This is a genomic window from Armatimonadota bacterium (assembly GCA_028871815.1).
In the GTDB taxonomy this organism is placed as follows: domain Bacteria; phylum Armatimonadota; class Chthonomonadetes; order Chthonomonadales; family Chthonomonadaceae; genus REEB205.
Genome location: JAGWMJ010000013.1, coordinates 1 through 57,671 on the forward strand (window position 1 = coordinate 1; position 57,671 = coordinate 57,671).

At 61.8% G+C, this 57,671-nt stretch carries 45 protein-coding genes, 2 tRNA genes, 2 rRNA genes and 1 other annotated feature (1 of these 50 running past the window's edge); of the genes, 27 read left to right on the top strand and 22 right to left on the bottom strand.

Annotated features, from left to right (window positions below):
- From KGJ62_13815 to KGJ62_13855, 9 genes are all read left to right on the top strand, one after another.
- Positions 1–414 (top strand): RHS repeat-associated core domain-containing protein (locus KGJ62_13815; protein ID MDE2127659.1); only part of this gene is annotated, 414 nt, incomplete at its 5' end.
- Positions 415–801: a hypothetical protein gene (locus KGJ62_13820; GenBank protein ID MDE2127660.1), complete on the top strand. Its 387-nt coding sequence runs from the start codon at positions 415–417 to the stop codon at positions 799–801.
- 28 nt (positions 802–829) lie between these two features.
- Entirely contained in the window at positions 830–1,630 is an 801-nt protein-coding gene (locus KGJ62_13825; GenBank protein ID MDE2127661.1) for a HEAT repeat domain-containing protein, read from the top strand.
- A 512-nt stretch (positions 1,631–2,142) separates the two neighbouring features.
- Positions 2,143–2,389, top strand: a binding site (T-box leader).
- Positions 2,390–2,440: 51 nt separating this feature from the next.
- On the top strand, positions 2,441–4,246 hold the full coding sequence (gene ilvB, locus KGJ62_13830) for a biosynthetic-type acetolactate synthase large subunit (GenBank protein ID MDE2127662.1): 1,806 nt from the start codon (positions 2,441–2,443) through the stop codon (positions 4,244–4,246).
- A gap of 58 nt (positions 4,247–4,304) precedes the next feature.
- Positions 4,305–4,784 (top strand): hypothetical protein, encoded by a 480-nt coding sequence (locus tag KGJ62_13835; GenBank protein ID MDE2127663.1) that lies wholly within the window; start codon positions 4,305–4,307, stop codon positions 4,782–4,784.
- 102 nt (positions 4,785–4,886) lie between these two features.
- Positions 4,887–5,411: an acetolactate synthase small subunit gene (ilvN, locus tag KGJ62_13840; protein MDE2127664.1), complete on the top strand. Its 525-nt coding sequence runs from the start codon at positions 4,887–4,889 to the stop codon at positions 5,409–5,411.
- Positions 5,412–5,416: 5 nt separating this feature from the next.
- The gene (locus KGJ62_13845; protein MDE2127665.1) at positions 5,417–5,737 is read left to right on the top strand and encodes a hypothetical protein; all 321 of its coding nucleotides are present in this window, start codon (positions 5,417–5,419) and stop codon (positions 5,735–5,737) included.
- Between the two features lie 19 nt (positions 5,738–5,756).
- Positions 5,757–6,824, top strand: coding sequence for a ketol-acid reductoisomerase (gene ilvC, locus KGJ62_13850; GenBank protein MDE2127666.1), 1,068 nt, complete (start codon positions 5,757–5,759; stop codon positions 6,822–6,824).
- Between the two features lie 27 nt (positions 6,825–6,851).
- Positions 6,852–8,396 (top strand): 2-isopropylmalate synthase, encoded by a 1,545-nt coding sequence (locus tag KGJ62_13855; GenBank protein MDE2127667.1) that lies wholly within the window; start codon positions 6,852–6,854, stop codon positions 8,394–8,396.
- A gap of 37 nt (positions 8,397–8,433) precedes the next feature.
- Here the strand turns inward: KGJ62_13855 and KGJ62_13860 are convergent, their stop codons facing one another.
- The 17 genes from KGJ62_13860 to KGJ62_13940 all read right to left on the bottom strand — a co-directional run bounded on the left by KGJ62_13860 (position 8,434) and on the right by KGJ62_13940 (position 25,245).
- Positions 8,434–9,870, bottom strand: coding sequence for a hypothetical protein (locus KGJ62_13860; GenBank protein ID MDE2127668.1), 1,437 nt, complete (start codon positions 9,868–9,870; stop codon positions 8,434–8,436).
- Between the two features lie 29 nt (positions 9,871–9,899).
- Positions 9,900–10,904 carry a hypothetical protein gene (locus KGJ62_13865; GenBank protein MDE2127669.1) on the bottom strand — a complete coding sequence of 335 codons (1,005 nt, stop codon included), beginning with the start codon at positions 10,902–10,904 and terminating at the stop codon, positions 9,900–9,902.
- A 351-nt stretch (positions 10,905–11,255) separates the two neighbouring features.
- Positions 11,256–11,930, bottom strand: a complete 675-nt coding sequence (locus KGJ62_13870) for a hypothetical protein (protein MDE2127670.1) — start codon at positions 11,928–11,930, stop codon at positions 11,256–11,258.
- Between the two features lie 198 nt (positions 11,931–12,128).
- Positions 12,129–12,743, bottom strand: a complete 615-nt coding sequence (locus KGJ62_13875; protein MDE2127671.1) for a hypothetical protein — start codon at positions 12,741–12,743, stop codon at positions 12,129–12,131.
- Positions 12,744–12,988: 245 nt separating this feature from the next.
- A complete protein-coding gene (locus KGJ62_13880) occupies positions 12,989–13,546 on the bottom strand; it encodes a DUF488 domain-containing protein (protein ID MDE2127672.1) in 558 nt (185 codons plus the stop codon).
- Between the two features lie 91 nt (positions 13,547–13,637).
- The gene (gene pgi, locus KGJ62_13885; GenBank protein ID MDE2127673.1) at positions 13,638–15,284 is read right to left on the bottom strand and encodes a glucose-6-phosphate isomerase; all 1,647 of its coding nucleotides are present in this window, start codon (positions 15,282–15,284) and stop codon (positions 13,638–13,640) included.
- A gap of 75 nt (positions 15,285–15,359) precedes the next feature.
- The gene (gene gnd, locus KGJ62_13890) at positions 15,360–16,391 is read right to left on the bottom strand and encodes a decarboxylating 6-phosphogluconate dehydrogenase (GenBank protein MDE2127674.1); all 1,032 of its coding nucleotides are present in this window, start codon (positions 16,389–16,391) and stop codon (positions 15,360–15,362) included.
- A gap of 321 nt (positions 16,392–16,712) precedes the next feature.
- Positions 16,713–17,411 (bottom strand): HAD family hydrolase, encoded by a 699-nt coding sequence (locus KGJ62_13895; protein MDE2127675.1) that lies wholly within the window; start codon positions 17,409–17,411, stop codon positions 16,713–16,715.
- A complete protein-coding gene (locus KGJ62_13900; protein ID MDE2127676.1) occupies positions 17,404–18,450 on the bottom strand; it encodes a phosphoribosylformylglycinamidine cyclo-ligase in 1,047 nt (348 codons plus the stop codon). Before KGJ62_13900 ends, KGJ62_13895 begins: the two co-directional genes overlap by 8 nt.
- 13 nt (positions 18,451–18,463) lie before the next feature.
- Positions 18,464–19,951 (bottom strand): amidophosphoribosyltransferase, encoded by a 1,488-nt coding sequence (gene purF, locus KGJ62_13905; protein MDE2127677.1) that lies wholly within the window; start codon positions 19,949–19,951, stop codon positions 18,464–18,466.
- Positions 19,933–22,203 carry a phosphoribosylformylglycinamidine synthase subunit PurL gene (purL, locus tag KGJ62_13910; GenBank protein MDE2127678.1) on the bottom strand — a complete coding sequence of 757 codons (2,271 nt, stop codon included), beginning with the start codon at positions 22,201–22,203 and terminating at the stop codon, positions 19,933–19,935. The genes purF and purL overlap by 19 nt, the downstream gene beginning before the upstream one ends.
- Positions 22,204–22,229: 26 nt before the next feature.
- Positions 22,230–22,988, bottom strand: coding sequence for a phosphoribosylformylglycinamidine synthase subunit PurQ (gene purQ, locus KGJ62_13915; protein ID MDE2127679.1), 759 nt, complete (start codon positions 22,986–22,988; stop codon positions 22,230–22,232).
- A complete protein-coding gene (gene purS / locus KGJ62_13920; GenBank protein ID MDE2127680.1) occupies positions 22,985–23,224 on the bottom strand; it encodes a phosphoribosylformylglycinamidine synthase subunit PurS in 240 nt (79 codons plus the stop codon). The genes purQ and purS overlap by 4 nt, the downstream gene beginning before the upstream one ends.
- Positions 23,225–23,233: 9 nt before the next feature.
- Positions 23,234–23,572 carry a DUF167 domain-containing protein gene (locus KGJ62_13925; protein MDE2127681.1) on the bottom strand — a complete coding sequence of 113 codons (339 nt, stop codon included), beginning with the start codon at positions 23,570–23,572 and terminating at the stop codon, positions 23,234–23,236.
- A gap of 5 nt (positions 23,573–23,577) precedes the next feature.
- Positions 23,578–24,276, bottom strand: a complete 699-nt coding sequence (locus tag KGJ62_13930; protein MDE2127682.1) for a CPBP family intramembrane metalloprotease — start codon at positions 24,274–24,276, stop codon at positions 23,578–23,580.
- A gap of 11 nt (positions 24,277–24,287) precedes the next feature.
- On the bottom strand, positions 24,288–24,548 hold the full coding sequence (locus KGJ62_13935) for a YggT family protein (GenBank protein ID MDE2127683.1): 261 nt from the start codon (positions 24,546–24,548) through the stop codon (positions 24,288–24,290).
- Positions 24,549–24,552: 4 nt separating this feature from the next.
- Positions 24,553–25,245 carry a tetratricopeptide repeat protein gene (locus KGJ62_13940; GenBank protein MDE2127684.1) on the bottom strand — a complete coding sequence of 231 codons (693 nt, stop codon included), beginning with the start codon at positions 25,243–25,245 and terminating at the stop codon, positions 24,553–24,555.
- A gap of 1,121 nt (positions 25,246–26,366) precedes the next feature.
- Here KGJ62_13940 and KGJ62_13945 point away from each other — a divergent pair.
- The 7 genes from KGJ62_13945 (at position 26,367) to KGJ62_13975 (ending at position 34,778) form a co-directional block, all read left to right on the top strand.
- Positions 26,367–26,720 carry a WD40 repeat domain-containing protein gene (locus tag KGJ62_13945; protein ID MDE2127685.1) on the top strand — a complete coding sequence of 118 codons (354 nt, stop codon included), beginning with the start codon at positions 26,367–26,369 and terminating at the stop codon, positions 26,718–26,720.
- A 1,038-nt stretch (positions 26,721–27,758) separates the two neighbouring features.
- A complete protein-coding gene (locus tag KGJ62_13950) occupies positions 27,759–28,640 on the top strand; it encodes a hypothetical protein (protein ID MDE2127686.1) in 882 nt (293 codons plus the stop codon).
- A 144-nt stretch (positions 28,641–28,784) separates the two neighbouring features.
- Positions 28,785–30,269 (top strand): hypothetical protein, encoded by a 1,485-nt coding sequence (locus KGJ62_13955; GenBank protein ID MDE2127687.1) that lies wholly within the window; start codon positions 28,785–28,787, stop codon positions 30,267–30,269.
- Positions 30,270–30,415: 146 nt separating this feature from the next.
- Positions 30,416–31,384, top strand: coding sequence for a hypothetical protein (locus KGJ62_13960; protein MDE2127688.1), 969 nt, complete (start codon positions 30,416–30,418; stop codon positions 31,382–31,384).
- 961 nt (positions 31,385–32,345) lie between these two features.
- Positions 32,346–33,245, top strand: coding sequence for a PQQ-binding-like beta-propeller repeat protein (locus KGJ62_13965; protein MDE2127689.1), 900 nt, complete (start codon positions 32,346–32,348; stop codon positions 33,243–33,245).
- Positions 33,233–33,502: a hypothetical protein gene (locus KGJ62_13970; protein ID MDE2127690.1), complete on the top strand. Its 270-nt coding sequence runs from the start codon at positions 33,233–33,235 to the stop codon at positions 33,500–33,502. Before KGJ62_13965 ends, KGJ62_13970 begins: the two co-directional genes overlap by 13 nt.
- Positions 33,503–34,139: 637 nt before the next feature.
- Positions 34,140–34,778 (top strand): hypothetical protein, encoded by a 639-nt coding sequence (locus KGJ62_13975; GenBank protein MDE2127691.1) that lies wholly within the window; start codon positions 34,140–34,142, stop codon positions 34,776–34,778.
- Positions 34,779–34,982: 204 nt separating this feature from the next.
- Here KGJ62_13975 and KGJ62_13980 read toward each other — a convergent pair whose 3' ends face one another.
- From KGJ62_13980 to gatC, 4 genes are all read right to left on the bottom strand, one after another.
- Positions 34,983–36,581, bottom strand: coding sequence for a hypothetical protein (locus tag KGJ62_13980; GenBank protein MDE2127692.1), 1,599 nt, complete (start codon positions 36,579–36,581; stop codon positions 34,983–34,985).
- 211 nt (positions 36,582–36,792) lie between these two features.
- A complete protein-coding gene (gatB, locus tag KGJ62_13985) occupies positions 36,793–38,280 on the bottom strand; it encodes an Asp-tRNA(Asn)/Glu-tRNA(Gln) amidotransferase subunit GatB (protein ID MDE2127693.1) in 1,488 nt (495 codons plus the stop codon).
- Positions 38,277–39,770 (bottom strand): Asp-tRNA(Asn)/Glu-tRNA(Gln) amidotransferase subunit GatA, encoded by a 1,494-nt coding sequence (gene gatA / locus KGJ62_13990; GenBank protein MDE2127694.1) that lies wholly within the window; start codon positions 39,768–39,770, stop codon positions 38,277–38,279. The genes gatB and gatA overlap by 4 nt, the downstream gene beginning before the upstream one ends.
- Positions 39,770–40,069: an Asp-tRNA(Asn)/Glu-tRNA(Gln) amidotransferase subunit GatC gene (gene gatC, locus KGJ62_13995; GenBank protein MDE2127695.1), complete on the bottom strand. Its 300-nt coding sequence runs from the start codon at positions 40,067–40,069 to the stop codon at positions 39,770–39,772. Before gatC ends, gatA begins: the two co-directional genes overlap by 1 nt.
- A 164-nt stretch (positions 40,070–40,233) precedes the next feature.
- Here gatC and KGJ62_14000 point away from each other — a divergent pair, with 164 nt between their 5' ends.
- Entirely contained in the window at positions 40,234–40,719 is a 486-nt protein-coding gene (locus tag KGJ62_14000) for a DinB family protein (protein ID MDE2127696.1), read from the top strand.
- 219 nt (positions 40,720–40,938) lie between these two features.
- Here the strand turns inward: KGJ62_14000 and KGJ62_14005 are convergent, their stop codons facing one another.
- Entirely contained in the window at positions 40,939–41,124 is a 186-nt protein-coding gene (locus KGJ62_14005) for a hypothetical protein (protein MDE2127697.1), read from the bottom strand.
- Positions 41,125–41,399: 275 nt separating this feature from the next.
- On the opposite strand from KGJ62_14005, the gene KGJ62_14010 reads away from it, so the two are divergent.
- The 10 genes from KGJ62_14010 to KGJ62_14055 form a co-directional block, all read left to right on the top strand.
- Positions 41,400–42,617, top strand: a complete 1,218-nt coding sequence (locus tag KGJ62_14010) for a beta-lactamase family protein (protein ID MDE2127698.1) — start codon at positions 41,400–41,402, stop codon at positions 42,615–42,617.
- 460 nt (positions 42,618–43,077) lie between these two features.
- A tRNA-Ile gene (locus KGJ62_14015) sits at positions 43,078–43,151 on the top strand.
- A gap of 26 nt (positions 43,152–43,177) precedes the next feature.
- Positions 43,178–43,250, top strand: a tRNA-Ala gene (locus tag KGJ62_14020).
- 376 nt (positions 43,251–43,626) lie between these two features.
- Positions 43,627–46,467, top strand: a 23S ribosomal RNA gene (locus tag KGJ62_14025).
- 141 nt (positions 46,468–46,608) lie between these two features.
- Positions 46,609–46,725, top strand: a 5S ribosomal RNA gene (gene rrf, locus KGJ62_14030).
- A 525-nt stretch (positions 46,726–47,250) separates the two neighbouring features.
- Entirely contained in the window at positions 47,251–48,873 is a 1,623-nt protein-coding gene (locus KGJ62_14035; protein MDE2127699.1) for a succinylglutamate desuccinylase/aspartoacylase family protein, read from the top strand.
- A gap of 28 nt (positions 48,874–48,901) precedes the next feature.
- Complete coding sequence (locus KGJ62_14040; GenBank protein MDE2127700.1) at positions 48,902–51,007, top strand: DPP IV N-terminal domain-containing protein; 2,106 nt, start codon at positions 48,902–48,904, stop codon at positions 51,005–51,007.
- A 128-nt stretch (positions 51,008–51,135) separates the two neighbouring features.
- Entirely contained in the window at positions 51,136–51,900 is a 765-nt protein-coding gene (locus KGJ62_14045; protein MDE2127701.1) for a polyprenol monophosphomannose synthase, read from the top strand.
- A gap of 17 nt (positions 51,901–51,917) precedes the next feature.
- Positions 51,918–53,003: a 3-phosphoserine/phosphohydroxythreonine transaminase gene (serC, locus tag KGJ62_14050; protein ID MDE2127702.1), complete on the top strand. Its 1,086-nt coding sequence runs from the start codon at positions 51,918–51,920 to the stop codon at positions 53,001–53,003.
- A 179-nt stretch (positions 53,004–53,182) separates the two neighbouring features.
- Positions 53,183–57,671: the 5' portion of a M28 family peptidase gene (locus KGJ62_14055; GenBank protein ID MDE2127703.1), read on the top strand. Its footprint extends 353 nt past the window's final position; 4,489 of the gene's 4,842 nt are visible here — the first part of the coding sequence; the start codon lies at positions 53,183–53,185; the stop codon falls past the right edge of the window.

Sequence of the window (57,671 nt, forward strand, 5' to 3'; positions counted from 1 at the left end):
CGCCGTGCGGGCACTTCAAGTATCTTCTACGCCTTCGATCCGCAGGGCAACCCGGCCGAAGAGGTCAACTCCAGCGATTCCGTTCTCGCCTCGTTCGACTTCGACGCCTTCGGCAGCCGCTCCATCTCCGGTACGGCAACCGATCCGTACTCCGGCCTCGGTTCGCAATATGGGTACTATAGCGACACAGAAACCGGCCTGCAACTGCTCGGCGACCGGTACTACGATCCGGCAGAGGCCCGGTTTGTAAACCGTGACCCCATCGGCATGGCAGGCGGGGTGAATGTGTATGGGTACGTGGGGAATGATGCGGGGAATGCCTTCGACGGCACCGGCCTCCAGAGTAAGGACAGCCGTGGGAAGGGTAGCGGGCGTAAGGAGGGCAGGCAACCCGGAAGGGGCAACGACCCGTAGATGAAACCGAACCCCGATTGCGCAGCATTGAAGGCGTTTATAGAGACATTGCCAGAGGGACGGCGTAAAGAGGCGCTCAAGGCCTTCTACAAGGTCAAGTGCCAGATCCCGGGCGGCCAGGGCCCGGGGAAACGTGCGCGTGTCCGCGTACCGGAGCCGGTGAAGCATCCGCCCATGGACAAGGCCCCGTATGACCCGCCGCTGGTTGACGAGACGCCCGAGGTCATCGGCGGCCCTATATTCATCATAGGGCTTCCCGATCTTTGGCCTGCAGTTTGCGCCGCAATCGGTAAGCTCATCGGACGCGGAGGTTCGCCGGACGTGCCGCCCATACGATGGACACTACCGGCCGGCGAGTCTCCGTGCGTGCCGGCGCCGGTGCCGTGACCGGGTAGCGGGGTCCGAGGTAGTCTCCATGGCTAAACCCAGTAGGTACTCGATCTGGCCGCGAGAGGTATGGAAGGCCGCGACCCAGGCAGAACGCGTGGCGATGGTGGACGAGTATGCCCTCGGATCGCTGGATGATCCGGAACGGTTCCTGGTGCTCCTGGAGCATCCACATGACTTTGTCCGGGCTCGGTCGGTGTGCGCGCTGGCACGGCAAGACACGCCCGCGATCCGCGCGTTTATGCGCGCAGCCATGACGGACTCGGTCGACTCTGTCAGAGAGGCCGCCGCAGACGCAATCGGATTATATCGCGACCGTCGCGATATAATCCGATTAACCATCGCACTCGCCGGCGACCCGTCATGGTTCGTGCGGTCGTCGGCCGCGGACGCGTTGGGCACTATCGGGCACAGGTCCGCGTCGGCGGCCTTGAAGGCAGCGCTGCGGTACGACAGCGCGCCGATCGTCCGCCGCAACGCTGCCGCGGCGCTGGTCGCCGTACGCGCGAAGCACACGCACCGCGCGCTGGTGGAGGCACTCGCTCGCGAACGCAACGCGTTTTCCCGGATCGGCATCAGTATTGGGCTCTACACGTTCGGTGACCGCGCAGCGCGACGCCGGCTGCATCACGCTATGCGCAGCGGTAACATGTTGATACTGTCAAACATCTTCAACGTTGACCTTGCGGACTACGTCCGCCAGGAGGATTACGACGGATTTCGCCGGCGTGCGTCGCGCATTATGGAAACGCACGACCTGGAGGTTGTTCGGGAGGAGGCGGCTGCCTTCATCGCGCGGCTCGACGCCCGCCTGGGCCCAGCTGCCTGACGCGGCGCCCGCTCCATCTCGGGCACAGCAACCGATCCTTACTCCGGCTTCGGCTCGCAAAATGGGACCTATAGCGAAAGCGAAACCGGCCTGCAGCTGCTCGGCTACCGGTACTACGATCCGGCAGAGTGAAGGTTTGTAAGCCGGGACCCCATCGGCATGGCCGGGTTTATGCTTATGTGGGCAATGACGCGGGGAATGGGGCCGACTCTTAACGGCTCGTTGCCGCTGTCGAGCACGGGCCACCTATGCCCCGCGTCGGCGTTATGAGGGTCCGCGTAGGTGTAAAGCGGCACTGCCTGCTGCTGACCCGTGCGCTCAACATTCCGCGACGCATCTGTCGGTAGCGCACGGCCGTCGTTTGCTGCGCGGAACCGCCCAGTCCTGTCCTGGGCCCTTGGTCAGGTTGTTCCATCCGGCAGCGATTCTACTCCGGTCAGGTTTTAGGTGGGAAAGGCGAGCCCTTGACATAACCCCGAACCTCGATGCATAATCGTTCCAGCAAACCTTATACTACTGCGTAGACGAGGCTAGTAACCGCAAACGCTCTTCCAGAGAGCCGCCGGGTGGTGCGAGGCGGCAGGCGGATGCGGTGAAGCTCACCTCCGAGCAGAGTGCTGAACGGCGTGGCTTGCGTCCTCAGGCACTCCGGGTGCGCCCGATATCGCGCGCTCAAGTGGCCGGCAAATGGTTCCCAGGTGAACCGGTGACGGCTACAAGGGTGGTACCACGTGCGGCTCGAAGCCTCTCGTCCCTTGGGGATGGAGAGGCTTTTTGATTCCGTACTCGGAAAGGCTGGTAGCTCCGCGAATGTTGATGTCTGGTGCGCAGATACTGCTGGCATGCCTCAAGCGCGAAGGCGTCACGCATGTGTTTGGCTACCCGGGGGGCGCAGTGCTCCCGATTTATGACGCGATTTTTGATTGCGAAGAGATCGCCCACATTCTCGTGCGCCACGAACAGGGCGCAGCGCACATGGCCGATGGCTTCGCCCGCGCTTCCGGTAAGGTTGGCGTCTGCCTGGCAACCAGCGGACCTGGCGCCACCAATCTGGTAACCGGCATCGCCAATGCCTATATGGATTCTATACCGATTGTGGCGATTACCGGCCAGGTGCGCACGACGGCGATCGGGAAGGACGCGTTTCAGGAAGCCGATATCACCGGCATCACCATGCCCATCACCAAACATAACCAGCTGGTGAAGGAGGTGCAACATCTGCCTGTCGCCATGGCGCTGGCCTTTCATATTGCGCGCACCGGGCGACCGGGACCAACTCTGGTCGATATTCCGATGGACGTCAGCAAGGCCACGATGGAGTTCGATCCCGAAACGGAGTACCCTGGCGATCTGGATATACCGTCGTACCGGCCAAGTGGACCGGCTGCGCGCGTTCCCGAATTACAGATCCGCAAAGCCGCGCAGCTCATCGCCAATGCCAGGCGCCCGGTTCTTTACGTGGGGGGCGGCGCAATTATGTCGGGCGCGCATGAAGAAGTGACCGCTCTCGCAGAGCGGACCAACATGCTGACCACCACGACCTTGATGGGGAAGGGCGCGATCGACGAAAGTCATCCGCTTTCCATCGGCATGCTGGGCATGCATGGAACCGCCTACGCCAACCACGCCGTCAACGGCTCCGACCTTCTGATTGCCGTGGGGGCGCGGTTTGATGATCGAGTAACGGGCAATGTGCAGAAGTTCGCGACCGGTGCGGCGATCATCCATATCGACATCGATCCGGCCGAGATTGGCAAGGTTGTGCGGCCGGATGTGCCGATTGTGGGAGATGTGAAGGCCGTGCTGAAGGAGCTGCTTCGCGTTGTGGCGCCGCGCCCTGCCGACGAGTGGAACGACCAGATCATGGCATGGAAGCGAGCGTTTCCTCTGTCCGTTCCTCGAGACGGAAAGCTCTATCCGGAAACGATTATTGAGCAGATTAACAGCTCCTTCCCGGACGGATGCATCATGTCGACCGACGTTGGGCAGCACCAGATGTGGGCGGCGCAGTACTTCAAGTGCGCCAGGCCACGCAGGTGGATCACGTCCGGGGGTCTCGGCACCATGGGCTACGGGCTGCCGGCCGCAATTGGCGCGCGATTCGCCAGGCCGGATTGGCCCGTAGTCTGTATCTCGGGTGACGGCTCTTTTCAAATGTGCACGCAGGAACTGATGACCGCTGCCGTATATGGGCTTCCGATCATCGTATTCATCATTAACAATCGGTCCCTCGGCATGGTCCGCCAGTGGCAGGAGATGTTCTACCAGGAGCGCTACAGTGCCGTGGACTTGCAAGCATCGCCGGATTTTGTTACACTGACAGAGGCGTATGGCGGCGTGGGTATCCGCGTGGCAACGCCGGAGGATCTGCCGGCGGCAATTGCACAGGCGATGGCCGTAACCGACCGTCCCGTGGTGATCGATTGCGCCGTGCCGACGGAAGAGAATGTCTACCCGATGATTCCTTCCGGCACCAGCGTCGACGAGATGCTGGTCCGCCAGGATCTGGAACAGGTAAAGGCTTCCGTGGATGCAGACAGTGAAACCTGGTCATTCAGTGATCAGGAGCGTCTGCTTGCGCGCATTGCCGATGCGGCACAGGCGCCACCGGAATGAATGCCCGTCGAAGACAACGCGAGCAGCCCGCGGAAGCCGGGCCGCCGGTTAAGGAGATATGGCAAACCAGCAGACCGACTTGCACGCGCTTTGGCAATACTACCAGCGCGGATATCGAACCTTGGTGCGCAACGGCATTTACTTCCGTAAACTCGTTCGCCCTGCGCTCTCGCATGTCTATTTCCAGCGCGCCGTGCCTGTGCTGGCCGATTACGCTCGCGCCAAGGATGGGCAGGAGTCGCTCCCGCCGGAGTTTGGAGACCGGATGCAGGAGTGCAGCCTTACCGCGCGCGATTTGCTGCACCTGGACTACGCCATTTGCCTTGGCTACGCCGAGTCTCAGGGCCAGGATCCGAGCGTGCTTGCTGCCCTACCGGTTCTGGAGTGGCCGGGCCCTCCCGGCAGCGGGCTCTTCACCATCGGCAGTGACGTTGCCTCCGACATTTCCGAAGCCGAGTACCTGGACGAGTACGACTCGGATGATGACAGCGACGATTCCGAGGACCCGCACGAGCCGACGCCACCCTACGACTCGTAGCAACCGCCTGGCGACCCGCACTGTAGCCTACATTTCCACGGGCGAAGGTCGGGAACCACATTGGCTTATTACATCATGCCGTCTTCCATCAGTAACGCAATAATGGCGCAGCTTGAGCAACATACCATTACGGTACTCGTGGAGAACCATCCGGGTGTGCTGGCGCGCGTCGCCGGCCTCTTCGCGCGGCGTGGTTACAACATCGAGTCGCTCTCCGTGAGTGTTACCGACCGGGCCGAGATTTCGCGCATGACGCTGCTGGTGGGCGGGGATCTCGGTGTGTTGGAGCAGATTACCAAGCAGCTGAACAAGCTGGTGGAAGTAATCAAGGTTGTGGATTACACCGAGACGAAGGCGATCAGTCGGGAGCTGGGCCTGATCAAAGTAAATGCCGAGCCGATGTCGCGGGCTGAAATCCTTCAGGTGGTCGATATCTTTCGCGCGCGGGTTATCGATATGAGCGAACGGACCTTCATTGTGGAGGTTACCGGCAGCAGCGACAAGCTGGACAAGATGGTAGACATGTTGGCGCCTTACGGGATCCGTGAGCTCGTTCGAACCGGCATTATCGCAATGGCGCGCGGACCACGCACAGCCGCGCGTGCTGCCCGTGACGCGAGCGAGTAGGCGCCGTGCATGAAATCGTTCGAACCGCCACGGTTCAACACACGTTCGTTATTCTGGCCATAGTCGGCCCCATTGCAGGCGTCTGCTTTGGCGCCGCGGCCGGAATCCGCGCCCGACGTGTACGCCGCACTGCACTGACCGGCCTTGCTATCGGCTGCCTGGGCACGGCGAACTACCTTCTCTGGATTCTCTACAACGGCGTCGTGAACCATTTCGGGCTCGATACGGTGGCGGCCGCCGCCGTGAGCCTGGCAATGTTTGCGTTGGTGGGAGGCGTCGCCGGAGCGGTGGCCGGCAAGCGCCTGCGCTCAAAAGCGCCGCACTGAAGGAGCAATGGAGATCGATATGCCCGCTAAAGTCTATTATGAGGCAGATGCCGACCCGAACGTGCTGCGCAATTGCACCGTGGCTGTACTTGGGTATGGCAGCCAGGGGCATGCGCATGCCCTCAACCTGAGAGATTCCGGCGTCGATGTGGTGGTAGGCGCACGCAGGGGAAAGTCGTGGGATGCGGCTGAGAGTGACGGATTGGCGGTTGCCTCGGTGGCCGAAGCTGTCCAACGTGCCGCAGTCACGATGGTTCTGGTCAACGACGAGCTTCAAGCCGCACTGTATCGTGACGAGATAGCGCCAAATCTGAAGACCGGCTCGGCTCTGGCCTTTGGACATGGATTCAACATCCACTTTGGCCAGATCGTCCCGCCGGATGACATCGACGTGTTTATGGTTGCGCCGAAGGGACCGGGCCACCTGGTCCGTCGGGTATTTGTCGATGGCAAGGGCGTTCCGTGCCTCATCGCCGTTCATCACAATCACACGGGAAACGCCCGTAACCTGGCTCTTGCCTGGGCGCGCGGCATTGGTGGCACCCGCGCAGGCGTCATCGAAACCACCTTCCAGGAGGAGACGGAAACCGACCTGTTCGGCGAACAGACGGTGCTCTGCGGCGGCGCCACATCGCTGGTGAAGGCCGCCTTCGAAACGCTGGTTGAAGCCGGATACCAGCCGGAGATCGCCTACTTCGAGTGCCTGCACGAACTGAAGCTCATCGTAGACCTGATGTACGAATCGGGCATATCCGGCATGCGGCGCTCCATTTCGGATACAGCGCAGTTTGGCGACATGACGCGCGGTCCCCGCATCATTGATGCTCATGTGCGCGAAACGATGAAGGAAGCGCTGCGCCAGATCCAGTCCGGAGAGTTTGCGCGAGAATGGATCCTTGAGAATCGTGCGGGCCGTCCGGTCTTCCGCGCGCTCGATCAACGCGATCGGAACTCACAAATCGAACAGGTGGGAAAGGAGCTGCGCGCCATGATGAGCTGGGTGCAGCCGACGGCGGTGCAGCCCGTGGAAGCAGCGGCTGAGTCGTCCCTCAATGAGCGTGCTGCTCACGTGGAATGGAAGAGTTAAGTTCGGCCTGGCGAGAGGTTGCAGCCCATGGATCGGGTCTATGTTTTTGATACCACGCTGAGAGACGGCGAGCAGTCGCCGGGCGCCTCGCTGAACGGCGAGCAGAAACTGGAGATCGCACGGCAGCTGGAAGCGCTGGGTGTTGATGTTATCGAGGCCGGCTTTCCCGTATCCTCGCCGGGCGACTTCGCCGCCGTGAAAAGCATATCTGCGGCCATCAAGTCGTGCACCATCTGCGGTCTGACCCGGGCCGTGGAGAAAGACATCGAAGTGGCAGCCGATGCGCTGAAGGGCGCAAAGCGAGCGAGGATCCACACGGGCCTCGGCGTTTCAGACAATCACCTGCAGCATAAGCTGCGGCTCTCCCGCGAGCAGGCGATGGAGCGCGGCGTGGCAGCCGTTCGCCAGGCGCGGACCCATGTCGAGGACGTGGAGTACTTCTTGGAGGATGCCGGCCGCGCCGATGCCGACTACCTCTGCCGGGTTGTGGAAGCCGTCATCGCCGCCGGCGCTACGGTGGTCAACATACCGGATACTACCGGATACACGACGCCGGATGAGTACGGCGCGCTGATTGCCGGCGTGATGAATCGGGTGCCGAATATCGGATCTGCCGTCGTAAGCGTGCACTGCCACAACGACCTGGGCCTGGCCGTAGCCAACTCGCTGGCGGGTATCCGCGCCGGTGCGAGACAGGTGGAGTGCACAATCAACGGCATCGGTGAGCGCGCGGGTAACACGGCGCTCGAAGAAGTGGTTATGGCACTCAAGGTTCGCGCCGATGCATTACCCGGAGCGACCGAAATCAAGACCCGCGAGCTGTACAAAACCTCCCGGTTGGTGAGCGCGGCTACCGGCATTCTGGTTCAGCCCAACAAGGCCATCGTGGGCGCCAATGCGTTCGCGCACTCCAGCGGCATCCATCAGGATGGCGTACTCAAGAACCGCTCAACCTACGAAATCATCGACCCTCAGGATGTTGGAATACCGGCCAACCATATCGTCCTGTCGGCACGCTCAGGGCGCCATGCGCTCAGCCATCGGTTGGAGCAGCTCGGCTACAACATCACCGACGTACCGCTGACCAAGGTGTACCATCGCTTCCTGGAAGTGGCCGATCGGAAGAAAGAGGTCCACGACGAGGACCTTGAAGCGATTGTCGCTGACGTGACGAGTTCGGTGCGCCAAACCTGGAAGCTGGTGAGCATCCAGGTTACGGCGGGCGACACCGCAATACCCACGGCAACTGTCGCCCTTGCGCACTCATCGGGCCGGCACGTGGTGGAGAGCTGCCATGGCGCCGGCGCAGTCGACAGCATCTATCGCGCCATCAACCGGATTGTGGACGCCGATAACGAGCTTATCGAGTTCAGTATCCAGGCGATTACCGGCGGCACCGATGCGCTCGCGGATGTTACGATCCGTGTACGTCGGGCCGATCGCATCTTCACAGGGCGGGCATCCCATAACGACACGCTTGTAGCCACTGCCAGGGCCTATGTGAACGCCCTTAACAGGATGCTGGATCCCTCCGCGGCCGGAGCGCAGCCGAAATCGGTCCATGCGGTCTGATCCTGCGGTTGCGAGATGAGAGTGATGCGCGGCTCGGCTATACGGGCGCCGGCAGCGCGACCATGCCGCTTACCCCAAGCTGGCTGAACCGGCAGCCAAACCGGCGGTCGGCGAGCAGGGGAATGTCCGCGGCAGCCAGTTCACCGTCGATGAAGACGTCGAAGCTCATCGACCGGAAATCGCACTCACATCGAAAGTGTGTCCAGCGCAGAAGTTGACACGCGCCCAGATCATGGTGGTTCGCGACCACGCGGCCGCGGCACAAACCAACAGCGACCAGACTCGTCTGCATGTCGAAGCCGCTTTCGACCCATGGATGCCCAAGGTGCAGTATAGCGCCATAGGTGGCGCTGGTAACCATCAACGATGCCTCAAACGTAAGGTTTCGATCGTGCGGTACGTCTTCGCTGGAGATGGCAAATGAGTCTCCACGAGAGCTGTCGGCATAGCCCAACATCGCCCACGAACCTGGCGGCGAGCCTGGAGCATGCGCCGCGTGAGTGATGTATGCGCTGGCTCCGGGGAAGTAAGGGCGCAGCTGGCGGAGCTCGGACGTGCCTTCCGAGTAGGCGTCGAACGGCTCGTCCAACAGCACCGTGTCGCCAACTGTCAGCCGCAGGTCGTCAACGAAATCGAGCGATCCGCCCTTCTGCAAACACAACTGCAGAATGTGGTTATCACAGGCATTGGCAGCGTTCAACTTGAGCCACTCGAACGGTGCACGCGCGATGGATGACGCGTACTGTGCATCAATGAACGGGCTGAGCCTATCGTAGGCGCGCCACGTCTGGAGCGATGCGAGGCTGCAAGCCTCATTGGCCGAGGGCCGAGAGGCAATGTTTGCCACCGACTTACCCGGCTGCAGCCATGCAAGCCCGCCACACGAGACATGGCCGCTGTCCTGCAGCGAGACGGCAGCCGTGCCCGTTTCAGATGCTGGGATTTCGGCCCACGCCAAACCACCATGGCGCATGACGCGAAGGCGCCGATGGTAGTGCCGGTCAGTTCCGGCCACGACACCCGCCAGGTCCACTGCGTTAGCAGCCAGCACGCGTTTCGCATCCTCGTGGTCGAAGGCGAGCTCGAGTTTGGTGAAGGCCGGCTCCGTGACCGCGATGTGAACCTCCGGTTCAGCAACCTGCTGGTGCGGTTCACTCTCTATCGCCGCGAGCCGCCGCTGGCAGGCTGCGCATACCGTAACATGCTCCTGGAGGATTGCGGTAGCGAGGTCGTCGGGTGATTTGCCGATGGCAAACTGGCTGATCTCGGCATCGGTAAGACACGCATCCGGCACCGCGACAAAGAGATTGCGGAGCACCTCCTGAACATGGACGGGTGCGCGAGCGCTCTCGCGCACCTTCCCGAGGCAGTCCGCGCACTCCTCCAGATGTGCGGCATAAGCGTGCAAATTGGCGACGGAGCCCTGGCGCGTCAACCAGAGTTCCAATTCGTGATCGGTTAAGTGGTCGCTCATCTAGTTTATAAGACTGCTGCCAGCCAAAGTTATCGCTCCCATCCGCGGAGTATCAGCCCATTTCGAATTGCCTGGAGCGCTCTTGCCCGCGCAACAACCAGCTGCTTCTCTGATACGTTGAAGTACTCGGCAAGTTCGTCATCAACGGCCCTGGATCGCGAAATCGTCTTAACACGCGATTCCGGCATGCGGCACAACTCTGAGAGCTCGCGCCATTCCATCACGCCCGTTTCCACCACAAGCAGCCAGCACAGTGGGCTGTGTCCGCCGAGTGCGGCCGCGGCCGCTAGCACCGGTGGCAGGTGGCGGAGTTCCATCGCAGTGGCATCTGCCAGTACCGTGCCAAGCGTTGCGGACGGCGGATCCGGCCCAGGCCATGGCACGGCATCGAGCTGGTCGGTCTGGATGCCGTCCGGGCGCCGCGCATTTGTGTAGAGCCTGACAAGGTCGTTGACAAGTACCGGGCCGACGGCAGTCACAAGCCACGGCACAGAAGCGTTCAAGTCGGTAATGCCGTAATCGTGTCGTGCGAAATACGCTACGGGGTCGCGGAGCGCATCGGACAGGCTGGCTGAGATCGGCGGCTGACAGGCTGCATCACCCGGTGGCGGCGCCAGGCCCGCAGCGCCACATACCCCGTGGCCGGCGACGTCCAGCCAGGTGGCAAGGCACGGGTTGCTGCGGATTGCGTCCAGAATCTGGGCTTTGCACGCTGTCCAACGCGGGTCGGCAAATGTGAGACCATCAATCGCAGCATTGACCCCGCATCTGCGCGCAAACTGTACAATCGATGCGATGCGCCGCGCGGGCGCGTGGTGGTTGAGTGCCAGCAGGCACCGGCAAATGCGGAGGCGCGCATGCGACGTTGCATCGTCCAGTAACCGACTGCTGGTTCCAAGCATCGAGACAGCGCCGGCTTGGACCGCGGCGTCGATGTGTGTGGCGAAGAGGCGCTCTACGGCTCGCTGCCTGCACGCGAAGTCGCTCGCGCTAAGAAGCTGGGCAAGTAAAGGGTCCCACTCGCGATGTGGCATGGATATTGCAGCGATGCCTCCGCGCCCAACGGCAGCACGCACGCGGTGGCGGCTCTTTGCAATTCTAGCACATTAGTTCGGTTGATGGCTTAAGTGGCGTGCCCTTCCGTTGAGATGCGAGGCATGAGTGCGGAGATCGTAGAGGTGCTAGCGACACAACAGGCGGCACCGCGCACCGCGCGGGGCGGCCGGAACGCATCGGCGCATTCGCTTCACTTCGGATTGCATTGGCCTGCTGATGCCGCTCTTGAGCCTCCTTACGTTCGAAAAACCACCCGAACTCACCGACGGCTCCAGAGGGTCAAAAATGGCCCGTTTGCCGGTGGGCGGACCGAAGCCTTACCGAGCTCGCTACGGGTGCCCGGGAACCGAGATAAACAGCCGGGGCGGAGAGATCGTCTTGAGGCCCTCCTGGCTCAGCATACTAACCTCCATCAGCGGAGCGCCGACCACTCGCAAACCGTCGTACGAGAACGGTATCCCACTGCCGCCAGTGAAGTGGTACGGTGCACTTTGCAAGCCGGTCAGCTCGAGCGCCTGCTGCAGCGTAAGCTGCCGGCGGAATATCACCGCCATATCCCACATAGGGTAACCTCGCCGGACCTTCGGCTCGTAGAAGCTCGCGATCACTTCAACCACGGCGTTGTGGCCCTTGAACACATAGTATTGTTGCGGCAGCGTCTTTATCGGCTTGCCAAGGTACCGCTCGACCGTGCTCCGGTTCTGGCCAACAACGCGCAGCAGCGAAAACGGTTTGTCGGCAGGCTTATGGCCGACAACACGCACCCGCGAAAACGGCTTGTGGGCAGGCTCATGGCCGGCTGGGCCGGGCCGTGGGACTGCCCCGAGGCTAGCGTTGTTGCAGCCGATCGACAAGACGGCGGAAGCGCATGCCAGCGCCATCGTGAACTGACGTAGAGGCGCGCGTGACCCGGCGACTAGCTTCCGATCGACGGCGGTCGCGGCGATCCGAACCGGTGCGTCTCTTCGAGATAATCTGTTCGGGCCGTTTGTGTAGGATCTCATCGTTCTGGCCTTTCCGTGCTTGAGCCCACCGAAAGACGATCGTCGTCTCCTAATCCTAACGCTGGACCCCGGCTGCAGATCACAACATTTTCGACTTTACCGCCGCAGACAAGCCCGTCGGTCAGCCGCTAGCCGCCTCTCAAGGATGAGCGGACAGACCGGTCCGAAGCGACATGGGCGTCGTCCTTACCGAGCTCGCTACGGGTGCCCGGGAACCGAGATAAACAGCCGGGGCGGAGAGATCGTCTTGAGGCCCTCTTGGCTCAGCATACTAACCTGCATCAGCGGAGCGCCGACCACTCGCAAACCGTCGTACGAGTACGATATCCCATTGCCGCCACTGAAGTGGCACCGTGCACTTCGCAAGCCGGTCAACTTGAGCGCCTGTTGCAGCGTAAGCTGGCGGCGGAATACCACGGCCATATCCCACATACGGTAGCCTGGCCGGACCTTCGGATCGTCGAAGCTCGCGATCACTTCAACCACGGCGCCGCGGCCCTTGAACACATAGTATTGTTGCGGCAGCGTCTTAATCGGCTTGCCAAGGTACCGCTCGACTGTGCTCAGGTTCTGGCCGACAACGCGCTGCAGCGAAAACGGTCTGTTGGCAGGCTTATGGCGGGCTGCGTGCGACTTAACGTGCCGGACCTGCCCGTGCGCGTGGCGCGCCCGGTGGTGCTGCTGCGAGGTCGGCTGTGCGGCGATTGCGGCGGCAAAGAGCAGGAGCATCGCGAGCACGAGTGCGAGTGCGCCGAGAACCCGGGGCAGTGATGCCGGGTCCGTGCTGAACGCCACCCTCCGATTGAATTTCATTTCGGGTACCTCGTTGAACTGTCGGACAGTGTATTAACGCTGGACCCCGGCCGCGGATCACAACATTTTCGACTTTATCGCACCATACAAGGCCATGAGTCGGCCGCGAGCCGGCGCCAACGCGAAGAATGCGATTTACAAATCGATTTGCTGTGGCGGACCACTATCCCGTATCCCGGCTGTTCGCCATATTCACCGGTCGCTCGTGCCGGTGTATCGCATTGCGACGATCGACCGGCCGATTTTCAACCGGGATGGCTCTCGGTAGCGTCGGACCCATCGCACGGATACGTGATAGTCGTGCCGTCTACGTGCGCAAACGAACGCAGCACGTGAAGTTGCGGTTTCAATGGACCGATAATGTGCTCCACGGTGATGCCTCGCACTGTCAGAGCATCGGCGATCAGCGATCTGTGGCAGCGCCAGGGCACCGCTTCGGAGCACACGAGCGCGGAGCGCCGGCTTCCCACCTGCTCAAGCATCGCCCGCAGGCTAGCGTCAAATCCGGGAGTCATCATGGCGTCCGCGTATCCACGAAACGACACGTTTCGCCAGCCCATGTTCGGTGAATCAGGCGCCGGACGGCGCCACCCACCGAGGTCCGGTGCTGCCAGGTAGCCAATAGCCGCGGCCCGGAGCGACTCGGAAAGTGCGTCGGCGTTGAACTGTGGGTTGTGCCGCGACCGCGGTACGGTGCGTACATCCACCAACAACTCTACGGCGTGATCCTGCAGCAGTGACAGAAACGCTTCGATTGTCCGGTCTGAGTGACCAATCGTAAAGACGTGTGTTGGCGTCGGCACGCCTACCGCCCTTTCTGGCAAGCTGCTGCGCAGAGCAGTTTGGCGAATGGTTGAGCAACGGTGACGTTCACTTCCGTTCCCACCGCGCCGGTCACCCCTCTCGCGCGTGCCGTTGCTTGCGGTATCGCCGGATCAGCGCGTTGGTTGAACTGTCGTGCACCGGCTCCGGCTCTCCCGCTCCCTCAAGCTCTGGAATGATCCGCTGCGCCAGTACCTTTCCAAGCTCCACTCCCCATTGGTCAAACGAGTCGATGCCCCAGATTGCGCCCTGAGTGAAAACACTATGCTCGTAGAGCGCCACCAGCTTGCCCAGCGCCTCCGGCGTAAGCCGATCGAGAAGCAGAGTGTTCGTCGGTCGGTTGCCCTCACAGGTTCGATGCGGCGCCAGCCAGGCGGGCGTGCCCTCGCCTTCCACCTGCTCAGTCGTCTTGCCGAAAGCAAGCGCCTCGGCTTGAGCGAACACGTTCGCCACAAGTATGTCGTGGTGCCGACCGAGCTGGATGAGCGGCTGGCTGAATGCGATGAAATCGCACGGTATCAGCCGCGTTCCCTGGTGGATCAGTTGGTAGAACGAGTGCTGGCCGTTGGTGCCCGGTTCGCCCCAGTAGATCGGCGATGTATTGGTCGTAACGGCCGAACCGTTCATCGTCACGTGCTTGCCGTTGCTCTCCATGGTGAGCTGCTGGAGGTAGGCGGGAAATCGCTTCAGATACTGCTCATACGGCAAAACGGCTGCGGTCTCGGCGCCAAAGAAGTCGTTGTACCAAATCGCCAGCAGTCCCATCAGCACCGGCAGATTTCGCTCGAACGGCGCCGTGCGGAAATGCTCATCCATCAGGTGAAAGCCGTGCAGCATGGCACGGAAATGCACGTCACCCACGGCGATCATGGTGGAGAGACCAATTGCCGAGTCCATGGAGTATCTGCCGCCAACCCAATCCCAGAAACCAAACATATTGGCGGTGTCGATGCCGAACTTCGCCACCTCATCCGCGTTGGTCGATACGGCGACAAAATGGCGCGCAACAGCCGCATCCTGCTTGAGAGAGGCCAGGCACCAGTCGCGCGCGGTGTGCGCGTTCGTCATCGTCTCCAGCGTTGTGAATGTCTTGGATGAAATGATGAAGAGTGTCTCCTCGGCGTCGAGATCGTGCGTGGCTTCGGCGAAATCCGTGCCGTCAACATTGGAGACAAAGCGGAAGGTCAATTCCCGCTGGCTGTAATGCCTCAGCGCCTCGTAAGCCATTACAGGACCAAGATCCGAGCCGCCGATCCCAACATTCACGACATTCCGGACTGGCCGTCCTGTATGGCCCTTCCACTGACCGGAACGGATGCGGTCCGCGAAGTTCGCCATCTTTTCCAGCACGGCATGAACCTGCGGCACAACATCCACGCCATCCAGGTGAATCTGCTCGCCGGCCGGCGCGCGCAGCGCCACATGCAGCACCGCTCGGCCCTCCGTAACGTTGATCTTGTCGCCGCGAAACATCGCCTCGATGTGAGAACGCAGACCGCGCTCGCCGGCGAGCTGAAGCAGCAGTCTGATCGTGTTATCGGTGACGCGATTCTTGGAATAGTCGAGGTAGATGCCCAGGTCGTTGAGCATCATGCGCTCACCGCGAGTCAGGTCGTCAGCGAAGAGGTCGCGCAGGTGCACGTTCTGCAGCCTGGCAAATTCGCCTTCCAGCGCGCGCCACGCCGCGCAGTCTGTGAGCGTCGTATCTCCGGTGGTCACGTCGATTCCTCCTGCTCTCGCAATCCAAAATGACTCGTCGAGGCAGTGCGCGACGTAGCAGGCTTGCGAGAAGTCCTACGAGTGCGCCTTCGGATCGGCCGGCTTCTCTTCGTGCCCGCCAAACTCGAATCGCAGTGCGGAGAGCACTTTGTCGCCGAAGTCGGCCTCTCCGCGCGAACTGAATCGCTCAAACAGGGCGGTGGTGAGTACCGGCGCCGGAACCGATTCGTCGATCGCTGCCAGGATCGTCCAGCGCCCCTCACCAGAGTCCGAGACGCGTCCGGCGAAACCCGACAAATCGTGGCTCTTCTGCAGGGTGATGGCCGTGAGGTCCAACAGCCAGGATCCAATGACACTGCCGCGGCGCCATACCTCTGTGATATCCGGCAAGTTCAGGTCATACGCGTACAACTCGGGGTTGCGCAGCGGCGTGGTTTCGGCATCGGCGGTCTGTTGATTCTTGCCGACGTTGGCGTGGCGAAGGATGTTGAGCCCTTCCGCATAAGCCGCCATGATGCCGTATTCGATGCCGTTGTGAACCATTTTGACGAAGTGGCCGGCTCCAGTCGGACCGCAGTGAAGATAACCGCGGTCTGCTGTTCCGTCGTTACTCGTCCGCCCCGGCGTTGGTGGGGCTGAGTCGATGCCAGGCGCCAGGCTGGCGAAGATCGGGTCAAGTGCCTTCACGGTGGCGGCATCTCCACCAATCATAAGGCAATACCCGCGCTCGGCTCCCCAAATGCCCCCGCTGGTGCCCACATCCACATAGTGGATGCCGCTCTTCGCCAGCGCCTCAGCCCGCCGGATGTCGTCGTGGTAGTACGAGTTGCCTCCGTCGATCACGATATCACCGACCTCAAGCAGGGGAGTCAGCGCCTGGAGGGTCTCATCTACCACAGCGGCCGGCACCATCATCCAGATCGCCCGCGGCTTGCTCAGCTTTTGAATGAAATCTGGAAGTGAGGAACTGCCGACTGCCTTCTTCTCCACCAGCGCCTGCACCGCGGCCGGCTGCATGTCGTAAACCACGCATCGATGCCCGGCTGCTATCAGTCGCTCCACCATAAAGGAGCCCATCCTGCCGAGCCCAATCATACCAAGTTCCATAGTTAGTTCTCGCTATCACAACCGATGTGCCCGCCGGTTCCTCCGCCAGGCCGTCGGGCCACCGCCGGCCCTCGAGCATCAGACGGCAATCGACGGGTAATAGTATAATCCCTCATCCGCTCCCACTGCCGCCCCACGGCCGGATGCATCTGCCTGACGCGGCGTGCGGTTAAGGTACTTTGCCTTACTCTTATGCCCGCGGCGCAGTACCAAAACCCCAGATCGGACGATTTGGTCCTGCCCAACAATACCCGCGGGCAGCCGAGCGCAAACGACTAACGCCGGGCGCCGTACGAGCGCTACCCAGACTAACCGCGCGGGTTATCGTGCCGGGTCAACCGTAAGCAGCAGCGTCTGAAGTTCCGCTGGCGTCGTGCATATCGATGTTGCGCCGGCAGCTTTGAGTTCCGGCGCGCGTCCGGCGCCCCATGTTACGCCGATGGCATGGACGCCGGCCGCGTGTGCCGCCTGCATGTCGTACACGGTGTCTCCGACGTACGCTGTGCCCGTGGCCGAGCAACTCAGCCGCGACATCGCCAGAAGGATTCCATCGGGCGCCGGCTTCGGATGCTGGATGTCGTCGGCGGTTATCGTAACGTCCACGGCGTCGCCAAGTTTGAGGCACGGCAGGGTCATCGCCGCCTCCACATGGTTCTTCGAAGTCACCAGGCCGAGATTCGCGCCGGCGCTGCGGGTCTCACGCAGTATGGCGATTACCGAAACAATGGGGCGCTCGCGCTGGCGGCCCGCGGTGTAGTATCGCAGAAACTCCGCCTCCACCTCCGCTGCTGTCGTACCGAACGCTTCCGGATCGCCGTATTCGCCGACTTGCCGGCGCAGTGGCAGGCCGATCAACGCTTTAAGCTCCTCATCCGACGGGTGTCGGTTGAAAAACCTGGCGTACATGTGCCGCAGCGAATCGACCAGCAGCGCCGTGGTATCGAGCAGCGTTCCATCTACATCCCAGAGAACTGTTTCAAATGAGCAGCGGATTTCGTGGGGTCGCGCAGGTTTATACAATGTCGACTTCGTGCACGCCACGATGAACAGCGCCGATGATGTAGGCCGACTCACCCACGCTGTTGAGGCGATGTGCGAGTGCGGGCGCCTGGTCGGCAGGCAATACGAGAGCAAACCCTATACCCATGTTGAACGTTCGAAACATCTCGGCGTCGGGTACATTGCCTCGCTGCTGGATGAGCCCGAAAATCGGTGGTATCGGCCAGCTCCGCCGTTCCACCGTCACGCTGCAGTCAATTGGCAAAACGCGCGGAATGTTCTCGTAAAAGCCGCCACCGGTGATATGCGCCATGGCCTTGATATCAAACTCCGCCAGCAGGGGCAGTACGGCGCCGGCATAACATCGGTGCGGCATCAACAGCTCGTCCGCAAGCGTCTGGCCCAAAGCGGCCACATGATCATTTGGCGCCATCGGATCCGTATCGCACTCCAGTAGCACGCGACGCGCTAGCGAAAAGCCGTTGGTGTGCAGTCCGCTGCTGGCAATGCCAACCACCGTGTCTCCAGGTTCAACGCGGCGTCCATCCACGATCCGGCTCCGCTCGACAATGCCTACGATACAGCCGGCCACGTCGTACTCGGCCTCCGTGTACATTCCCGGCATCTCGGCAGTTTCGCCACCCAACAGCGCGCAGCCGGCTTCCCGGCACGCGGCGCTGAGGCCCGTCACTACGTCGATAACGATGGCCGGGCTGAGGTGCGAGGTGGCAAAGTAGTCCAGAAAGAACAGCGGGCGCGCGCCCTGCACCAGAACGTCGTTCACGCAATGATTCACCAGGTCTCGCCCGATGACTTCGTTCCGGTTAAGCGCCGCCGCAATCTTTACCTTGGTACCCACACCGTCAATGCTGGAGACCAGTACGGGCTCCTGCATCCCCATGAGTCCGGCCATGGAGTACATGCCGCCGAAACTGCCCACATCGGTAAGCACCTGCGGCGTATAGGTGCTGCGGACGGAGTCGCGCATGCGCAAAACGGCCTGATTGGCCGCATCGATGTTTACGCCGGAGTCCTGATAGGTTGTGTAACTGTCTGGCATGGGAGCTTGCTGGTCAGACCGCGGCATGAGCCGGGGTTTCCGCATCCTCGTCCACGTCCTCGTCCGAAGCAGGCGGCGGAGTCAACATCATTTTCGACAGCTTGATGTCCTGGGGAATGGCCAGTGGGTACTTGCCATCGAAGCAGGCTCGGCAAAACTTATCCCGGTTCAAGCCCACGGCGTCCACAGCGCCTTGTAGTGAGAGGTAGCCCAGGCTTGTGGCACCTATGGCTTGCCGGATCTCTTCCACGGTGTTGCGCGCTGCGATCAACTCATCCTGGTTCGCCATGTCGATGCCGTAGTAGCAGGGAAACCGTACGGGTGGGGCCGTAATGCGAACGTGAACTTCCTTGGCGCCGGTCTCAAATAGCAGTTTTACCAATTTTCCGGTCGTGGTACCACGCACAATCGAGTCGTCCACCATCACGATCGATTTGCCTTCGATCACCTCGGGTATGGGCGTGTACTTCATCATCGCGCCCTGGTCGCGCATATAGGGGCTGGGCTGGATGAAAGTGCGCTGGATGTACCGGTTCTTGATAATGCCTTCGCTGTAGGGTATTCCGCTGCTCTCGGCATAGCCCAGCGCAGCCGGTATGCTGGTATCCGGCACCGGAATCACGATGGCGTTCTCGCGAGGCGCCGGATGCTGCTGTGCCAGGGCGCTCCCCATCCGTTTGCGCACGAGCTGGAGCCGCTTGTCGTAGATTTTGGAGTCGGGACGCGCAAAGTAGATGAACTCAAAGAGGCAGGTTGCGTGGTGCGCCGGGTCGGGCGGCAGGGTATTTGAAGCCTCGCCTGGACCGATGACGTAGATCTCACCGGGCTGTACCTCGCGCATGTATGTGGCGCCGGTGGGCTTTAGCGCGCACGTCTCGGATGCGATAACGCAGGGAACGCCGCTGATCTGCCCCAGGCACAGAGGTCGCACACCGTACGGGTCCCGTACGCCGACCAGAGTGTCGCCGGCAAGTACGGTGAGCGAGTATGCGCCCTGCAGCCTGGGCATGGCCTCTCGAACGGTCTCGGCGATGTCGCCCTTGTGAAGACATGCCAGCAACTGGGCAATCACCTCGCTGTCGTTCGTGCTGGTGAATTGGACGCCGGCAGTTGTCAACTGCGATTTGAGTTCGGCCGAATTGATCAGGTTGCCATTGTGCGCCAGCGCGATATCGCCGTAATCGGTGTGGCACACCACGGGCTGTGCGTTGCACAGATCGCTGGAGCCTGTGGTGGAGTAACGCGTATGCCCAATAGCGGCATCACCCTTGAGGCTTCCAATCGTTCGTTCATCGAAGACCTGCGTGACGAGGCCCATCGCTTTGTGTACAGCAATGGTGCGGCCGGCGGACACGGCGATACCGGCGCTTTCCTGGCCGCGATGCTGAAGCGCGAAGATACCGAAAAAGGCGATTCGTGCGACGTCTTCGCCGGGCGCCCGGATCCCAAAGACGCCGCATTCCTCATGTGGCCTGTCAGACACTAGCGTGCCCCCACACATTCCGACGCCGACGTCGGCGCCTGCGCACGTATCATCATCGCCGGAATCGCCCGGCGCCATACTGCCTGCATCTGCGATACGGCGCAATCGAAAGCCGTCTGTGCTCCGATTGCTACCCGCAGGACTTCACCGCCAACCGTACCGATCCACTCTACGACTATGCTGTGCGCTTCGCCAAGTTGCTGCAATCGCGCAAGTCCTGCTTCGTTCTTCAAGCTTACGATGACCCGGCCGGAATTCTCGCCGAACAGCCGTGCGGCTACCGAAGTCTGAGCCGGCTCCGGCCTCAGCACAACCGCTGCTCCAACCCTGCCCAGCATGCAGCACTCTGCCAGGGCAACTGCCAGACCCCCACTGGAGCAGTCGTGGCACGAGGCGAACAGGGCCTCGGCGTGCCCCGCCACCAACAGTTCGAATAGCCGGCGTTCCGCCTCCAGATCGATCAAAGGGAGCGGACCGCCCTCGTCGCCGCAGATCACGCTGCGATACTCGCCGCACGACACCGGGCCGGCGCCGGCTGGGAAAGCGCTCACCAGCGCCAGCTGGCCACCATTGTCACCGCGCTGGAATGCCGCGCCGACCGCTCGGTCCGGGTTCGCCAGGATTCCCACCATGCCGATCACCGGCGTCGGCCAGATAGGCTCACCGGCGGTCTCGTTGTAGAAAGATACGTTGCCCGACACTACAGGTATGCCAAATGCCTCGGCAGCTGTGGCGATTCCATCCACGGCGCTGCGAAATTCCCAGAATCGGGCCGGTTCCTCAGGGCTAGCGAAGTTGAGGCAGTTGGTAAGGCCAGCGGGCCGGGCGCCGGCACAGGCCACGTTCCGGGCCGCCTCGGCTACCACCAGTTGCGCGCCGATGAACGGATCGGTGCGACACCAGCGCGAGTTACCGTCGATGCTCAGCGCAATCCCTTTTTCGGACCCGCGAAGCGCCAGCACCGCGGCATCGCTGCCCGGAAGCTCAACCGTTTGCGTTTGAACCGACCGATCGTACTGGGTATGTACCCACTCCTTGGAGGCTCCATTTGCCGATCCGAGGAGCTGCAGCAGGGCCGATCCGCAGGTGAGCGCACCGGAAGCGTCATTCTCTCCAGCCGCGCAGAGTGGCTCCGGGACTGGTCGCGGCGCCGACTCGATCGGTGGGCGCTCACGCACCTCCAGGTGGTACACCGGGCAGTTGTCGGTGAGGGCTTTGGCCGGAACCTCGGCAGCGATCGCCCCGGCGTCGAGGATGCGCACAACTCCATCAGTCGTGACGTGGCCGATCACCGCCGCGTGCAGGCCCCATCGCTCGAACACGCTGAGCACTTCGCGCTCTCGCCCGCGCTGCGCTACGCAAAGCATGCGCTCCTGCGATTCCGACAGCATGATTTCGTAGGTCGACATCGATGGGTCCCGTAACGGAACCAGCCGCACGTCGATCTCTATTCCAACATCGGCCCTGGCAGCCATTTCGCTGGTGGAGCAGGTGAGTCCGGCAGCGCCCATATCCTGGATTCCGGTAATGGCTCCTGTTGCCAGGGCTTCGAGCGTCGCCTCGATCAGCAACTTCTCAAGAAACGGGTCGCCCATCTGCACATTCGGCCGTCGCGACTCGCTGCCCTCATTCAGCTCGGTGCTGGCAAACGTAGCCCCGTGGATACCGTCACGGCCCGTGGCGCTGCCCACGTAGATCACGGGGTTGCCGGTGCCGGTAGCGGCAGCTTTCGCCAGGTTCCGCAGCGGCACGACGCCAACCGCCATAGCGTTTACCAACGGATTGCTGCGGTAACACGGGTGAAAGTGCGTCTCACCGGCCACGGTCGGTACACCAACACAGTTGCCGTAGTGACCAATGCCTGCTACCACGTTCTCGAACAGATAACGGCTTCGTGCGTCGTCCAGATCACCGAACCACAGCGAGTTGAGGATCGCTACCGGCCGAGCGCCCATCGTGAAGATGTCTCGCAAGATGCCACCGACGCCGGTTGCCGCGCCCTGGAACGGCTCGACCGCGGAGGGGTGGTTGTGCGACTCCACCTTGAAAACGATCCCCAGATCCTTATCCAGTGCGATGTGCCCGGCGTTTTCCAGCGCGCCGGCCGCCTGTGCCTCGCGGTACTGGCGGAAGCGTGAAAGAATCGGCCGCGAATACTTGTATCCGCAGTGCTCCGACCACATCACGGCAAACATACCGAGTTCCGTTTGGGTAGGCTCGCGGCCAAGCGTTTGCAGAATTGACGCGTACTCGCCGTCGTTCAGGCCCATTTCGCGCCAAACCGTGTCGGCGGTGATCAATGGCCCGGTTCCGTTGGCGCTCCGCAGAACGCCGAGGCAAGCGCCTGAAAGATCAGCCTGCCATCAGCGGAGCCGAGAAAGATGTCGGTGGCGCGCTCGGGATGAGGCATCATGCCGAGTACATTGCCGCCCTCATTCACGATCCCTGCGATGCAGTCCAACGAGCCGTTAGGATTTGCAGGAGCGTATTCGTCGGTCTCCGCCGCGTAACGGAAGATAATCTGATGGTGGCGCTGCAGCCGCTCCAGCGTGGCCGCGTCGCAATAGTAACGGCCCTCGCCGTGGGCAATCGGTATGCTGAGCGTCTGCCCTTCGCGATAAGTGTGGGTAAACGGCGTGTTCGCGTTCTCCACGCGGAGCGTTACCGGGCGGCAGAGAAACTTGCAGCCGATATTCGCCACCAGCGCGCCAGGCAGGAGGCCGGCTTCGCACAGCACCTGAAAACCGTTGCAGATGCCCAGTACATACCGCCCGCGCTCCGCGTGCTGCCGCACCGCATCCATAACGTTCGCAAATCGCGCAATCGATCCAGGGCGCAGGTAGTCGCCATACGAGAAGCCGCCCGGCAAGATCACCACGTCAAATCCGTCCAGATCGGCAGTGGCGTGCCACACGTAGGTCGCTTCGCACTGCGTGGTCCGTTTGACGGCGTAGACGGCGTCCTGGTCGCAGTTAGAGCCCGGAAACCGTATCACGGCGAAGCGCGGGCGCCTGCCAACGCCAACGTGAACGTCCCTGGTGGCGGCCAGGGTCATCGCACTACCTCGATCGAGTACTCCTCAGTCACCGGGTTCGCAAGCAGCTTGCCGCACATCTCCGCGACCACCGGTTCAATCGCGCCATCTTCCTCCAGGTGCAGCACAATGACTTTGCCGATGCGAGCCTCCTGAACACCTAAAAAGCCCAGTGCCTGCAGCGCGTCGCGCGTTGCGCGGCCCTGGGCGTCCAGTAGGGCGGGCTTTAGAGTGACAGTGATGCGGACCTCAATCATAGGGCAGCTTCAGTCCTTCGCCTTGTCACACCGTCTGGTGGCGCTGCCTGGCCGCGTCGCCACCATTTCGAGTCGATCGATAACCGCCTGGGCGGGGGCGCCCGTTATCTGCACCAGTTTGCGGCGTGAAGTCCGGCCGCTGACTATGCGTGCCGCGGAGGCCGCCACGCCTGCCGCCTTTGCCAGGACCCGAATGAGAGCTTCATTGGCGGCGCCGTCGGATGGGGCGGCGCGCACGCGGACCTGTACTTCGCCGTCGATAATGCCGCTTACCGCGTCCCGGTCCGCTTTCGGAGTCAATCGTACCCGTATCACAGCCGTTTCGTCTATCGGGCCGCGACCCTCCACGGGCCTCAAATCCGTGCGACCATCAGCGCCAGAGCCATCGCGTTGTACAAACCGTGCGTACACATGCTCGCCCACGTGCTGCCCGTTCTCTCGCGGCACCAGCAGAACATCGCGCCAATCGCCGCCATGGGCAGCAGGCTGTATGGAATGTTGGGGTGAACCAGGGCGAACGCCAGCGACGTGATCACGGTGGACCACCCGGCAGATGCGCGGCGGCGTAAGTGACCGTAGATGAGTCCGCGAAAAAAAAGCTCTTCAATCACCGGCGCAGCTACGCAGATCACCAGCACCGCAAGCGCCAGCGATGCCCCATGCGATGCGCGCACCATCCGGATGGCCGCAGTGCGCTGCTGTGGCATGCCGGCGGCATGCTCCGCCGCATACAGCGCTCCGGCCGCGACAAAGGCTCCAACCGCGGCCGCCGGCACCGTGAACAGGCTCCGACCATCTAGTGGCCGCAAGCCGAAAAGGCGAGACCCCGGCCTCAGACGACCCGCTGGAGCGCTCATCAGGATTGCAGCTGCGGAGCCTGCGACAGCCGCCTGCGCAACCACCAACCGCACCCACATGCCGGCGCGTATCACACCAGGCACTGCCTGCGCAGTGCCGGCCAGCAGTTGTGGCGCAACCAGATACCATGCCACGGCTGCCAGCACAAGCGATGTGGGCATTCCGCCGTCGGACCGCCCAGCTTCAAGGTTCATCAGGTTCGCGGCTAACGCAGCAGACTTGCCACGTACTGAAGCAGTAAAACCACAAGCAGAGGCGAGATATCGAAACCGCCCAAAAGGGATGGCGGAATGAGGGATCGGATCGGATCGAGAATCGGATTGCAGATCGTGCGCAGCGTACGCACGACGGGATTGTACGAGGAAATACGGGCGCCGAAGCAGATGAGCGTCTCAAGCACACAGTACACAATCATCAGCAGCACGAACAGCTGAATGACTTCGGCAACTAGGTATCCTGGCGACATTACGTTACCGTGCCGATCCGGAGTTTATGTGCGCTTCGGCCTTCCGCAGCAGCACCGGCGCTACCTTGTCATCCGGATAGGTCTTGGCCGCGTGCGCATAACACACGGCAGCCTGTTTCCAGTTTCCGAGCCGCTCATACGCATGCGCCAGCATGTGCCACGTAGCCCACGGACACTTGAACTTTACGGCGTGCTGGTAGTACGGCAGCGCCAACCTGGGATTGTGGTTGTTGATCAGATAGTGCTCGCCCAGTGCGTCGTACATTCCGTAGTCGTTGGGGTTGGCCTTCAGGCCGCGTTTCAGTGCCGCGATGGCCGCTGCGTTCCGGTCGGTGCTCCACAGGTAGTACGATTCGTCGGAGTAGATGCCTTCCATGTGGGGTTCGGCCTGATTGATCACGTAGCTGAGGTTGATCAGATGGCTGTACTCGCCCGCATGAAAGTGCCGATCACGAAACAGATAGATGTCATCGATGGCGCGTGCGAGAACCGCGTTAGAGACCTGCTGCTGCGTCAGTGGCTTTGTAGAGGGCTTCGGAGGTGGTGGCGCTTTCGGCGCCGGCTTGCCGCTGAAGATGGGTAACTGCGGCCTCGGGCGAGCCTGAGCATAGCCACGAACGGCAGACAGGCTGAATATCGTGCACATCGCAGCGGCCGCGACGATACCGAGATTCCGCTGGCAGTATGTAAGGTTCATGCGAGCTTCCCGCCCTCCAAACCGATCCGGACGCGTTTTCGATATATACATTACCTGCCGTAGCGCGTTGTTTGCGCCCGGCAGGGCGTCGGCGCTGCGCAAACGGCCCCTTGCCGCACAGGCATCTAACGCCACGCCCGTGTCACTCTGAACACACAGCGAGTCTGCGAGCATCGTGGAAGAGCCTCAATGCTTCTGCCTGCGGCTCCCGCAGCGTCGTCCTCCAGTGTGCCGAGGCCGAGGCGCCCGGGGCAATGGGTCTCGCTGGTTCCGGTTCCGGTTCACGATGACAGCCGCCTCCGAACCAGCCACGGCCTCGTCGCCGCGCCAGGCAGCCGGTCAAAAACGCGACGAAACCGATGCAGGAATCCGGCGTGGCGCCGGGAAATTGCCTTGCATCGCTCGCGCATCGTGTTCGATGGACTGGGGCAACAGGCACTGAGGTCGCAATCGTGGCATGCGAAGCCAAGGGAGCGCCCGGCGGTAGGGGACCGTTCACCCGATCACCTGGCTGGTGCACCGCATTCACTTCGATAGGTGTGATGTTGTGCTGTTCCGCAGGCTGCCGGGCCCCGCAGGGCCCTCGCGCGGTCGCGACTCTCGTCTTCCCGGATGACCAACCTCTGAACGCCGTGGCGCTCGCGTTTTCGCCCGACGGGAGCCGCCTTGCCGCGATGGGCAAGCGGGGTCTGTACGTCTGGAATACAGATTCTTGGGCCGCACCGGATAACTTCTCCGTACCGCGCGCGGCCCGGACGATCGGGTACCTGCTCAACTGCGTAACCTTTCGGGGGGACCAACGCGTCTTGACTTTCGGCTCTGCGGGAGCAATAATAGACCTGAATGACGGGGCGGCCGACGTTGCGCCATCGAGCCCTCCGAGCGGCGTAGAATTGGAATCTCTGTCGCCCGACGGTAGGCTGGCCTTTTGTCGCGTGCAAGCCGGCCACTGCGCGGTTTACACGGTGCTCGGCTGGCGCCGGCTGGCCGATTTAATGAGCACGTCCGGCCGGACCGCCAGGTGCTTCGGTGTCTTCTCGCCCGATTCCCGGACTCTGGCTGTCGGTTGCCTTCACGGACCCACCGCTGTATACCGGGTCGCGCCGTGGCGCCGGATCGAGATGAATCGTCGCGCCTCGTTGACTCCGTTATCGGTGTCGCCTGACAGCCGCCTAATTGCTGGGATCGACCATCAACGCATCGTGGTCTATGACGTTGCCACCGGCAAGCGCGCCGCCGGCTCCGCCCGGCTGCCCGTGCTATACAACTGGCTCGTCACGCCCGGATTCGCCCGTGGCAGCCGGTATTTGATCGTCCCCGGACGCGATCACGGCATCCAATTCTGGTCAACCCGGACTTGGCGCGTGCGGTTCACGGTTGAAACGACCCATCCCATTGAGTATGTCGCGTATTCTCCTGCGACCAACACATTCGCCGCGATCTGTGACGGCGGTGTCCGCGTGTGGGCTCTCTGACGTGAGCTCGCCCCGGCACAGACTTCCGCCTCGCCGGAACTACAACCGATACCTGCAGCTACAAGGCGTTTGGCGTCGAGCTGCAAGGCGGCTCCGGAACCGTGAACCCGTACCGGTATGAGGGGCTTTTCGGCTACTACCGCGATGCGGCAGACTGGATGTATGTGAGGGCACGGTGGCTGGATGGGATGAATGGGAGGTGAGCGGGTGTGGATCCGATGTGGCAGGATGAGGCAAGGTATGTGTATGTCCGTTGCGGCCCCGCACTGCTCGCCGACGCTAGCGGCGAGCAGTGCCCGGGCCGCGTCGTGGATTGCCCATCTGATTGTTCCGTGCAAAACGCGCTGAAATCGGCCTGCCACTGCACGCACAAGCTCAGCCGTTCCGATGTCGCTTACATTAATAGTTGTTTATGGAACGGAGGGCCGCACCATCAATGGCCAGGTCAATGTCCGGCGATCACGCCCGCACAATTAGCATGTATGAAAGCGGCATGCGATTGCGTGACCATAGTCTGTTGCGGCGCGTGCAATGTAGACGGGCCTCCGGATCCGGCATGCGCCAATTGCGCCACGGATCCTAACTTTATCCATTGCGCCTTTACCCTCGGTAATTCCGGCCAATGCGGGCGTATCTACCGGTGCTACCCGGACATAGCGGCGAATCCCACTCGGTGCCGGAATCTTCCTATCCCGGGAATCGGCGGCGTGATTCTCCACGAGCTCGGCCACCACTGCGGATACAACCACGACGATGGCTGCAATAACCTGCTGGCACAATGCTTGGGGCGTGCATGCCGTGGGAGGTGATCGTGCGGTGTCGACGCTTCGCGTATCCCGGGCTGTGTGTGCGGCGACAGTCGCGCTGTGTCTCGCATGCGGCCGTGGCCCGACAAGGACTTTCAGAGCGGGCGCCCTCGCACCCGCCCGTCAACTCCGGAGCGTTTTCCGCTTCCGAGCCTCTGACACCGGCCCAGACCTCACCTGGCTTTCGTCCGATCAATTTATCTACGACACCTACGGGTCCGGACTGATGCTCGTGGATTCGCTCAACGGGCACTCCCGCGTCTTTCTCGGCGAACGGGGCCTTGGAGCCCGCGACGTGGAGGCGACTCACTTCGGCGCGTACCCGCTTGAGCTTACCGGTGCGGCGCACGGGGCCAGGACCGCTATTCTCTGCGTGGTCGCCTCGCCGAACAGTCCAAGAGAGACCGTTCTGGTCATCTCAGCTTCCGGTCGCGTTTTAGGTCGCCGTTCGCGTCAAGGCGGTATGTTCGCCTACCCGGCCGGTTCGCGCTGGCTTGGATTCGAGGCTGACCCGCCTACCGACTCGGTCACACACCGCCGTGCCTACATCGCGGACAGTCGTTGTCGTGTAACACCTATTCGCAGCAGTTTGTCCGTACGGGGTGAATGGGCGCTGCAGCCCGAACCAAACGCTCCGCCGAAAGGTGTCCGCCTTGCCGAGATTACAGCGGGTTGGCGCTTCCGGACCGCCACGGTATCGCCGCTGATGCTGGCCGACGGTGTCCTGCTTCGTCGCGGAGCCAGCTGGTCCGCCCATCTGCCGACGGGATACGGCGGGCTTTTAGACGCCATTAGCCCCGACGGGCGCACGCTTGCAATCCTCGCGCAGCGGAAGTTCCCGAGGGCGGCGGGCAGCACGCCACGGCCCGAGGAGGGCCCGCCTACTGAGTTGACTCTGTGGCTGGCGCAGGCCGCTTCGCCTGCAGCGGTCATGGTCGGCGGACTCCGCTGTGCTGTGGGTTACGCTGGTTTCCCGCGGCCGTTCTTTAACCCGGGCAACTTGGAGTGGCTGCCGGATGGCTCTGCCGTGACGTTCACTGCACAGCGACAACTGTGGGAGTACCGGCTCGGCGTGAACGACGCCCCGCACCGGGCCGATGTCAGCCCGAAATGACGCTTAAACCTGGCATCCGGCCGGGGAGAGATCCGCGGTCACGCGGTGCCGAGCCGTGTGGGCAAGCGCACCGCCCGCGTCCCAGCAAACCTGTTTGTCATTGCCGCCCCCTCCCGCCAATCGCGGGGCGGACCCTTACACGCCATGACGATTAACCACACCTGGGACACCGACGGCCGCGAGACGGTTCTTAAAAACCTGAACAGTTCCGGCATGGCGCTGGCGGTCTGCAGCCGCACCCACAATCACGTGGGCAACCCGCTCTCCGTGCTCGAGCTGGATGGCGCTCGTCACGCCGGCGGCGGTCCGCTACGGCAACGCCTCAGCAATCATCCCACAAAGGCAAAGAGCCCTGAAGGCGGCATACCTGGCGCATCCCGCGCGCTTCGTCAAACGGCCGCCGCAGCATACCGTTCTCCCGGAAGCCGTCTGGATCAATCCACCGGAGCCCAATACGCAGAAGGTACTCGACATCACTTCATGACCGCAAACCTACAACAATGTGTCTCAAACATGTTGACAAGCCCCGGCAACCGCCTCGTTGAAAACGACTCCGGCGCGCTTACGTCGGCGTCCTACGACGTCTCGGACCAGCAAATCCTCGTCATATCCCCAACCGGAACCACCACGAACACCTGGGATGCCAACGGCAACCTTTTGGTCGCCAACGTGGCAGGCGCGTTGACCACCAACACGTGGGACGGCGAAAACCGGCTTGTGGTGCGGCAGAACCCCACCGGACCGCCAACAACAAACCTCTACTCCGCGGACGGTTTACGGCAGATTACGCAAACCGGCAGCGGGTACACACGCTTCCTCTGGGACGACCAGAATGTGCTCATCGGGCAGGACGCCGGCGGTGTGATGCAGGCGCAGTACACCAACAACCCGGGTATCTGGGGCGGTCTCGCTTCGCGGCGGCGCAGCGGCGTGTCCAGCTTCTTCGGCCCGGACCAGCAGGGCTCCGCGCGCATCCTGGTATCGCAGGCAGGCATGATAACCGATAGCTACAGCTACAAGGCATTCGGAGTAGAACTCGAATCCGGTTCGGGCACGGTGAACCCGTACCGGTATGAAGGCCTGTTTGGCTACTACCGCGATGCGGCAGACTGGATGTATGTGCGGGCACGGTGGCTGGATGCTGCGAGCGGGAGGTGGGTGGGCGTGGATCCAATGTGGCCGGATGAAGCGCGGTATGTGTATGTCGGGAATTCGCCAGGCGCCCACTCGGATCCAAGCGGTGAGTTCGTTCAGCTTTGTTACCGCCCGGTTTCCGACATTATCCCAGGCAATTGCCGCGGCGGATGTTATTCACACCGGTTTCTGGTAACCTCGTGCAGCACGTTCGGCTGGGGCACAAAGGGCATCATGTGGGGGCTCCCTGCAAACCTGGGTGGCTACCCACTCGGCGAGATGGTCTGCTGTCCGGTCTCGGTGACGGCTAGGCAGGAGCGATGTATGTGTCAGAACGCCAATAGCGCCGATAAGGGTTACAAGATGTGCGGCCGGACATGGGGGGCGGCGGTTACGGGCCGTTTGCCACTAACTGCCAGACCTTCGTCAGCTGCATTCTATAGGAAGTGCACCGGCCGACAGAATGGCAACACATGTGGTACGCAGATTCAGTAGCATCGGCGGTGGTTAAGGCTGCCCTGCGGCGCGGTTGGTTGGCCGTGCTCATGGGCCTGAGCGTCTGGGCGAGCCGATGCGCGTCTTCTCAGTACCAGCACACTCGCCGCGCGGCGCGAGCGACGGCGCCTGGTGCCCCTTCCCAAATGCGATTCGCGCTAACAGCGCGGGTGCCCGCCCCGCTTAGCGAACTGTGGGCCTTTGGCCGTCATGGCCGGCTGGCCTTGGTGGAGGCCTACAAGAAGGGCGGCGGCCGCGTGCCGCACACGTACACGGTGCGGATCCTGCAACCCGCAGACGCGCGCACGTTGAGGATCGTAGCGGCCGGGCCCGTGACGGGAGTGCTTTATAAGCTCTTCTGGTCGGACGACGGCCGCCGTTTCCTCCTATCGACGGACCACCAGACGTTCGAATGCGATGCGACGAGCGGGAGGGTTGTGGCGCGCCATCCGTGGACTATGATCGCGGAGGATCCCCGTGCACGGGTTTGCATAACCGGGGTAGCCGCGACTTACAACAGCACGGTCACACTCCGCCGCCTTGCGCCGCCGTGGACTGCTATAGCGACGGTCCGCGTCCCCCGCCATTGCGAGGCGCAGGTCGGGATGCCGCTGGAGTGCGCGTTTGCGCCCCGGGGCGAGCGGTTGGCGGTTGCTGGAGCCGGCGCCTGCGAGCTTATCCTGCTTGTGAACTGGCGCGTCGCACAGCGCCGGTTGCTGGGTGCTCGCGATACCGAGGTGGTCGACACGCCGTGCGAATTCGCCCCTTCGGGTCGCGTCCTCGTGATATACGACCTGACTGGCGCCAAATTCTGTGCGTACGATTGTGCTACTGGCAAGTTGCTGGTACGCGTGCCGTCGCGCCGCAACTCGGTGGTGTCCGGATGCTTCACGCGCGACGGGCGCTTCTTCATTGGCATGTCGGACAACGACAACTCTATTACTGCTTGGCGGGTCGCCACGTGGCGCGTCTGCGCGGTGATGCGCCTTAAGCAGGTTATGCCTACATTGGTCGGCGCCTACGGCGTGGGGACTGGACTCGTGATTGGCACATTCGCGCGGGACACGCTTCTTGCCGAACTCCAAAGCAGCTCTCCCGCGGCTCCGGCACGGTGAACCCCTACGGCTATGAAGGCCTGTTCGGGTATTACCGCGATGCGGCAGACTGGATGTACGTGAGGGCACGGTGGCTGGATGCGGTGAGCGGGATGTGGGTGGGGGTGGGTCCGATGTGGCCGGATGAGGCAAGGTACGTCTATGTGGGGAACGGACCGGCACGTGCGACGGATCCGAGTGGGCGGCAGGCGGACCCATTCATTCCGGTCATGCCGTTGCAAACCTGTTATCCGCCCAAGCCGAACTGCAACAAGTACCACTGGCGACCGGGGCCATATCCGCACTACCCGCGCGACAAAGTGCATTGCAGCGCGTATTTACCACCGTGCGAACGCCGGACATACTACGCGTGCAACGCATACCGGGCTTGTATGAGCGCCGGCTGGCCGAATGACCGTCCCGGTTCTGAGTGCGTTCGCGGCTGTCTACGGGTGTGCCTGCCGCCAAAGAACATACCGAACGCCGATTGCAGCCAGGTGTGGTGCGTCCACCAACACTGTTTTGCTGCCTGCCACTGGTACCCGGATTGGTCGGTCACATGGCCCATATTCGACGAGATTTGCTGCGGGCCCGTAGTTAACGATCCGCCTGCCGGCAAGGGGTACCCGACCGGCTCGTGTCCGCACCCGTGTTGCCAGCGGCCCAAGGAAGCCTGATGCTGATCGTACGCCGCCGAGCTGGGCTGACGAGGATGCTTGGCTTGTTGGCGCTGGCGCCGCCGGCTGCTGTCTACCTTATGATACCGTCCAGCAGGATCAATAGCCACAACAGCCATACTAATCAGCGTAGGAGTGACGCCGCCTGGCCTATGTTTCGCGGCAATGCACAACGCAGCGGCTTATCGAATTGCCCACGCCTCGCCGGGAAAGTAGCGTGGCGGGCAAAGCTAGACGCGCCGGTAACCGGTTCGCCCGCGGTTACGACGTCCGGCATAGTGCTCTGCACCACCTCAGAAGGCGGCTTGGTTGCCATATCGGCGCGCGATGGGACGCGGCTCTGGGTGCGGCACATCGGCGGCGATGGCTACTCATCGCCAGCCGCGGTGGGCGGCCGCGTCTACGTGGGTGGCGGCGCGCAGCTTTGGTGCCTGTCCGCGGCGTCTGGCCGCGTGCGCTGGAGGTTTCGGTCCAATGGCTCGATAGAGACCTCGCCGGCGCTCGTTCCCGGCAAGGTGGTGTTCTTTGGTTCGGACGGCGGGTATGTGTATGCGGTCGGCGCGATTACCGGGCGCATGATCTGGAAACGGCGTCTCCGTGGCCGGCTGTCGAGCTCCCCGGCACTGGACACCGACGGCCAGGTGTTCATCGGCCGCGCAGATGGCAGCCTGGTCATCCTTACTGCCGACGATGGCGCTATAGTCGCCTCTTTGCCGCTGATGCCCACTTTCTGGGCGTCCGAGGGCATCTTTTCGACGCCCGCCGTGTGCGGGAGGAACGTTGTGGTCGGAACGTTCGGCGGCGATGTCATCGCGGTTTCTCGAATCCGGCACGCCGTCGCTTGGCGCACTCACCTTGATGCACGCCTCGATCGCTCACCGATTGCGGCCTCATGCGCCGTAGACGGCCATGGGCACGTACTGGTCGGGTCCGCCGACCACCGGATATATAGTCTCAATTCGAACACAGGGGCCGTGATATGGCGCTTCGACGCGGGCAGCGCAATCGCATCCTCGGCGGCCGTGAGCCGGCGTGGTTACCTGGCCGTTGGGACCGACGGCGGCAATGTATTGTGCCTGGCCACCGAGAACGGCGGATCGCTCTGGTCCCTGCGCACTGGGGGCAGGGTATACTCGTCACCGGCGCTATCCGGCGGCGAGGCGTTTGTTGGCTCCGAGGACGGGTACCTTTATTGCTTGAAGTAACAGTCCACGGCTCGCTGCCGCACCTCCTCTGCCGGTCCGGCGTCCGCCGAACGTGGCGAGCGGCTATATCGCGTGGCTGTCTCACCGTACAAACGGTCCTCTTCGGCGGCTGCGCAGCACTCCGGCGCAGCGGCGTCTCCTGCTTCTTCGGCCCGGACCAGCAGGGCTCTGCGCGCATCCTGGCCTCCAGCGCCGGGTCGGTAACCGATATTTACAGCTACAAGGCGTTGAGCTGCAAGGCGGAGGCGGAACCGTGAACCCTTACCGGTATGAAGGCCTGTTCGGCTACTACCGCGATGCCACGGACTGGATGTACGTGCGGGCAAGGTGGCTGGATGCGATGAATGGGAGGTGGGTGGAGCGCGGAAGGCCCGCTGGAAACTGGATTGACGCCGTCGGTAACTACGGCGCGGCCGTCGCTGGCAGGATGGCCGAACCGAGCAGTGCTCGCAGATCGACGGCCTGCCATGGCGTGTTGGGTTGTGATGCGACAGGCCCCACCTGCAAGAAGCGGCGAATGGCGAATCCGACAGCGTGTGAGCGCGCCGCGTGCGCATGCTGGAATAGGTTCAACAACGAACTCGCCAATAGTGCATCTGAGGCGTGCGGCGGTACCTCGGCCGGCTTAGGCGCTATCCGGCAGTGCCATACGACGCAATCGTGTCTTGGAAACAGCGGACACGACTGCATGATAAATCCGCCGCCGTCGAGCGCGTGCCACCGAGGCGATACCGGCGGCCTGGCTCCGCGCCGGTGCCGGGTCCGCCGTGAACAGTGTGTCTGTATGTATTACGAGCAACCGGGTAAGGCGCGTACCGCCAGGTGGCTTGCGCACACAATGTACAACGGCGCACACAATGTGCCCGCCCCGCCGGGCCCGGGAGCTGGCCACCCATGTCCTTAGGCTTACCGCCGGAGTCCGGCAACAGGGCCGCCGGCCCGGTAGCTGCCAGCCGGCAGCGCCCAACGGGTCGAACGGGCGGAGCCGGCCTCACGGGAGCCACACGCTGGACCAGCATTGCAGGCGGGGCTGCGGTCTGGTCCGTGGCAGTCGTCCTCCTCTGCCTCACCGGCTCCGTCGTGTTGCGCCAGGCGCGTGAGAAAGCAGACTCAATCGCCTGCGCGGGTAACCTGCGCGCGTTAGGGGCCGCACTCGCGCTCTACTCGCAGGATTGGGACGACCGCCTGCCGCCAAGTACTTCGTGGGCGTCCGTCATCGACGACGGCAAATACCTGCCCGGAAGGCAGCGTCGAAGGCGGTTTCACTGCCCGGCCGCTAAATCGAGTTTCGGCTACGCGATGAACATCGGTGTCAGCGGTGCAGACTCCTACCAGATTCCGGTACCAAACGTGATGGTGCAGCTTTTTGAGACGGACTCCGCCGCGTGGAACGCATCGGGTGTGGCATCGCAGGTTGCGCGCTCGCGGCACTCGAACCTGAACGTGCTCTACTGCGATGGCTCCGTGCATGCTGTGAACCTCTACACCCGAAGACGCTGGCGGTGGTTCCTCTCCAAAGCTGGATCGCGTTGACGAGCGGAGTCGGGAATCCCGTGGCCAGGCGGTTACAGGCACGCCGTGGACGCCCTGGGCCGCGAATCGCAGCGCCACGCGCGTCCGTGCCGCTGCATTCAGACCGCTCAGGTTTCCGGGGCGCCGTGGCGCGGGTCGCTCACGCTAACCAGCCGCAGCCTCGAATGCCGCATTAGTCGACGTTCCGCCCACCACCGTGCGGGACTACGGCGTAACGGTGAGTGCATGCGTGATGGTGCCACCACCAAATAGGGCGCTGATGGCCGCGTGCCTGGTGGCCTTCACGGTACTCGTGGTGATGGTGAATGTGGCCGACCGGGTGTGCGCCGTAACGGTTACCGAGCCTGGAGTTTGGGCAAACGATGGTCCATTACTCGCCAGTGCAACCGTTACATCAAACGGCAGCGAGCGCGAGAGCGTTACCGTACCCGTGCTGGTGCTGCCTCCTGGAACTGTGTTCGGCGCCAGTTTCAGGGAGAGTAGGGCGACGTTGGTGACCGGTATCACCGTGCTGAAGGCGATACCGTTTGCCGAAGCCGTGACGGCGACCAGCTTGGTGGTAGTTATTGCGGTGGTGGTTGCCGTGAATTTCACGCTCTTGGCGCCGGCAGGGACGGAAACCGATGCCGGTACCTGCAGAATCGCCGGCTTGTGGCTCGCTAGCGTCACCGTCAAGCCGCCGGTGGGAGCGGCTGCGCTGATGTAGACCGTTCCCTCCACGTTATGCCCGCCGGTTATGGGATGCGGGCTCATGGTCAAGGCATCGGGCACCATCGCGCTCGCGGGTACAGCGATAAACCCATCGAGTTCACCCGCGTAGTCGCCCGAGCCGACGATCCAGCCGTTGTCATTCATGCCGGCTACGGTCATCTGGCTCCAGCCACCCGAGCCATTTACAATCAGCGAGGTCAGGTAGGTCATGGCGCCATTGGCATAGACGAATGGCCCAATCGTGGCAGTGTATTGATTGGTGATATTACCAACTATCAACCCGGATTTGTTGATCGCTACCGGTATTGCGTAGTAGCTGCCTATCGTTCCCAGGTCTTGCATCACATTGTTGGTATAGAGAAATGCATGAAGTAAGCCGTCGGACGCGGTGGAGTACCCGGTGATTTCGCCGGAGGCATTTATGGCAAGAGCTTCGGTGTTGGTGGTCGGATCGCCGGTGAGCGAGCCCAGATCCGTGAACGTACCGCCTGCATAGAGGAAACCGTGCAGTGAACTGTGGCCGTATCCGTTGTGCACCCAGTAGTATCCGGAGCTTCCCGCGATCTCTCGTGAATCATTGATCGCATTCGCCTTTATCGCGCCGATCGAACTGAGATCGTAGAACGTCCCGTGAAGGTAGGCGAAGCCGACGCGGTTGCCGTCACCATTGATCGCAGAGCCGACGACGTCGCCGAGGTTGTTCATACCGGACGCGTAGGTGTAGCCGCCATCCACGCTTCCAAGGTTGGTTGCCGTGCCCTTGGAGTAGAGAAACGCCGCGGTGCCGGGATCCTCGCCATCGGCTGCGACCTGATCGGAATTGTTGATCCCAATCCCAACGCTGGCATAGTAACCGAAGAAGCCCAGCGGCTTGTAGTGGCCGTTCTGGCAGACCATGGCCTCGATCGTGTTCGTCGCGGGATCGATTCCTGCGCCGGTGACCACGCCCAGATTGTTGATACCATTCGCGATGGTAGATGCCCATGGGCTTCCGGGAGTGAGGTTGATGATCACGTAGTTCTGCTGAGCGCCGGCACTGCACGCAAGGATGGCGGTAAGGAGCGCTGCCATCGTCAGGATTGAGCTCTTCATTTGGGTCTCCGCCTGGAAACGCCGACGCAGGTGTCTGGCGTGGTACCGGCTCCAACTCAACGTCCGCCCCAGTGGCTGCTGGGCCGCGGCGGAAGAAGTGCCGGGCGCATCCCAGCACGTTACGATGTCAATTCATCGCGCCGTACAACCACTCCTGCGCTGTTTTGACGCCGGTGCCGGACGACGCGTACCGGTACGAGTTGCAGGCGAGTTATGCTCCGGTCGCCCGAGCAAGCAGCTCATCCAGCAGCCGGTTCACCTCGCCCGGATCGGCTTTACCACCGGATGCCTTCATCACCTGTCCGATCAGGAAGCCGCGCTTCTGGGTCAGGCCCCGCAATGTGATATCGGCCACAATCTCCGGGTTTGCGTTGCATGCCTGTTCAACCAGCCCGCGGATCGCAGCGGGATCACGCTCGGTGCGCCAGCCGCGAGCCTCCACAATCGCTGCCGGCGGTTCGCCGGTAGCGTACATCTCATCGAGCACCGCCTTGGCGATTTTGCCCGTGATGGCGCCGGAACTCACCAGGGTAACCAGTTCCCCCAGGCGCTGTGGCGTTACCGGACATTGATCCAGCGACGCACCGGCCGCGTTGACCAGTCGCGCCAGGTCACCCATCATCCAGTTGACAACCAGCTTTGCATCGCCGCCAACCGCTGCCGCCGCTTCAAACCACTGCGCCGTAGCGCGTGACTCGCTGATAAGGCGCGCGTCGTACGCAGAAAGGCCATACTCGGTCAGGCAGCGGTTGCGAAGGCTGGAGGGCAACTCCGGCATCGTTGCCCGAATTCTCTCAAGCCATGGCTCATCCAACCGCAGCGGAGGCAGATCCGGCTCGGGAAAATACCGGTACTCCTGCTCAACCTCCTTCGATCTCTGTGAGAACGTTGCTGCGCGGCCCTCGTCCCAGCCGCGAGTCTCTTGCCGCACTACGCCGCCGGTTTCCAGCAGGGTCGCCTGACGTCCGGCCTCGAATGCAATACCCCGCTCCACCGCCCGAAACGAGTTGAGGTTCTTGATTTCGGTCTTGGCTCCGTAGGTTTCAGCGTTGCGCAGCCGCACCGAAACGTTGGGCTCGCACCGCAGTGAGCCTTCCTCCATTTTGCCGTCGCAAACGCCAAGGAATGTCAGCACCGCCCGCAACTCCGTGAGGTAGGCGCGCGCCTCATCCGCAGAATGGAGGTCCGGAGGAAACTCGGTGACGATCTCCATGAGCGGCACGCCGCTCCGGTTGAAATCTACAAAACTGCGCTGCGAATCGCCGGCAAAGTGTATCAGCTTGCCGGTGTCCTCTTCCAGATGCACGCGACGAATGTGGACCCGCTTGGGCTTGCCCTCCACCTCAAAATCGAGCCAGCCGCCGGAACCGATAGGCTTTCCGTACTGGCTGATCTGGTACCCCTTCGGCAGATCGGGATAGTAGTAGTTCTTACGGTCGAAATGAGCCTCAGACTCGATCGAGCAGTTCAATGCGATGGCCGTGCGAATCACGTGCTCCACAGCCATGCGGTTTACGGCGGGCAGCGCACCGGGCAGCCCAAGGCAGACCGGACAGCAGCGGGTGTTCGGCTCGCCGCCGAACCGGTTCTCACAACTGCAGAACATCTTGCTGGCAGTCAGCAACTCGGCGTGACACTCCATGCCGATGACGGGCTCGTACGCCGACTCCCCCCGACTGATGCCGGATTCGGTGGTCATGCTGCCATCCACTCTGCCGAGGCGCCCACCCGCGGAGGCTGAAGCGCGCCGCGGACCTGCTCGTACGCAGATCCCACGCGAAACAGCATCTCCTCATCAAACGCACGAGCCATCAACTGCACGCCGGCCGGCAGCCCGTCAACCAGACCGGCTGGAATCGAGATCGCACAGATTCCGGCCAGGTTTGCCGGCAGCGTGCATACATCACCCAACTTCATCTGAAGCGGGTCTGCGCAGTCGCCAAATCGGAATGCTGTGGTTGGAGTTGTAGGCGACAGGAGCACGTCGAATCGCTCGAACGCCACGTCGAAGTCACCACGGATCAATGTACGCACCTGTTGGGCGCGCCGGTAGTATTGGTCATAGTAACCGGAAGAGAGGCACCAGGTTCCCGCCATGATCCGCTGCTGCACTTCAGCCCCAAACCCCGTGCCGCGCGTCGCCTCCATCAGGCCGATGTGGCCGCTGCCGGACACTCGCAGGCCATACCGGATACCGTCGAACCGCGCGAGGTTACTGCTTGCCTCCGCCGGCGCAATCACGTAGTACGCCGAGAGCCCCCAGGCGGTTGCGGGCAGCGAGCACTCCTCCACGCGGGCGCCCATCGATTGCAGCGCTGCGGCCGCCTCCCGAGCAGCCGCGGCGCACGTGGGCGAAATGCCATCGCCGAAGAACTCCACAGGCAGACCGATGCGCAAGCCCGCGACGCTGGTCCCGCAGCTCTCTGCGTACTCCGGCACCGGCATGGTGGAACTGGTGCTGTCCAGCGGGTCGTGGCCGGCTATTGTCTGCAGCAGCTCGGCGCAGTCGCGGACGTCATGGCCAAATGGGCCGATCTGATCCAGCGAGGATGCGAAGGCGATCAATCCGCTGCGGCTCACGCGACCGTACGTTGGTTTGAGGCCCACCACGCCGCAGAACGCCGCAGGCTGCCGGATCGACCCACCGGTATCGGAGCCAAGCGCGCCGCTGCACATGGCCGCGGCACAGGCAGCGGCCGAGCCCCCAGACGAGCCGCCCGGAACACGCTCGAGGTCCCAGGGATTCCTGGTCGGACCGAATGCTGAGTGCTCGGTGGACGAACCCATTGCAAATTCGTCCAGATTGGTTTTGCCGATGACGATTGCACCCGCCGACTGAAGTCGCGTCACAACCGTGGCCGTGTACGGCGGGATGTAGCGCTCAAGGATGCGGGAACCTGCCGTGGTAACCACGCCTTCAACGCACAGGTTGTCTTTGAGCGCGATGACGGCTCCTGTCAGAGGCCCCAGCGGCTCGCCGGACGCGATCCGGCGGTCTGCGTCAGCGGCAGATGCCAGCGCCCGGTCTTCCGTGACTGCAAGAAACGCCCGGACTTCGGCGTCCGATGTTTGAATGCGGCCGAGGTAGCCCTGGACAAGCGCGGTCACCGTCAGTTCGCCACTCACAACGCGCGAGCGTAGGTCGGAGATCGGAACATTCAGGAAGTCGTCGCGATGGTTCTGCAGCATCACTCGGCGTCCGGATCCAGTATTGCCGGTACCGCAAAGTATCCACCAGCGGCCTCCGGAGCAGCGGCAAGCACGGCCTCAAGCTGCAGCGAAGGCCCGAAGAGGTCGGCACGGAGTTCGCCGGCCTGCTCGCCGCCCTGCGCAGTCGGTTCAACCAGGGTGAGGTCGATTTCCCGGAGCTCATCAAGCCGGGCGAAGAGGCCGTTCAGGTGCACGCACTGCTGCGCGAGCTCCTCCTGAGATAGCGCCAGGCGAGCAAGCCGCGCGATGTGTTCCACTTCGTCAATCGTGAGGGGCATGGTTCGGGCCATCCGCGTGTGGCATTGAGCCTCGATTATAGCACCCGCAGAATCGTGCTGCCCACCTCGCGCGCGCGCCCGGCTTGCAGTAAACCGGGGCGCCGGAATGCAGTATCATCTCCACTCCAGCATCTCGCGCAGACCTTCGACAAGGGGAGGCAACGTTGGTAATTTCCACCAGGGCGCTGCTTCAAGCCCGACTCACGCATACGCGTGCAGCACTTCTCGAGGCATTCGCGCGGGTGCCGGAAGAGATGCTGGGTTGGGCGCCCGTTCCAGGCATGCGCACGACCGGCGGCCAGATTGCTGAGATCGTTGGAACCGAGCTGCAGGCGCTTGCCAGACTGGAGTGCAGACCGGACGTTTCGTGGGACGAGGCCAACCGGCGCATCGGCGATACGACGTCGCACAACAGTTTGAGTGTGGCGCTCGCGACCGGGCGGGCGGAAACGCTTGCCTATCTCGAATCGCTCTCCGAGGCGGACCTTGCTGAACCCGTTTCCAACTTTGCCGGATGGCACGAATCGGTTGGTCTGGCTGAAGTACCGCGCTCCGAAATCTTTCGCAGCATCGCGCAGCACGAGGCCTACCACACCGGGCAGCTCATCTCGTACCTCTGGGCGCGCGCCGATGATCCATATACGTGGTGAGCGGTACTTCCAGCTGGTGGCGCTGCGCTTGCACAGGGCGAATCCACTTAACCGCCCGCTCACGCTGCCACGGCTCAACCGCTGCCCGGCGGCCGGCGGCACTTCCGGAACTGTTGGCAAGCGTTGGCGCTGCCGGTTGAACTGACGTGGCGCAAGCCGGTGGTCTATCGTTCCTGCCTCGCTGTCAGCATACCGGCGACATGCGCGAGGCGATCGCAGTCAGGCGCCTGCCGCGAAACGTTCCATCTTGCGCGCGGTTATGGCGGCTTGTGCGACGAGGGACGTGAAGTGCGTTCGCTCAAATAACTGATCCCGTCGACTTGGGTTGGAGATTTGGCCGAGGGGCAGGGCAGCAACATCGCGGGTGAGTGGAATGCCGGCTTGCGCTGCTGGTCGCGTGCGCATCCTGCTCCCATGCTCAGGATAGCGTTTTGAACGCTCTGATACGCGCCGGTGTTAAACCGGCGTGCCGCACAACGTGCGAGGCATTAGAGCGCTTGCATACGGATCGTAACGGACGGGCCGCCAGGGCTGTGCGCGGTATTCTGAACGATGTGGCCGCGTACGAACGCGGGCTTTGGAGTTACCGTCAGGGCGGTCGCGCCGCCACCGGCCATTCTACGCCGGTGGTGGTACTCTGCCAGTCGTGATCCCGAAAGAACAGCGATGGAGACCCCCGGTTGACGTTGTCGCCAGGCAAACACCCAGCATTTGATTGGCGCGGTCGCATCCCAACAAGTGGCGAACGTGAGCCGCGGTTCCTGAACCTGGATCGTACAATTCGGGCGTGTATGCGGCGCCACGGGACCACCGGGTGCGCCGTGGCGTTGATGGCCGGGGAGGATTGTCTCTACCGCCGTGCATTTGGCTGGTCCGAGGTCGGCGCGCGCCCGTTCCTTGCCACCACGCCGTGTCGTGTGGCCAGCATCTCCAAGTCGCTCACAGGCGCAGCTGCGTTGCGCCTTGTCGACGAGGGCCGTCTCGATCTGGATGCGCTGGCGCTCCCGCTGCTGATGGAATCGGGCATCGCACCCGCCTCGCTCCCTGGGCGAATGCCGGATCCGCGCCTCGGCGCCATCCGCATCCGTGATCTTCTCGACCACGCTACGGGTTTTCCACGCAGCGCGCCATACACCACGACGCTGGAAATGGCGGCGGCGCTGCGCAGCGGTCTGCCGCTGCTCCCCGCCGACGTCGTGCGTTACTCCTGGGGCGCAACCGACCTCGCAGCGGCGCCGGGCCGTGCGTTTGAGTATGCCAATATCAACTTCGTGACGGTGGGGCGCATCCTAGAAATCATCACGGGCGAACCGTACCCGGCGCTGGTGCGCCGGCTCGTGCTGGATCCGGCCGGGATTGGCCCGGGCGAGGCATTCGTTTCCACCAACATGGCTGGGCCCGGCGATCCGCGAGAAGCAGGTTACTACCAGTTCACGCCTAACGACTTTCCGTCGCTGCTGCCGGGTGAAGATGGTCGGATCGGCTCCGAGCCTTACGGCGGCTTCGATCCGAACAGCATGGATGCGTCTGGCGGGTGGGCGCTGTCGCTGGATGCCCTCTACCGGTTTGCTGCTGCCGTTGAAGGCGACCGTCTGTTCGGCGCACGGGCCATTCAAGCCCTTACCACGCCGCCCGATTACCTCGCCGGCGAAGCTGGCGGCTACACGTTGGACCGTTTCTATTCGAAGGGATTTGTGCTCTATCGGCCACCGGCAGGCGTCCGGCATCTGGAGCACGCCGGAATGCTGCAGCACGCTTCCGCATATTACGGCCCAGCCGGCGGGCTGCAGCTGGTCTTTGTGGCAAATTGCAACCGCCGCGAGGAGCCGTGGTTGGACCGGGTGCTTCGGGAAGCGATCATGAACTGGCTTCCGGAGGCGAATGCAGGCGCGCTCTAGCAGCAACGAACGCAGTTGCCTCACATAAGAATCTGACTTTCGGGTATGCGTTGCCGAGTGGCTTCATTTGTGGTAGAATGCAATCGAACGGCCGAAACGGGGCCCCACAAGGTGCCGCGCCGATGAACGGGAACACTTCAGGCAGCAGCGCCGCCCGTCCGACCTGGCGTTCTACACAGTTCGCTTCGCACCCCCTGTGCGCGCTGCTGTCCGGAATCCCGCATTTTTGCTCGGCGCAACGTTCCGGCGTCGTCATTGTGGCCGGAATGCCTGTACGGCGTTGCCCGGGACCACACCGGTTCGCGCCTCGAGCGGTTCCTCATCGAACGCCTCATGATCCCTACGGAAAGCTTGCTAACCGCTTGAGCCCTCGGTCAGGTTTTAGCTGCAGCGGAGCGGAGCGTTGACACCGAGCGGGGTTGCCGAGTACAATCCGGCGCGGCCGGCCGTGCGAACTCGTGGGCCTATAGCTCAGCTGGTTAGAGCGCACCCCTGATAAGGGTGAGGTCCGAGGTCCGAATCCTCGTAGGCCCATCGAAAATACGGTCTGGACGGTTCGTGGGGGCTTAGCTCAGCTGGGAGAGCGCCTGCTTTGCAAGTAGGATGTCATCGGTTCGAGTCCGTTAGCCTCCACTCACCTGTTTTGGTCGTCAATCTGGAAATCGCTTGAAAATCGGTCGGCAGGGTATTGACTCGGCTCTGCAGGCTGGTGTACACTCTACTCCTGTGCCGAAAGTTCGGAACGGTTCGAACGGTCGGTAAACGCATTGTCCGGGTCCACCGTCATAGCGCGGGACCTGGTCATGGGCTGAGCGGTTCATCCGCTTTGCCCGGCACTTTGAGAACCGAATATTGCAGTGAATAATGGGTAATATGGGCATCAAACGCATGTCTAGCAATAGACGTGTGTGTGAGTGGAACCGTATTCTACGTGGCTCTGCTGCAACGTCTCGACCTTGCTGAACGCGGGTGTCGGGGTGGAGCGGCGGTGCACGCGTGGAGTAGAAGTTCTAAAGCTAAACAGGGCTTCTGGTGGATGCCTTGGGGCGATGTGCCGATGAAGGACGTGCCAAGCGACGATACGCCGTGGGGAGTGGCAAGCACACTTTGATCCACGGATTTCCGAATGGGGAAACCCGGCGGACTACAATCCGTCATCCGTAAGGAGGGGCACGAGGGGAACTGAAACATCTAAGTACCCTCAGGAAGAGAAAGCAAAATGCGATTGCCTTAGTAGCGGCGAGCGAACGGGCAACAGCCTAAACCGGTAGGCTTGCTTACCGGGGTTGTGGGGCGTTATATGGGTCTGGCGACGGTACGTGGAATCTGCATGGAAAAGCAAACCGCAGAGGGTGATAGTCCCGTACACGTAAAGTTACCAGCCCTGACGATACCCCAAGTACCACGGGACACGAGGAACCTTGTGGGAATCCAGGAGGACCACCTCCTAAGGCTAAATACGCATCGCCACCGATAGTGAACCAGTACCGTGAGGGAAAGGTGAAAAGCACCCCGGGAGGGGAGTGAAAAAGAACCTGAAACCAGACAGCCCGCAAACAGTCAGAGCCGCCCGCAAGGGTGGTGATGGCGTGCCTTTTGCATAATGACCCGGCGAGTTATTGGCGGTAGCAGCTTAAGGCGTTCAGCGCCGTAGGCCGAGCGAAAGCGAGTCCGAATAGGGCGTTACGTTGCCGTCAGTAGACCCGAAACTGCGTGATCTACCCATGGCCAGGGGGAAGCGGGTGTAAGAACCTGTGGACGCCCGGACCGGTGTCAGTTGAAGATGGCTCGGATGAGCTGTGGGTAGTCTGGTGAAATGCCAATCGAACGCAGAGATAGCTGGTTCTCCCCGAAATGCATTGAGGTGCAGCCTTGTTCGTTCCGTATCGCAGGTAGAGCACTGGATGGTCTAGGGGCCTTCCCGGGTTACCGAAATCAACCAAACTCCGAATGGCGATACGCTAGAGAACAGGAGTGAGACAGCGGGGGATAAGCTTCGTTGTCGAAAGGGAAACAGCCCAGATCTCCAGCTAAGGCCCCAAAATTCAGGCTTAGTGTAAAAGGATGTGAGAATGCACAGACAACCAGGATGTTGGCTTAGAAGCAGCCATCATTTAAAAAATGCGTAACAGCTTACTGGTCAATGTGTTCTCGCGCCGATAATGTATGGGGGCTCAAGCCTGATGCCGAAGCTGAGACATGTGCTTGCACATGGGTAGGGGAGCGTTGCGCGATCCAGTGAAGCCGCGGTGTAAACCGGCGGTGGAGGCCGCGCAAGTGAGGATGCCGGGATAAGTAGCGCGAAGACGGGTGAGAATCCCGTCCGCCGAAAGCCTAAGGTTTCTTAAGGCAGGTTCGTCCTCTTGAGTTTAGTCGGTCCTAAGGCGAGGCCGCATGGCGTAGTCGATGGCTGTCAGGTTGATATTCCTGAACCGGGTGTGCTCTGTGAATGCAGGGGGACACTTGCTCGGGGTCGGTCGCGGCGATGGTCGTCCGCGTTGGAGGGTTACCTCCACGAGTGAATCCTTCGGGTGAAGCGAAGCCGATGAAGAGCGGGTCACGAAAATCCTTTGCAGGAGAGCACATTCGACCGTACCGCAAACCGACACAGGTAGGCACGTAGAGGATACGTAGGCGTTCGAGAAAACTCTCGCTAAGGAACTAGGCAAAATAGCCCCGTAACTTCGGGAGAAGGGGTGCTCGCTAGGGTGAAAGCCCCGGCGAGTCGCAGCAAAGCGGACCGAGCGACTGTTTACCAAAAACACAGGTCTCTGCTAAGCCGAAAGGCGATGTATAGGGGCTGACGCCTGCCCAATGCCAGAAGGTTAACAGGCGGAGTCAAGCGAAAGCGGTAGCTCCAAATCGAAGCCCTGGTGAATGGCGGCCGTAACTATAACGGTCCTAAGGTAGCGAAATTCCTAGTCGGGTAAGTTCCGACCCGCACGAATGGCGTAACGACTTGGTCGCTGTCTCAGCGAGAGACTCGGTGAAATTGTAGCATGCGTGAAGATGCGCATTACCCGCCGCAGGACGGAAAGACCCCATGGAGCTTTACTGCATCCTGTCATTGCACATTGGCCATCACCGTAGAGTGTAGGTGGGAGCTTCGGCGACAATGGAACACCACCCTTTGATGAGTTAGTGTGCTAACCCGTTCAGTTATCCTGACCGGAGACCGTGGCAGGTGGGCAGTTTGACTGGGGCGGTCGCCTCCCAAAAGGTAACGGAGGCGCCCAAAGGTTGCCTCAGCCTGGTTGGAAATCAGGCATTGCGTGTAAGGGCATAAGGCAGCTTGACTGTGAGGCCGACGGGCCGAGCAGAGACGAAAGTCGGGCCTAGTGACCCTCTGGCTACGCGTGGACGTGCCAGGGTTCATCGGATAAAAGCTACCCTGGGGATAACAGGCTTATCTTGCCCAAGCGCTCACAGCGACGGCAAGGTTTGGCACCTCGATGTCGGCTCGTCGCTTCCTGGGGCCGTATTAGGTCCCAAGGGTTGGGCTGTTCGCCCATTAAAGCGGTACGCGAGCTGGGTTCAGAACGTCGCGAGACAGTTCGGTCCCTATCCGCGGTGGGCGTAGAGGTTTTGAGGGGGGCTGACCCTAGTACGAGAGGACCGGGTTGGACGGACCGCTGGTGTACCAGTTGTGCCGCCAGGCGCAGACGCTGGGTAGCTACGTCCGGAAGCGATAAGCGCTGAAAGCATATAAGCGCGAAGCGCGCCCCAAGATGAGAACCTCCACAGCACAAGCTGGTAAGGTCCCCGGCAGATAACCGGGTAAATAGGCGTCAGGTGTAAGCGTGGCGACACGTTGAGCTGAGACGTACTAAGTGACCGAGGGCTTTGGAATCTACTCTACACGTGCGCTGCCGCTCCACCCGGGCAACCGGGAGAAGCAAAGCAGCAACGTTCACAAGGGTGCCCATCAGCATCCATTTCGACACTACACTGCAATTTCGGTCTCAAAGGCCAAACACATGATTTTAAGGTTTCTGGTGGCCATGGCTGCGGTGACCCACCCGTTCCCATACCGAACACGGAAGTGAAACCCGCATGCGCCGACGATACTCGATGGGAAACCGTCCGGGAAAATAGGTCGCCGCCAGGATTAATGCAAACCGGGGCTCACCATGTGGTGGGCCCCGGTTTTCTTTGCCCTGGTTTTCCGTGGTCCGCCGGCGGCTTATGCCTGGTGTGGCGCTGCGGATTCTTGCGCCCGAAAACATCGCCTTCAACGAGCCGTAACGGTTCAAACGATGCGATTACACCGGAAGCGCATCGCGCAAGGCCCCTGCGGTTGTGCACGACAAAACGAAAGCGACAGCCGCGTCGGCGCGGATACACCACCGCAGCCTGGACCATCGGGCCTTCCGGCCGGTATCTCCGCTGTGCCTTTATGGCGCGCCGGACCGCCGCCCTGCATGGAGGCCAGCAATCTCAGAAGTGGTGACAGGTCGGTTATCTCCCGCTACGTTCGATGCCATCCCGGCGACCGATTTGCAGGCTGCCGCGGGCGTTCCGCTCACGCGTTGGTTGAACCGTTTGAACCGGCGTTCCGACCCAGCTCGCGTCCATTTCTGACCAGTCGCGGTGCAATCCGACGTTTGGCGCCGGCTCGTGGCAGGAAATCGGCTTGCGCGCCGCGAATCACGGCCCGATGTTCCGCACACCTTACTTGCTTTTCTGCCTTGTTCTGGCTTGCGCATCGCCGGCCCTTGCGCAGACTTCGCCGCTAACGCGCGCCGAAAGCAGCGGATACACGCGCACATCCTCGTGGGCCGACGTCAACGCGTTCCTGAAAGCGCTGCAGCTCCAGCACGCGCCGATAACCGTGCAGACGATTGGCAAGAGCGCCAAGGGTAAGGCGATCCCACTTGTCGTGGTGTCGCAGCCACCAGTTCGGAATGTTGAGCAGGCTCGCGCTTCCGGCCGACTTGTGGTCTATATAGAAGCGAATATACACGCTGGGGAGGTTGAGGGCAAGGAAGCCGTACAGATTCTGATGAGGCAGCTTGCGCATGGCAAGCATCCGAACCTGCTCCGCAAGTTGGTGCTGGTCATCACGCCGATCTATAACATAGATGGTAACGATGCTTTCGGACCTGAGAGTGTCAACCGTTCGGAGCAAGACGGTCCCGAGATCGTCGGACAGCGTGCAAATGGCCAGGGACTCGATCTCAATCGCGATTGCATCAAAGCCGAGTCGCCTGAGATGCGCGCCGCGCTAAAGTACATCTACACACGCTGGAATCCCGATGCCGTGCTCGACCTGCACACTACCGACGGCACTCGCCACGGATTTACGTTGACCTATGCGCCGGCCGTGGATCCGAATACCGACCCGCGTGTGATGCACTACATGCGCGGCATCTTGCTGCCGGAAGTACGTCGCGAACTGGCGCGCAGAAAGATGCTGCTCTTCGATTATGGCGATGCCGTGAACCGCAACGGCACTCTGCGATGGGAGACTTTTGAGCCGGGTCCACGTTATGTGACGAACTATGCCGGCGCGATCGACCGTATCTCCGTGCTCTCTGAGGCCGTCTGCTTTCTACCGTTCAAAGAGCGAGTTCGTACCACCCTGGTCTTCATCACACAGGTACTTGATCACCTGGCAGCCGACGCCACCCATATCCGGACCATGCTGGATGCTGCCGATGCGCGCGCCCGAAGGTTGGGGCAAACCGGTACCAATCAGCTCGGTGTGCGATTTGCCATGGCGAGCCGCGGTATCGAGCCGGTACCGTTGGAAGCCTTGCCGCCTGGGGTTGCACCGATTCGAAACCGCCCTGTAACGCGTGTTCGGCAGGTCGCAATGCCAATCTATGATCGCTTCCGCGTCACACAGTCGGAGACCGTGCCCGAATTCTACGTGCTGCCGCGGGCCGAAAGCGCCGTAGCGCAACTGCTTCGACTCCACGGCGTCCGCGTCGTGCGCCTGAAATCAGCCTGGACCGGAACGATTCAGCAGTTTTGGCCCACCGCCGTTACCGAGGCCGATCGCCCGTACCAGGGCCACCGCATGCTCCAGGTGGATGGCGGGTGGCGCAGCGCCGAGAAACAGGTTGACGCAGGCTCGTGGCTCATTCCGATGAACCAGCGACTGGCTCGCCTCATTTTCGAGATGCTGGAGCCGGAAAACGCAGACAGTGTGGTGGGGTGGAACCTGCTTCACTCAGCTCCCGAGGTGGGCGCTCCGTGCTCCATCGAGCGAATTATGGCCGGCAGCGGCGTGCTGCCGCCCATTTCAGATTAAGCCAACCCCTCGCAGTAAGGAACCCAACATGAGTCGCCCGTCCGTCAGCCCCATAGGCATCGCTGCGCTTTCTCTGTTTGCTCTTGCCGGCGCCGGCCCGGGTCACCAGCGATTTCGAATGCCTACCGCCGGGCTACCGCCGGCAATGGTGCAGTACTTTGCGCATTCGGCCGGCATTTTCGGCGGCCTGGCTCAGGGCCGCGTGAACAGCACATGGGAGGAGGGCGGCAAGGTACTGCAGTACGATGCGGATGGCCAAACCGTCCGGCTGGATGTTACGACGATGCAGCCGGCGGCGCCAGCCCCCGCCCAGCCAGCTGCCGGCGGCCCGCCTCAACGTGGAGCGCGTCGCGGCAGGCAAGTTACGGAAACGGCATCGCCGGACGGTGTTTGGAAAGCCACGTACCGCGCCGGAAACGTCTACATCGCCAAAGCGGATGGAACCGGTGAGCGTCCGGTTACCACCGACGGCAGCCCGGAACGGCGCGTTTTATATGGAACCGCCTGTTGGGTCTACGGCGAGGAGTTGGAACAGACCTCCGCGATGTGGTGGTCGCCGGACAGCAGCATGTTGGCTTACTACAAGTTTGATGAGCGCAAACAACTTGACTACTACACGGTGCGTGATCAACTGCGGCGGCAGGACTCGCTCAACGTGGAACCGTACCCCTTGCCCGGCGCCCCGAACCCGGAGCCCACACTGTACGTGTTCAGCCTGGCCACCGGCAAGTCTGTAAAGCTGGATGTGCGAAGCGGCCAGCCTTTTACCGATGCCGTGATGGGCCATTACGTTTACAGCATAACCTGGCGGGCCAACAGTAAGGAGTTGCTGTTCTTACGCACGAACCGACTGCAGAACCACCTGCAGTTGATGGCAGCAAGCCCTGCCACCGGCACCTGCCGTGTTGTGGTGGATGAGCAGTGGCCGAAGAGCTGGGTCGAAAACTGGCCCCAGATGGTGATGCTGAGGGATGGTCACCACTTCCTGTGGGTCTCGTCGCGGAGCGGCTTCAGCAACATCTACGAGTACGACCTCGACGCGCCGGGCTTTACGCAGGTAACGCACAATGGCTTCGACCTCGACAAGATCCTGCTTGCCGACGAGGCGCACGGCGTTATCTGGTACACCGCTTTTGATGGCGCCATACCGCTCAACCGGCAGCTGCACCGGGTGGAGTTCAACGGCACCGGCGATCGTCGCGTTACCGATGCAATGCTGAACCACCACGTCACGGTGGCGCCGGACGGCGAGCACTTTGTGGATCAGGCCGAATCGATTACGGCTGCCCCGTTCACAGAGCTGTGCTCCGCTGCCGGTGCGCCGCTGAAGCGCCTCGGCTCCGCACAAACCGCCGCGATGAAGAGCGCCGGGGTACTGCCCGCGAAACTCTTCTCGTTCATCGGGCCTACCGGCTCGACAACGCTCTACGGCACTCTCGAGTTTCCACCGGGCTTCAATCCCGCCCGGAAGTATCCGCTGCTCGTTAGCGTCTACGGAGGACCGCTGCCCAGCAATTGGGGCCGCAGTGGACCGCGGAGCGTCTACACGGCGCCAACGCCGATGACTGCTTTGGGCTACATCGTGGCGACCATCGAAACACACAGTGAAAACTGGCGCGGTAAAGCCTTCAGCGATGCCATCTACCAGCACATGGGCGTGACCGAGATAGACGACCAGGCGGCCGGAGTGCGGTATCTGGATACGCTTCCGTATATCGACGCAACCCGCGTTGGCATCTTTGGCACATCGTACGGCGGATATGCTTCCGTCATGTGCATCCTGCGTTATCCCAACCTCTTCCAGGCCGCGTCGGCATCGTCGCCACCCACAGACTGGCACTTATACGATTCCACATACACGGAGCGGTACATGGGCATTCCGCCGGCGGCCAATTCCGCATACGATGCAGGCTCCGCCATGACCTACGCCGGCAACCTCAAAGGGCATTTGCAAATCTATTTCGGCACAGCAGATAACAACGTGCATCCGGCGAACTCCCTACGGCTTATCGCCAAACTGCGCTCGCTGAACAAACCGTTCGAGATGATGCTCGGTCCGGACGAGGGGCACTCATTTATCGGAATGCCGGCAATGGTCTCCTTCTTTGACAGATGGCTCAAGCCGACCGGTTAACAGTGGGTGACGCCCGGTTGATCAGCTGGCGGTAACGCTTCGGCCATCGGGCAGGGCCAGGCGGCGCGACCCGGCATATCCGCGCAGGTATACTTGTGCCTCATGGCGGCGAATCGCGAAACGCTGTATTGAACACCCTGATCGTTATTCCTACCTATAATGAGGCGCTGAACCTGTCGGAGTTGATGGAGCGTATCGTACGGGCAAATGCCGGCGGTGACGTGCTGATTGTGGATGATAACAGCCCGGACGGAACGGCCAGGCTGGCAAACTCCATCTTCGAGGAGTCAGGTGCGCTCCAGGCCTCGCATGTACTCGTGCGCAACGGTCGTCGCGGACTCGGTAAGGCGTATCTCGATGGATTCCGCTTCGCGCTCGACCGCGGCTACGACTGTGTGGTTCAGATGGACGCCGATCTCTCGCACGATCCCGCGGCACTGCCGACGCTGATCCTCGCGGCGCAGACCAGTGACGTCGTGATTGGCTCGCGATACTGTGCCGGAGGCAGCCTGACGGAATGGCCGGTGCACCGCAGACTGCTGTCACGCTTTGCGGAGGCATATGTGCGCCTCATCACCGGCGTTCGCATCGCGGACGCCACCTCCGGCTACCGCTGCTGGACCCGGCGCGCGCTCACAGCCGTTGAGTTGGATACGATGCGTTCGGAGGGCTACAGCTTTCAGGTGGAGCTTACCTGGCGCGCCGTACGCGCCGGCCTCGCGGTGGCTGAAACGCCGATCCGGTTTACGGACCGTCGGCGTGGTACGTCGAAACTTACCGGCCGTGTGCTCTTCGAGTCGGCGCTGATGCCCTGGAGGCTCAGGCTCGGTCACTGGCGACCCGCGAAGCCTTCCGAACCGCACGACAGTGCCTCGCAATCGCGTTGTGTTTGATGAAAGGCAGTATAACAATGAAGCGCATCTACAACTTCAGCGCCGGGCCTGCCGTGCTCCCGGAGTCGGTTTTAGCCGAGGCGGCTGCGGCCGTTCGCGAAATCGGTGACTCGGGCATGTCGATCCTTGAAGTAAGTCACCGCGGCAAGGTCTACGATCCGATCCACGAGGAGGCCTCGGCCGCGATCCTGCGGGTTCTCGGGCTGGACGAAACCGAATATCAGCCGCTGTTTCTGGGCGGCGGCGCAAGCCTGCAGTTTGCGATGGTGCCAATGAACTTTTTGGCGGACGGGCAGACAGCCGACTATGTCGATACCGGCACCTGGGCCATAAAAGCTATAGATGACGCCAAGCTCTACGGTCAAGTGAACATTGCCGCCTCATCCTCCAATAAGCGCTACAGCTACGTGCCCCGGAATCTGAAGCTGACGCCAAATGCGCGGTACCTGCACATTACGACGAACAACACGATAGAAGGAACGGAATGGCCTGCGCCGCCGAAGGCGGTCTCCGTTCCGCTCGTGGCCGATATGTCATCCGACATCTTCGCGCGCGATCTCAACTACTCGGCCTACGACCTCATCTACGCCGGAGCGCAGAAAAACGCTGGGCCGGCAGGCGTAACCCTCGTCGTTATCCGCAAATCGTTCCTAGCGCAGGCAAACTCCGGCCTGCCCGCAATGCTCTCTTATGCGACGCATGCAAAGGGAAAGTCGCTGTACAACACACCGCCGGTATTTGGCGTTTATGTTGTCGGGCTGGTGCTCAAGTGGATTGAGGAGCAGGGGGGGATTGCTGCGATCGAGGCGCGCAACCGCGAAAAGGCCGATATCATCTATGCCGCCCTCGACGAGTTTCCGCACATGTATGAGCCTGCCGTTACTCAGAAATCCGACCGGTCGCTCATGAATATCACCTTCCGGATGCGAAACCCCGATCTCGAACCCCTGTTTCTCGACGGCGCCCGGGAGCGCAGGATGGAGGGCTTGAAGGGGCACCGTTCCGTGGGAGGAATCCGTGCATCTGTCTACAACGCCTTCCCGCTGGAGGGATGCTACGCGCTGGCTGAGTATCTGGGCGTATTCGCGGCGCGCCACGCATAGGTGGTTGTGCCGTGCCGCCCGCGGAATCGGCCCGGGAGCGGTGTCTAACGCGTCATTGGCGCCGGCGCCGATGGGTTCGTCACAGTGATCGTGGCGGTATGTTGCGCATTTCATACGGGTATGTTATGATGAAGCGCGCTGTTCCGGCACCCATTGCACCAGGCCGGCGCCGATAACCGGTGCGTGACCAAACAGTGGGTCACAATCTCACCAAAGGGCTATTCTGTATGCCTCGCTGCTCTACGTGGCGCACTGTGCGCGCCACGCGCTGCAATTCGGCCGTCTTCGGCGCAATGCTCGCCGTCACGGGCTTGTTACTGTCGCGCCACGCATGTGCGGATGTGGCGGCGCCGCTGCAGAAGGCGTATCGAACATTCTATGGTTTCGTACAGCCTTCCAGGCTCCGGAGCGCGGTCGATACGCTCACCTCGTTTGGTTCACGCGTGGCAGGGTACCCGGGCGACCAACTTGCGGGCGACTGGGTCCTCGGCCAATTCAAGCAGTTAGGCCTTCAGAAGGTAACCACCGATCGCTTCACCGTTACGGTGCCTTGGGATACCAGCGTGGAAGGCGGAAACCATGGCGCCTGGGCCGAGGTGGCTGGAGGCGGGTTGCCCGGTCTCAAATCGGGGCAGCACCTCGCTATACACCCGCTCTGGCCCAACCTTGTGCGCACCTCTACGCTGCCGGCCGGCGGCCTTACGGGCCCGCTGATCTATGCGGGCAACGGCACGCTCTCCAACTTTAACGGGCAGTCGGTCGTCGGCGCTATCGTTCTTGTCGACTTTAACTGCCAGTCGCAGTGGCTCAACGCGCCGCGCTTAGGCGCCAAAGCGGTCATCTTTGTCGCGCCGCCAACAACCATGCGCGGGCAGGCCGAGGCGAAGTTTATCTCCATACCGATCGCGATTCCGCGGTTCTGGATCAGCCCAGGGGAGGCCGCTCCACTTCTGGCTGCTGCGGCAAGCGGCCGGCCACCTACGGTAACCCTGCACTGCAACATGCCATGGGTGCAGCGCACGTGCCGCAACTTTACGGGTGTTATCCCGGGCACAAATCCGGCGATGCGCAACCAGGTCATCGTTGTCCAGGCCTACTACGATTCCACCTCGATTGTGCCTGCCGAAGCGCCCGGCGCCGAATCCAGCTGCGGCATGGCGGCGATGCTGGAGATCATCCGCGCGTTCAAGGCGCATCCGCCGGCGCGTACCATGATGTTTGTTGCCACAAGCGCCCACTTTCAGGCGCTGCAGGGCATCCGCGAGTACGTCAACCAGCACATGGACCAGTGGGTCCCGCCAGGATGGCTTTACGCCACCTGGCGCCGGTTGACCGGGCATCCCGTTAAACGCAAGGCCACCAACATCTACCTCTGGTGCGGGCTCGATCTCACCAGCCACAGCCAGTCTTTTGGCATCTTCTACAAGGGCTGGTTCTACGATTACCGCAACGACATTCAGGGCCGGTTCAGCGACATTGCCCGCGTCTGCCGTGAAAACGCGGACCTGGTTGGTCAGACTATCGGCTTCGACTCCACCCAGTATTTCGACGACGGCGTCAACTCGGTCAACGGCAAAAACTGGCGCAACTACATACCGGGCAAGCCGGCGTTCGACTCAGAGGCGGTAACGGTCGCGGGTGGTAACGGCGTTACGTTTGCCACAACCAACGACAGTCGCCCGCTCGTTGATACGCCGTTCGACACGGCCGACCGCGTTAACGTGGCGAACCTCGCGCGCCAGGTAAAACTGCTGACGTGCCTGCTCTGGCACATCGTCACGGATACCAATGCCCCGGGAGACATCAACGCGCAACGTATGCCGATCACCGATCCGTCCAGCTGGTCGCGGCTGGCGCTGGAAGGCGGTTTCGCCACGGTTCAGGGCCGCGTGGAGCTGTTCAATCCAAACCGGTCGTTCATTGCGTCACCAGACCCGAACCTGGCCGGCAGTCTGGTCGTGATCCACAACCGCACCAAGTCGTTTATGGGCGTTCGAGGCAGCATGGTGCAAATGGTGGTGCATCATGATAACTTCTTTGCGTTTCACGGTGTGGCGCCGCTTACTGCATACGGCTACAACAAGCCGGTCTCCCTGTCGGCATACCATCTGAATGCCGATGGCGACATCGATTATGCTCCAGATCTGGGGCCCAGCGGCGCGCAAACCGTACCGCTGGATGTTCTGGTTACGACCTCCGTGGAAGAGAGCCCGATCATTCTGTTCCGTTGCGTGCCGACCGCCATTTACGATCTGGTCGACCAGCAATCCCTTAAGGCCCTCATTGGCGTAAATGTGTACGATGGCGAAACGGATGGGTCGCCGCGGATGTACGGGTTTGCTATCGATCCTCAGGATGCCAACCTCGTGGGCAGTTATGTGGAAGACGTTGCGGTCCTCTTCTCACAGCCTGGTACGCGGCTCAAGATCGCCATGGATAGCGGCCCGGGAGCAACGCGGCTTCTGCTCATTAACGCCATCTACGACCCGAAGCACCCCAATCGCGGTTTTCCCGAAGGAATCGGCTACCTGACCGCCGGCACGGCTACCGTGGATATGGGCAACGGAAAGGAGCTCGCCCGGCCCGTCGGATTCGATCCGTCGGTGGAGATAGCGCGTGGTGGCGCAATCTACAACACGGCTCTGCACGTGGCCGAAGACATGTGGAAGCTGGATGACTGGCGGATGCGCCGCCTCGCCAAGTACCGGATTCTCAATATGAGCAGCCCGGAAGGCATAACCGGGCTGCACCAACAGGCTGCTCAGGCTATCGCTGAGGCCAAACAGGCCTACAAGGTCAAGGACTGGGAGACCTTCGACGCCCGGTCTCGCAATGCATGGGCGTACGAAAGCCGGGCCTATCCCGAGGTGCAGCAGATCGCTTCCGACGTGGTTCAGGGTGTGCTGTTCTACCTGGCCCTGCTCATGCCGTTCTCATACTTTCTGGAACGGCTGATGTTTGGTTACTACGACCTGAAGCGTCGAATAACGGCCTCCGCTGTTATTTTTCTTGCTATCTTCGCAATTTTCCGGTACATCCATCCGGCTTTCGACATCACGATGAATCCGATGATCGTTCTGCTCGCGTTTATCATGCTCGCACTATCGTGCATCGTGATGGCGTTGGTCGTCGGTAAATTTGAGGAAGAGCTGAAGAAGATGAACCGCAGCGTAACCGGCATTCACCGCGCCGATATCGCTCGCTTCTCGGTGGCCATGGCCGCCTTCAGTCTAGGCGTCTCCAATATGCGTCGGCGCAAGGCGCGTACCTTCCTTACCTGCACCACGCTCGTTCTGTTGACGTTCATCATGCTCTCGTTCACGTCGGTGGTCCAGACGATGCGCTTCAACAAGGTGCCGGCGCCCTCGGACTACGGACCACGCTATAACGGCATCATGATCCGGACCGCAATGTGGGATCCGCTGGAAGACCCGGCATACCGTTTGCTGAACGACGAATACGGCTCCAAACACGCGGTGGCGCCGCGCGCATGGTTCTACGGAACGCAGGCGGGCGAGCAGTCGTTCCTTACGCTTCAGCGTGCCGACCGGTCGTATGATGCCCGCGCGCTCGTGGGCATGACACCCGCAGAGGCAAGCATTACGCGCCCGCAGGATGCGCTTGAAACGGACGCTAGCGGCAAGGTGATGGGCCGGTGGTTTGAGCCGGGCGACACGTATACGATGATCCTGCCGGATTCGATTGCTGAAGCCCTGCGCATCGATCCACGCGATGTCGGAAAGGCGCGAGTGACGTACAGCGGCGTGCAGTATACCGTGATTGGAATCCTGGACTCCCAAAAGCTAAAACGCTACAGAGACCTCGACAATGAGACGCTGACGCCGGTCGACTTCATTACGATGAACAAGACCTCCTCATCGAGCAGTGGCGGGGCCGCAGGACAAGGCTTCAAGGAGTATACGCACCTCGATCCCGGCAGCGTGTTCTTCATCCCATACCATACGGCGCTGGATCTCGGCGCCGAAATCCGATCCATCGCCATCGACTTCGGTAATCCGAAAGAGGTCGCGGCCAAGCTTGATCCACTGATGCGGCGCATCGGCCTGAACATCTATGCCGGGCGGATTACGCGTCCGAATGCACCAATCCCGCGTGACCGTGGCGTTATCGAGCGGTACAGTTCACTGGAGACAACATCCTCACGCGGCCTGGAACTCGTATTCTTTCCGATCTGCATCGCGGCGCTTATTGTGCTGAACACGATGTTGAACTCGGTATTCGAGCGGATCAAGGAGATCCACATTTTCTCCTCCATCGGCCTCGCTCCATCGCACATCGGGATGCTCTTCATAGCAGAAGCTCTGGTGTACGCGGTACTCGGATCTGTGGCGGGCTACCTGTTGGGGCAGCTCACCAGCAAGCTGCTGGTATGGACGGGCTGGCTGCCGGATCTCTATCTGAACTTCTCGAGTATGAGCGCGGTTATGACAACCGTCGTCGTGGTTGCGGTTGTGCTTCTCTCAACGCTCTATCCGGCCCGCCGTGCTGCCGACGTGGCCACGCCTGCCATCGAGCGCACATGGCGCGTGCCGGAGCCGCAGGGCGATGACTGGGTGATTCCCATGCCGTTCGCCGTTACCGGTGCGCAGGCGGCCGGGCTCAACTCATTCCTTTCTGAGTGGTTCAGCGCCTATGAGGAGTACAGCA

Excerpts from the sequence above, each read along its gene's own strand:
- KGJ62_13875 (MDE2127671.1), bottom strand. The coding sequence starts at position 12,743 with ATGAAATTCAATCGGAGGGTGGCGTTCAGCACGGACCCGGCATCACTG.
- ilvN (MDE2127664.1), top strand. The coding sequence starts at position 4,887 with ATGGCGCAGCTTGAGCAACATACCATTACGGTACTCGTGGAGAACCAT.
- purQ (MDE2127679.1), bottom strand. The coding sequence starts at position 22,988 with ATGACCCTGGCCGCCACCAGGGACGTTCACGTTGGCGTTGGCAGGCGC.
- KGJ62_13940 (MDE2127684.1), bottom strand. The coding sequence starts at position 25,245 with ATGAACCTTACATACTGCCAGCGGAATCTCGGTATCGTCGCGGCCGCT.
- KGJ62_13865 (MDE2127669.1), bottom strand. The coding sequence starts at position 10,904 with ATGCCACATCGCGAGTGGGACCCTTTACTTGCCCAGCTTCTTAGCGCG.
- KGJ62_13975 (MDE2127691.1), top strand. The coding sequence starts at position 34,140 with ATGTCCTTAGGCTTACCGCCGGAGTCCGGCAACAGGGCCGCCGGCCCG.
- KGJ62_13980 (MDE2127692.1), bottom strand. The coding sequence starts at position 36,581 with ATGAAGAGCTCAATCCTGACGATGGCAGCGCTCCTTACCGCCATCCTT.
- gatA (MDE2127694.1), bottom strand. The coding sequence starts at position 39,770 with ATGCTGCAGAACCATCGCGACGACTTCCTGAATGTTCCGATCTCCGAC.
- KGJ62_13955 (MDE2127687.1), top strand. The coding sequence starts at position 28,785 with ATGACGATTAACCACACCTGGGACACCGACGGCCGCGAGACGGTTCTT.
- KGJ62_13870 (MDE2127670.1), bottom strand. The coding sequence starts at position 11,930 with ATGAGATCCTACACAAACGGCCCGAACAGATTATCTCGAAGAGACGCA.
- gnd (MDE2127674.1), bottom strand. The coding sequence starts at position 16,391 with ATGGAACTTGGTATGATTGGGCTCGGCAGGATGGGCTCCTTTATGGTG.
- KGJ62_13860 (MDE2127668.1), bottom strand. The coding sequence starts at position 9,870 with ATGAGCGACCACTTAACCGATCACGAATTGGAACTCTGGTTGACGCGC.
- KGJ62_13825 (MDE2127661.1), top strand. The coding sequence starts at position 830 with ATGGCTAAACCCAGTAGGTACTCGATCTGGCCGCGAGAGGTATGGAAG.
- KGJ62_13900 (MDE2127676.1), bottom strand. The coding sequence starts at position 18,450 with ATGCCAGACAGTTACACAACCTATCAGGACTCCGGCGTAAACATCGAT.
- purL (MDE2127678.1), bottom strand. The coding sequence starts at position 22,203 with ATGGGCCTGAACGACGGCGAGTACGCGTCAATTCTGCAAACGCTTGGC.
- KGJ62_13835 (MDE2127663.1), top strand. The coding sequence starts at position 4,305 with ATGGCAAACCAGCAGACCGACTTGCACGCGCTTTGGCAATACTACCAG.
- KGJ62_13935 (MDE2127683.1), bottom strand. The coding sequence starts at position 24,548 with ATGTCGCCAGGATACCTAGTTGCCGAAGTCATTCAGCTGTTCGTGCTG.
- serC (MDE2127702.1), top strand. The coding sequence starts at position 51,918 with ATGAAGCGCATCTACAACTTCAGCGCCGGGCCTGCCGTGCTCCCGGAG.
- KGJ62_13930 (MDE2127682.1), bottom strand. The coding sequence starts at position 24,276 with ATGAACCTTGAAGCTGGGCGGTCCGACGGCGGAATGCCCACATCGCTT.
- ilvC (MDE2127666.1), top strand. The coding sequence starts at position 5,757 with ATGCCCGCTAAAGTCTATTATGAGGCAGATGCCGACCCGAACGTGCTG.
- gatB (MDE2127693.1), bottom strand. The coding sequence starts at position 38,280 with ATGACCACCGAATCCGGCATCAGTCGGGGGGAGTCGGCGTACGAGCCC.
- KGJ62_13855 (MDE2127667.1), top strand. The coding sequence starts at position 6,852 with ATGGATCGGGTCTATGTTTTTGATACCACGCTGAGAGACGGCGAGCAG.
- gatC (MDE2127695.1), bottom strand. The coding sequence starts at position 40,069 with ATGCCCCTCACGATTGACGAAGTGGAACACATCGCGCGGCTTGCTCGC.
- KGJ62_14040 (MDE2127700.1), top strand. The coding sequence starts at position 48,902 with ATGAGTCGCCCGTCCGTCAGCCCCATAGGCATCGCTGCGCTTTCTCTG.
- purF (MDE2127677.1), bottom strand. The coding sequence starts at position 19,951 with ATGTGTGGGGGCACGCTAGTGTCTGACAGGCCACATGAGGAATGCGGC.
- KGJ62_13945 (MDE2127685.1), top strand. The coding sequence starts at position 26,367 with ATGAATCGTCGCGCCTCGTTGACTCCGTTATCGGTGTCGCCTGACAGC.
- ilvB (MDE2127662.1), top strand. The coding sequence starts at position 2,441 with ATGTTGATGTCTGGTGCGCAGATACTGCTGGCATGCCTCAAGCGCGAA.
- purS (MDE2127680.1), bottom strand. The coding sequence starts at position 23,224 with ATGATTGAGGTCCGCATCACTGTCACTCTAAAGCCCGCCCTACTGGAC.
- KGJ62_14005 (MDE2127697.1), bottom strand. The coding sequence starts at position 41,124 with ATGCGCACGCGACCAGCAGCGCAAGCCGGCATTCCACTCACCCGCGAT.
- KGJ62_13820 (MDE2127660.1), top strand. The coding sequence starts at position 415 with ATGAAACCGAACCCCGATTGCGCAGCATTGAAGGCGTTTATAGAGACA.
- KGJ62_13960 (MDE2127688.1), top strand. The coding sequence starts at position 30,416 with ATGCGATTCGCGCTAACAGCGCGGGTGCCCGCCCCGCTTAGCGAACTG.